We start from the raw sequence: 54613 nt of genomic DNA on the forward strand, positions 1-54613 counted from the left end.
GGCGGCTGCGCGAACGAATGGCTGTTGCATCATATCCCGACGCAGCACGAGTCTTACCATAGGCGTAGGCGCCGCCGTAGATCGGGTTCTCGATCATTCGGTGGATGGTCGCATAGCTTGGCCTGCGCCAGACCACATCGCCATTGTTGCGGTTGGCAGGCAAATCCAGCCCATGTTCGAGGAACCAGAGCAGGGCCTGGCGGGCACTGCCGAGTTCCGCCACCTTGTCAAACACAAGGGTGATGGCCTCCTGCATGCGACGGTCGGGATCCTTCTCCAGCCGGTCGCCGACCTTCACGAAGCCGACCGGGGAAGCGACGACGAGTTCACCGCGCCGGGCCTTCTCATAGCGGGCCGACAAGGAGCGCTGACGCAGAAGATCGAGCTCATACTCGTTGAGACTGCCCTTCAATCCCAGCAGCAGCCGGTCATTGCCCTGGCGCGGTGCGTAGACCGTCTCCTGGTCGATCAGCACGGTATCGACGACGCGGCACATCTCGATGAGCTGCTGCCAGTCGCGGCTGTTGCGGGCGAAGCGCGATACCTCCCGCGCCGCAACCGCCCCAACCTTGCCGAGACAGACTGCGGCGACCATCCGATCGAAGCCCGCTCGCGCGACACCGCCAGCAGCAGAGCGGCCGAGATCGTCATCGACCGTCTCGATGCAAGACCAGCCGAGCGCGACCAGGCGATCGCGCATCGCGTACTGCAGGGCGCTGCTCTCACGATTGTGCAGAACCTGATGGGCCGAGGACTGCCGCACATAAAGGATCGCCTTTCGCTCCAGATGGTGGGGCCGGATCTTCTCATGCATCATGGCCTGCCTCCTGCCGCGGAACGGCGCGCTCGCCGTCGACGTGGTCGAGGATCAGGCGCACCATCAGCTTTGTCAGCGTCAGGCGCGTCTGTTCCGGCAGCACCTGCCATGGTGGCATCTGCGCGGTCTCCGCATCGTGCGGGTTGGAGAACAGATCGAACTGATATGTCGTGGGCTGGCGCGGCATGGACCTCTCCCCGATTCGCGTCGTGAGGATCCGATGCTGCGCCCGAATCCTCCAATTGCGATGGGGTGTGGGAATTGGCCGTCGCGTCCTGCAGCAGTGTCACCAAGACGCCAAGCGTTCTGGGATCGACATGTGGGGCAGCGGCAATGCGCCACGCGGTGCAGACCCCGCGATCAAACATCCAGGCCGGAACCTCCAGCCACCGATCGGAGGCGTGGCCAGAGAGACTGCAGCGGAAAACCTCCCGGTCAGCCTTCTCGATCACCTCATGAACGTGAACACAACGCCCGGCCCAGGGATGCCATGGATAAAGAAACTTGCGTTCCTCGGTCCCGTGGGCGTTCTCTCGTCGTGTTGTTCAACACCGCCAGGCCTCATTCCTCGCTCGGCTACCAGACCCCGGCGGCATACGCCGAGGACATCACCGCAACCGGCTCCGACGCTGTGCTGATCGAAGGCTCCGCGCCTCCGCCGGTTGCTCAACCCGCGCCAAGAGGCGTAACAGAAACGGCCAAGGCTCTAATCGCCGCTGGATGAATGTTCAGTGGCAGGTCAAGATTGCCGAATTCGGCATAGCGGCGGCGGTTTGTGCCGACTTCGCCGTCATGCGTGCGCAGTTCGCCCCCTCGTGCCATACGCAGCGGGTGAGATTGGAGGCGAGGTGTACGCATACGACGAAGGCCGTATGATTGTTGCGCGCCTGAGGGCGCGGCGGGCTCTACGAGGGCGTTGCGTGAGGCGCCTTCTCGTCCGTGAAGCTGAAGCCGAGGAACTTGCGCCGGTGCGGCACTCTTTCGGCGGCGTTGTTGCTGAGGCAAATCCTACCGTCGTCGACGAAGCGGGCGAAGTCGGCCCAGCGCCTGAGCTGTAGTTGATCGGCTTCAGGACCTCGGAAGAGCGCGAGGGGGTTTCGCGCTCACCGAGCAACCACGCGTGCATCTCCTCGGGAAGTGGTTTGCTCTTCTCCTGGCGCACGGCCCGCCGCTCGTCAGCGTTCCGGCCATTGATCGCGCTCGATCTCGAACAACACATCCAGGCGCCTGACCGCCTCCAGCGCGATCGGAGAGACCGGTTTGCCCCTCTTGCCGTCCCGGGCATTTTTCGCGATGTCGGCCGACTCGAAGAAGCCTCGTCGCGCATGCACATGTCGATTGCTTCCCCGTTCACGCGGCCTTCCCCGAAATTCAGGCGGGTCGGCATCCGCGTCATCACTTTCGAGGCCTGCTCAGGCTTCACTCGCATCACGGCCCACCGGATTGCTCAACCGCCCAAGGCGGCCTCTGTCACGAGGCTTCGACCCGGCCAGTTACCCGACCGAACCGCTCGTCAGCTACCAGACCAATCGACTTCTATCTGGGTGGAATCTTCCTTCACTGGTGATACGCGCCATCGGGGCGCACTGAATTTGCCGGGCGGCGCTGACCTATACGCTCAGGACGTGCGACGCCGGGACAAGGAGCGAGGAGCTATATTCCACGGAAAGCCTGCCGATGGCCTCGCCGCTCTGCCATGCTGGAGCCGCCGCTACAGGCGCCGGCGCGTGCCGCCTCGCCTGCGCACCTTTCGATCTATGCTTCGGGTAAATCGTCCAACCAGCAGGCGCCCTCGACGTGCGGCCGCCAAAAGACCTTGCCGATCTTTTCGGGAATCTTGTTTTGATGATATCGCATATAAACATGGCCATCGGCTCCAAGGTCGAGGATCTCGATCTTTCCTGTGTGATGGGACATGATGTATTTGAATGTTTTTTGGATGCCGCTAAGGCGTTGGTTGATGCCGCGAGCAATATCTATTCCGCGACGCAGTGAAACCTGGAAATGGGATGCGCCTTTTACCGGTCTGGCTTGAAAGAGATAATAAGGGCGGATACCGATTTGGTGACATCTGGCGAAGGTGGCAGCCAAGATCTCCGGATCATCGTTGACTTTCGCGAGAAGCACGGTTTGGTTCAGGAACTGCAAGCCCTGTGCGCGTAAGGAGCGAATGTTGCGCTCCGCATTGACTGAGATTTCACCGATGTGGTCGAAGTGTGTGACGATCACTGCGGCCTTAGCCGCTTCATGGATCCGTTGGAACAGCTCCGGCAAAGCGGGATCCTCGAACCGCTTGGGATTATAGGCTAGTGTTTTTGTGCCGAATCGGATTGTTTCCAGATGCGGGATAGGCAGCAGATGATCAAGAATTTTATCGAGCTTGGCCGTGCTGAGCACGAATGGGTCGCCCCCAGTTAGCAGCACGTTCGTGATCTCGGGATGGCCGCGAATATATTCCGCAATTTTGGCGAAATCAGCTGCTATTTCATCAGAGTCCTTTCCGACAAGGCGTTTGCGAAGGCAATAGCGACAATATGAGGCGCAACGGTCCGTTACCAGCAACAAACCGGTTTGGGCGTACTTGTGCTGAAATCCGGGCACGACCGTATTGTCTTGTTCGCCGCTCGTATCCAGGTTTCCGGGACTCTTGAACTCCTCGAATGAGGGCTGCACAATATACTTGAGCTGTTCGTAGTAACCACTGTTGATGATCTGCTCACGATAAAATTTTGTGACATGATAACGCATGATGCTGTTGGCTTGCAGTTGACCCTCGGTAACGACGCGCGTCCCCTCGATGAAGTTTATGACCTCAGTGTCGGGCCGCGGGTCCGAGTTGGTGGGTGATGCTTGAGGACGGCAGATTTGAGGCGCCGCGGAGGTCGCCCGCGCGTTCAGCTTACGATCACTAAGGCTCTGGTCTTCGTAGACGACCGCGATCGCTTCGGGATCCCGCTCCGTCTGCGCCTGAAGCAGTTCGTGAACCCAGCGGTCCTGGGGAGAGGCGGCTTCCGTCGGGTTCGACTCAACCAGAAATCGACCTTCCTCCGCGAATAGAAGCGGTACCGACCAGACTCCCTGCCCGGGGTCGGCCGCCATCTGGCTCAACGCCTGCTGCAAATAGCTCACAAACCGCTCCACCGTGCTCCGCTCAAACAGCGACGTCGGGTAGATCAGCCTCCCACAGATCGCCTCGCCGACCTCAGAAAGGTTAAGAGCAAGATCATGTTGGACAACACGATCGCCAACGTCAACACAATCAAGTTCGAGCCCTAACAGTTCCGCCGCCTCCCCAGTATTGTTTTGCCATGTAATCATAACCTGAAATCTCGGGCTTTGGGGCGCATCGAGGAGTTCCGCCGCCTGCTCAAAGGGCAGGTCCTGATGATCTTGCGTCCCAGGCGCGGCGGCATTCACCCGTTCTAGCAATGTCTCCAGTGTCGGATCGCCCGACAGATCGATCCGCAGCGCCAAAGTCTTGACGAAGAAGCCGATCAGCCCTTCGATCTCGGAGCGGGTGCGGTTGGCGCACGGTGTGCCGATCACCAGCTTGTTCTGACCCGACAGCCGCGCCAGCACCAGCGCCCAGCCTGCCAGCAGGGTCACGAACAGCGTCGTCGCATGACGCTGGCTCAACGCCTTGAGCTGTGCACTCAGCGGCTCGTGCAACACGAAATCGACGTAACTGCCGCTGGAGTCCTGCTGCGCCAGACGCGGCCGGTCTGTCGGCAGCTCCAGCACCGCTGGGGCGCCATCCAGCATTGCGAGCCGGTATTCCGACTGCCACTTCAGGACTTCACTTGCCAACCAACGTCGCTGCCAAATCGCGTAGTCCGCGTACTGCACCGGCAGTGGCGTCAGCCGATCCGCGCGGCCTTCCCGGGCCGCGGCGTAGAGCTCGCTAAGCTCGCGTATCAGAATCTCCCGCGACCGGCCGTCCGAGACCATGTGGTGCATGGTGATCAGCAGCATATGATCGTCCTCCGCCAAGCGCGCCAGTCGTGTGCAGATCAGCGGCCCGGCTTCCAGGTCGAACGCCGCCTGCCCTTCCCGGAGCATGAGTTCTGCGAGGGTCGCCTCCACATCCGCTGCCGCCGTCAGATCGTCTCGGTTCAGCGGCAGGCCGATGTCCGCCGGCCCAATCCGTTGGAACGGCTCGCCGTCCTCCACCTCGAAGGTGGTGCGCAGCACCTCATGACGCGCCACCAACCCGTCCAAGGCCGACTGCATGGCCGCCTCGTCCAACTCGCCGCGAAGCCGAAGCCCGACCTGGATGTGACGGGCCTCGCTGCCACGCGCCAGACGGGAAAGGAACCAAAGCTGCTGCTGGGGGAGCGACAGCGGCACCCGAGACGGACGCGGCAAAGCCTCAATTGGAGGGACCGGACCCAACAGTGCAGCGTCTATCGTATTGATTTGGACTGTTCCAGCAAGTTTCATGTAGACCTCCTCGGCTGGAAATTGCGAGACCGCTATTGTCGTAACGGGTCCTTCGTCGTGTCCCCAGCAATCGGCGTGCCATCGAAGATGGTTGTGCGAGAAGAGGGGCAAAGCCAAATGTTTCGCGCCCCGACGGCGGAATACTTGCGCCTCATGTGTCGCGTCCCGAACAAGGAGGTCTTCAATCGGATACGGCTGGCACAGAAGGCAATGTCCCCGGACATAGGGTAGCTCGACAGCACGGTGGTCATCGGCTCGTTGCAGTAGGGTCTGGTCGTCGGAGGCAACCGAATCCGGAGAGACTACCGATGACCGTCGACATGATGAACCTGGTCGCCCTCTTGGAAAGGAGCGCGGATGCCGTGCTCGTGACTCAACGCGGTCGAGGGCTTCCTTCGCAAAGCTATCGAAGCCTCAATTGTTCTCCGGGGATCAGGCCGAAATAGGCCATGAGCTGGCGGGGGGTTGAGAAGCGTGTGAAGTCACTGACCTCTGCGACCAGCACCACGGCATTGATCAGCGCGATGCCGCGCATCGCCTGCAAGGCGTCAACGACCGGGCGCTGGTTCCATTCCGGGAGCAGGCGGGGTATCTGTTCCTCGACCTGCTGCAGGCGCCGTTCCGCATCCATGACGGCATCGACGTAATCCTGAAATGCGATCTGCTGGGCGGGATGGTCGAAGGCCAATGTCGAAAGCCATCGCCGGTAAGCCTTTCGCCAGGCCGTCCCACGCTCATGCTTGCGCCCGTGACGCAGCAGAAATCCTTGAAGATGTTGGTGCGCTCGCGTCACCATCTGTCGCACGACGCTGCGCAGCCGGATCAGGTCGCGCATGGCTTCATGATCGGCGTCGGGCACCCAGACGGGGGTCAACTCTCCGGCCCGATAAAGGCGGGCGAGCATGGTGGCGTCGCGACGGTTCGTCTTCACCCGATCGCCAGGCTGCCGCGGCATCAGCGGCGGCGCCACCACGTCGCACCGATGCCCGAGGCGTGTGAGTTGGCGATGAACGCTATAGCCGCACGGGCCGGCCTCATAGCAAAACGCCAGCCGCTTGCCGGAACGCCCGAGACGGTCGCACAGCTTGCTCATTAGCATCATTGGCAATCTCGTCGAGATAGTCCACCGAGCCGCAGCGTCCGCTCTCCGCCACCGAGATCCGTTCCTTGTGAATATCCAAACGGACAAATCTGATATGGTCCATATGGCCCGTCTCCTATGCATGAGGCTCTGCGCCGGCCAGTCGGCTTAACCCTCGTACCATTGCATATCGGATGACGGGCCGCCCTCAGGCCCAGCAATCATAGGGACTAGGCGCATTACACAGGGCCAGGGACCAGCCTATACACTGACTAAACCGACCTCCCTTGAACATTGCAACGCTCCGAAATTGGTCGAGACGCTCCGTACCACACCGTCGGCATCGAAGACGTTGCAACAATACCTTCAAGTAAAATTTACAGACTCTTTGCGAGCAAAGATCCCTGACAATGGTACCTTCACCGCAAAGCCTGACGCCAGGCACGGCTAAGAAAAGGTGATGCCGATTCACGCTCGGACCGCGGCACAGTACGCAACGAAAGGTCAATAGCATGGCAAGAAGAGCACTGATTTTGCTTGAAGGGCACAGGGATATCGGTCTGCTATACATCCAGGCGGCTCAGCGTCTTGGTCTTCATCCAATCACTCTGTCGGCCGATCCAGCTCGGTACGACTATCTTGCAACAGAAGGAATTGAGGCAATCCGGGGCGATACAGACAATCTCGATGCGCTGATCCGCGAATGTTCCCGGCTACGTGCGACCTACGACATTGCTGGCATTACTGGCTTTGCGGGCGACGACGAGTCGGTCTATGCGACAGTTGGCAAGCTCTGCCTGCATTTCGATCTCCCGGGAGCAAACCCCGCATCGATTGAACAATGCTGCGACAAGTTCACTCAACGTCAGTTCCTTGCGGAGGGCGGCGTTCCAATACCTGCTTATCGCTTGGCAGCGAATGCGTGGGAGGTAGAAAGCTCCGCCGCGGAAATCGGCCTTCCGGTGATTGTTAAGCCGGCCATAGGCAGCGGCAGCATCGGTGTCCGATTGTGCCGCAACGTCGAAGAGGTAGCCGAACATACGACCTATTTGTTGGGCGGGAAGCACGTATGGCGGTCCTCGCCGAGGATACTGGTCGAAGAATTCGCAGAGGGCGCCCAGTATAGCGCTTACACAATGGGAAATGAGGTCATTGGGATTTGTGCCGCTGACTTCGGCCCCCTACCGCATTTCGTCTATCGTCATTTCACCTTTCCGGCCCTGCTGACTGATGACCAGCATAAACGAATCGCCGATGTTTCGCTGAGCTGCTTGCGAGCTCTCGGCCTTGGCTGGGGGCCAGCGCACATTGAATTCCGGTGGACGAAGCGGGGTCCAGTGGTCATTGAAGTCAATCCGCGTATTCCAGGTGGGACCACTCCTCGGCTGGTCCAGTTGGGTTACGGTGTCGATCTCGTCACCGAGCATATCAAGCTTGTCATTGGCGAGGAATGGGATTTGCGCAAAAGGCACTCGCACATTGCGTCTGCGCGATTCCTCGTTCCTGATTGCGATGGCATCCTCGACTGGATCGATGGCCATAGGCAGGCGGCTGCTGTATCAGGAGTCGCCGAGGTCAAATTGTATGTTGAACCCAAGACGCCGATCGTAAGGAAACGCGATTACCGAGACTGCATCGGACATGTCATCGCAGCTTCCGCCAGCCCAGCTCAGACCGAGGCGATACTTAAGCGTGCCGTCGACCTAATCGGTTGGTCGATTACACCATTTCCGACCGTTGGCGAACAGGAACAATCAGCGCCCCCTCATGTTCGTGCACCCAGCGCAGGTCGCGCCCAGTAAGAGGTGATCGTTGCCGAAGACTGATACAATCGAGAGCAGGAGAGGGACGCAGGTCGATGAGGATGCTTTGGCCGTCGTCCAGCCGACAGCGTTACGCATCCGTGTGCCAGTGACAACATCAAACGCAAATGGCTGCGGAGGAGAGGCTATGGAACGCCCGCCGATGACTGCGGTCTCTCAACTTCGAGAGCTGGCAACCAGAGCGTCCGGCCAGTTTTCTTTGGTCCCATCGATGCATTTCCCCACAGCAGCCGGGGAGGCGTTTGCGGTCGAATTCGGCCGATTTCTCGCCAAGACTGATGGCGTTGCTCAATCTGAGCAGTTGTTCGACCTGCTATCTGCTTTTGCCCTGAATTTCGATTGCCCATGGATCGCCTATGGTTCTCTGACACCCGACCAAAAATTCTTGAAGCCGGACCGACGCGATCCGGCACTCATGCTGAGTTATCCTGATGAGTGGCAGGAGCGCTATTTCGAAAGGGGTTATGACCGGATAGATCCCCTCATCAAGAAGAGTCGAAAGTGCGCAGGCGCCTTTCGATGGAGCGAGGTGTACAACGATGCAAGCACGACTGAAGATGAACGGCGCGTTTTCGACGAGGCTGCGGCGTTCGGCTTAAGGTCAGGCATTAGCGTTCCATTGCACGGCCCCGGTGGCAGGTTTGCGATCATGAGCTTTGCTCAAGCCTCGGACCGCGAGTTCCAAAATAGAACAATCACCTACTTGCAATTTGCCGCGCTTCATTTCCATCTGAGAGTTGCGAAGTTCGCGAACTTGAGTGATATCGAGGAAGCCCCTGATCTATCTCTAAGAGAAAAAGAGTGTATACTGTGGACGGCGAGAGGAAAATCGTCGTGGGAAATAGGACAAATTCTAGGGATATCACTAAACACTGTCAATTTCCATATACAAAACCTAATGCGGAAATTGGATACTACTACCAGAACGGTCGCTGCTATAAAAGCCATAAACTTCGGAATTATCGAATTGTAAGAAGCGGCTGAGATGCCACTGAACTTTCATCCGGCGGCGATTAGAGTCTCGACCCGCCGGAGGCGCGGTTGAGCAACCGGCGAAGGCGCGGAGCCTTCAATCAGCGTAGCGTCGAAGCCGGTTGCGATGATGATCCCGGCATAGGCTGCCGGGTCTGATAGCCCAGGGGCGGTGTGGCCTCGCGGTATTGTTCTCGTCCTCCCATTCGGGGCTGGCGCTTTCCAGGCCAGATCGTCGGCGCATAGCAGAAGGCGAGCGCGTCCTTGTCCTTCATTCCTGCGGGCGCGGCTGCGGGTCCGCCATTGATGGGGGAGACGGCCCCGCTTCTGAACGACCGTATGATGGTCCCGCACTCGCCGAACAGGGAGCCCAAGAATATCAAACCAGCAGCCATTGGCCTTGATCACCGGTGGGGGTTGCGCACGAACAGATCCAATCGGCGGTGACAGGATTGACGTGCTTCATGCTTGTCTCCTCCTTTGCAAGGGGCATCAATTAGCCCTGGCAGCTCACCCGTTGCGAGGATGTCGAGGCCTTAACTGCCGGCGGAAGTCGGTCAATCGCTACGACGTCGAACTTCAGGTCCACCAGAGAACAAGATCCGGCCGCGCAAACCCGAAAAAGCTGTTCAGCAGCACGCGACGCTTTCCGTTACCTGATTGACCGGTGACCCCGTGAACGAAACCGCCATCAATGAGGGCAATATCCCCGGCCTTGAGCTGGAAGTCGTGAGAAGGCACGGCCTCGAGATAAGCTGCCGAATAGGGATATCCCGTGGTCTCCACACCCTGCGACTTTCGGTCGATGACTGTCGGCTTATGGCTCCAGAGCCGCAGATTGCCACCTTCCTCGGGCATGCTGGGATAGAAGTTGAGTGCTGCGACGGTGTTGTGCGCCACCGCAGAAAGCTCGTAATCGTTCCCAGCACATAGGACTTGAGCGACATCGTCGTGGGGCTCCAACGAAAATGTGCCACTGCCAGACCAACTGAGAGCGCGACAAATATTAGCCTGACCGTGTTCCGAACGGGCCGGCCGCAATTCAATACCCTGGTCGTGCAGCTCGCGCTTCAACGCGTTGAACAATCCGCGGACTGGATCAACTAAATTGCCAAAGAGCGCGTCGACGTACGGCCTCGCAGTTTCCGCCTCCGCGAAATAGGTGGCTGCATGCTTCTTGTAGTGAGATGCGCCGACATATTGTCCGGGGACGCCATCTTTACGCTCCTTGAGACCGGGACTGCCAACAAAGTTCGCGGTGATCTCCTCTGCTATTTCGGTGCTGAAAGCTTGCTTGATGTGCAGAGCGGTGATCTCACCTTTCAGGACTGAGATGATCTCCGCAGTGCTGATCGAGCCGGTTCGCTCTCTGATCGCAACAGGCGAGATGGCTGGCGCTTGAAATACCGGGTTAGGCATTGGCTTGCTCCTGTAGTGCGTGATCGAGGATGGCGATGCCATGATCAAGTTCGACATCGGTGATGGTTAGCGGCGGCAGGACTTTGATAACGTCGCGATTTGGCCCTGAGGATTCGATCAGCAGGCCATTTTCGAACGCAACATCGTGCACACGGCCGACAGCGGCCTGTGAACGGCATTTGAGGCCGGCCATCAGACCGCGGCCGCGCTTTTGTTCAATGCACTTGGGAAATTTCGCAACGAGGCGGTCAAGGTGTCCTTGCAGCTTGACGGCTGTCCGCTCGACGCCTGCAGTAAACTGCGTGTCGGACCACAGTTTGCACATCGCCCCTGCAGTCACGAAGGCGAGATTGTTGCCTCTGAAGGTCCCGCTATGTTCTCCGGGATTCCAAATGTCCAGGTCGGGCCGAATCAGAACGATGGAGAACGGACTACCTGATCCGCTTAGGGACTTTGAAAGGCATACGATGTCGGGATCAATACCCGCGAACTCGAATGAGAAGAACTCGCCCGTTCGTCCCGCACCGGCCTGAATGTCGTCGACGATCAAAACAACACCGTGCTTGCGGCAAATGCGCTGAATTTCCGTGAGCCAAGCAGCAGATGCAGTGTTCATGCCGCCTTCTGCCTGAATGGTCTCCAGAATGATTGCGGCTGGCTTTTCTATGCCGCTCCCTGGGTCGCCCAATACGGAGTCGATGTAATTCGCGGAATCGAAAGCTTGGGTAGGGTAGCCGTCATAGGGGACACGGATCACATCGTGGCGGGCGACGCCGCCCAGTTCCCTGGTTGACGCCGAACCCGACACTGCCAGAGCGCCGAGCGACATCCCATGGAAGGCGTTTGTGAAGGCCATTACGCTCGAGCGGCCGGTATATTTTCGCGCGAGGGCCAACGCCGCTTCGTTTGCGTTTGTGCCGGTCGGCCCAGGAAATTGTATTTTGTAAGAAAGGTCCCTGGGCTTCAGGATCGAACCCACAAACACCTCAATAAAGTCCCGCTTCGCCGCCGTATACATATCAAGCGACAGGAGAATGTTCTCGCCAACGAGATATTCGATTGCCGGTGCAATAATATTCGGGTTGTTGTGTCCGTAGTTGAGTGCGCCGGACCCCACAAGGAAATCGATATATGGCTTACCGGCCTCGTCCCAGATTGTCGCTCCAAGGGCCTTCGTAAAGACTGCGGGAAACGACCGCCCATAGCGACGAACGTTGGACTCATGAGCCGTGAAAATTTCAGTGTTCATTTCAGGGTCCCTCTGCATGTCGCGTCGCGTTCAACGAGCAAGTGATTAAATGCGTTTGGTCGGTCACGGTGTTTCAGTTTCACTTGAAGATCGGAACGGTCTAGGCGGAACTTTGGACGGTCGTGACCTCCCAGGAATGTGTTCGTAATGCCGACACGCTCCTCAAAAAGGTCCGCGACAAAAGGGAGACCGGGACTCGCGCGGCAGCTCAACTGCTGCACTGACGCACTTCGGAACCTCTACCGTAGTCACGTTGCTCTGCACGGCGATACCTCTCGTCTATGCGTCGGAACGAACTCAGTTCTAGAGTTAGTCACGTTGCTCTGCACGGCGATACCTCTCGTCTATGCGTCGGAACGAACTCAGTTCTAGAGTTTTCGGGGAGGCGTCGATACTACAGGATTTGGTAGTTGACGCACCTGCTTGTACCCGGCGAAACGCCCTGCCAATCCTACCAAGCTCAGCGCTAGTCTAGCACCCGCTCATGTGTGACAGGCGCTTCTGCCATGCAGCAGCATGCTAAGGTGTTGCACGCCGCTTCGGCAGCAACACGAACCATCGCCCCGGCTCGTGGTGTAGCTCGGCGGTAGCGAAGCCGCTCGCGAGCGCGCCCTCAACAGCGCTGTAGAGAGCGAGCGGCGTAGCCGCGATGTTCGGCGTTCTTCGATGTCGGGGCCGCTTTCGGACCGCTTCTGAAGCGTCTCGACCAACTCTGCCTGAATGAGGATCAGGGTCTCGAAAGGCCGACTGCGGAGGATATTACAATCTGTATGTGGGACCAGACTTAAGCCGGTTCTATCCGTTTTAGGCCAATAAAAGTTTACCAGACAGCTTTGTGCTGGGAGAGGCCACCACAGGATCTGTCGAAGCCGCGTAAAAATAGGCGACTAGACTCCATCGACGGGGTCCACGCGAGGCAGATGGGGGCGGCCCGCCTATGTAGTCTCCAGGATCGACATTCGCTCCGGCCGCGCTTTCAGGCGATTCGCCGACCTCCAATCAGCATACGGACGCCTTTAGATGGGCATATTCGCACATCCTACAAAGCAGAAAGCCATCCGTCCCATTCATGCGATCGACGATTTGGCTAAAAATTGGCCCTTCGAAAAGATCTTCGTCGCGCAGAAGATTGCCCAATACGTGGCGCCGTTCAAAATCCATGCAGCAGAGCGTAACGTCACCGTTTGGGAGAAGAACATTCCGATACTGCCGTCCGTCAACGCATGTCAGCGCTCCGACGACCGGCTGCCTTGGTTCGACGATCTTCGGATCGACGCTTCCACCCCTGCTGCTCAGAGGCCGCGCGCGAACTAGCGCTTCGGCGGGGATTATCTCGACGATATCCGGATGGACCTCGCCCAAGACTATAAACCGAATCGAGGCAATGTCTGTGTCGACCACTTAACGAATCAAAGCGAGATACTTGTCTCCAACGAGACGGCTATTCATGTATGCGCCATCATCGAGAACATGGACCACGAATACCCTTGAGCGCAGCGCTTGCAAGCGGTGTAGATCCCGCCCCTTCATTCCTACAAGCGTCGTGAAAATCCGGATGCCATGGCCTCTGGCGTAAGCGTGCTCGACCATTTCGGTGCAATCCGGATTGAGCCAAGGCTCGGAGTACCCGGCGAAACTAACGTCGACGGAAGTTGGTGCGCGCGCCAGACATCGCTTGAAATCTTCAAGACGAAGATGCTTCACATCAGAGACCGCTCTTTGCCGATGGGCGAACTTGTCCTGCGGACAATAAGAACATCCGACGATGCAGCCGGTGGTTGTCGTTATTTCCAAAACCCTGCCGCCCGGGATGGCAGAGCCCAGCCATTGAGAGTTGCAACCGCACGCCGGCGTACTGCGAGAGGCTGCCAATGCGTATGGGATTCAAGAACTGCATCTCCTGGATTAACTAGAACGACCGCATTGCGGTCAGCATCGACTTCTCAAGCACAGTATTCCTTCCAATCTCTGCTCAATGTTTATGGTTGGTCCAAAGTGGCACTAACCTAAGCACTGACCTTATCATGGCGTCTCAAGGCAGCAGCAGCGATATGGCCAGCATTTGATCGCGCTGGAGCAAATCTGCGGATTCATTCGTTACCTCATCATGGTCTGGCGGCTCGGATTCAACTTCCTTGCAACTGTCGAAATGCTCAGGCCTTTGGCCAGCTCGGCTAACGCAGCCAGACTGCCAGATCAGAAAGAGCACGCTTGCGAAATACGCCAGCTGAAGGAGCAGCCAACAAGCCAGCGTCGTGACGACTACTGTGCCGATGGAATGAAAAACGAAGTAGACGGTCAGAGCGGTGCTGCACAGGACCATTCCCAGGAGGCGACAAAAGAATCTAAAGGGCAACGCCGTTCTCCTGGTTTTGTCTCCTCAGATCATGCTGCGACCTGGTCGGCCGCAACATGGGTCTGGCAGTTCTTCGGGCAGACGCGGCCGCAGGCTCCGCAGCCAATGCAGCGGCCGGCACGGTCGACGACCATAATCATGCGATTGAGCTCGCCATCGAAATCGTCATCCTCGTCGTCGCAGGCGCCGAGGATTTCACCCGCGTCATCGACGCCGTAAAGATGCATGACCTCGCGAGAGCAGACTTTGAAACAGCGGCCGCAGCCGATGCAGGTCGTGCCGTCTATAGCGGTGAGAAATTCCGGCATCCATCCGGAGCCGTCGCGGGTGGTGAATGTGCTCGTCATCGTAACTTCTTCATTGCAGCGAGCTCTCTCTTGGCATCATCCAACTCGGCAAAAACGGCGGACGTTTCCTTGGCAACGTCCTCTATCTCCGCCCACTTTCCCGGGAGATCCTCTGCAAGGTCGCGCAATTTCATCTTGGCGACTGCTGCGCGCAGCTGAAGCTTTCGGACTTTCTTCCCCATTTCATCTAGCTTTGACATAAACCCTCCCTCGAAATCGGTTTCATCACGCCGGCGCCACACCGTGACGCTTCAGTGGCTGCGGTCGCATCGTCGATCAGTTTCGCACCGGCCTCAGGCAGTTTCCGGAGCATCTCGAAGCGGAACCGATGAACGTCTTGCCAGAACGACCAACTGCCCGGCCGTGGAAAGCATGCGGCCCCAAGTCCTCGGGAATTTCATCTCCATCATTGCCGATGTCATCAGGCCGGAGCGCTCCTCGATCGCGAGCCCGACGGCGGTTTAGAACATGTCGAGCCTCCACAGCACGTCAGGATCGGGATCATCGATGACAGGCATCCCAGGGCGCTGTTTTCTGGTGACGATGAAGTCGGCCAGCAGCGTGGCGTCCGATTTGCCTTCCCACGAGCCGTAGGAGTCTTGAGCACGGATCAGCCGCACGAGGCATCTGACAAAAGGCGTGGCAAGCGCCGCCTCGTCCTCGGCAGGACTGATCGCGGTATCAGACATTTCGCCTTCTCCTCAATTTCAGTCCTCTTCCTCGAAGCACGCTGCCTGTTTTCGGGGACGCCTACTTCGGGCACCCTTGCGCAGCCGACGCCCGGCTAGGGGCGGCCCATTCCACGCAATTGATGTCCCCGTGGCCGACCTTGAACACCTCCTCGACTGCGAGGTCTTCCACGCGAACTCGCGTCGAACATTATTTCCGCCGCAATGCGGCCACAGGTCATGAAGATTCGAGCCTCGATCCTGCTGCAAACAATCGACCAAGTGCTGCATGGACCCTCCTTGCTGCGGCCACACCAGGGAAATGGACGAATTGGCCAGCAATCCATTTCGACCAATCAACCCTTTTTATTTTTTCTCCTCGGCCGACCGCGCTTTGGCACCTTCGGGAAATTGTTTTGCGGAGCCGCACAGAGAGCGCCGTAACAAACCTTCACACCCCTGTAGGTGGCGAGGGCCTGCAGCAAATCCGGTAGAAGGTGCTCTTTCAATTCGTCCGGGACAGGCTCCGGACCGTCCAGCGACTGCAGTGCCAGTTCGACCAACTCGACCGCGCGATCGTTGTTGCCGTTCTCGTAATAGTACCGGGCGACCGCGGGATAGGACCGGAACTTAGGGCTGTCGCCTTGCGGGGGATTCAGTGCCAGAATGTGTTCGGACAGCTCCTTGCCCATCGCGAAGCGCTCAGCGGGGGGAAGGCGCGAATGGTCATTGGCCGGATGGAAAAGCTGGTCTAGCGCCGAAACCATCCAATCCTGGGAGTTCTTGTCGATCGCGTCGCGCACGAATTCGCGCATCACGGGCAAGCCGGTCCACATGTCTTGTATTTTGTGAAGCAACAGGTGCGCATGAGCCAGGCGGAAATTGATGTCGTCCGGCATCAAGGCAATGCCTTCTTCGATCGCCCAGAGCGCCGTCTTCCAATCTTCTAGCTTCACCGCCGCCCAGAATCTGTCATCGATCGGCTTCTTCAACGCTTGTTGGCGCGCCATGGGTTCGCTTGTGGCGATCCGCTCCGTATCGGCGGCTTTCGCTTTGTCGCTGGTGCGCCAGCTGCCGTTGAGCACTTCCGGCAAAACCTCATCGAGTTGGCTTGGATGACCGATAAAGGCGATCTGGCCGTCTCGGTCGACCACGTACGAAGTCGGAATCCCGGCGGAAAAGCTGGGTTTCATCCAAAGCTTGTTCATTTCACCTGTGTGGTCGAACGCGATCCGATAGCTCAGATGCGAGCACTTTTCGGTCAACCACGCGTCCAACTTGGTGCGGGCCTCAACGGCCGTTGGAGCGTCTTCATTAGCCGCGACGCCGACGACCTCAAGTCCGCTGTCCCTGTATTTTTCCTGGAGCCGCATCAGATCGAGCATCTCCGCCACGCATAGTTCGCACCAAGTTGCCCAAAATTCGACGATATAGACTTTGCCGGGCTGGAAGTTCGCAAGGGGCTCGCCACGCAGCCAGTCCTCCATTTTGATCGAAGGAGCCGGCGACCCCATCTGCAGTACCATGTTGTCTCCAAAGCTGTTGCCAAAAGTTGCGTGACCTTATGCGCAAGCTTGTTCCCCCTTTGAGACGGGGCACGAGGGTTCAAGGAATGGAGAGCATCGCTCGTCTTGCGCATCTGCGTGCAGTCAGCCTTCACTCAGTGTTGCTGAATCTCAATTCGCAAAGGCCGTGCCAACGCGCTCAGCGCGCACTAAACGCTTGATTATACCTTAAAAAACTTTCGGGGTGCCCAAGATAGCCGGTTGTATTGGACGCGACATGTTTTCTGCCGCTGTCAGGTTTTGGACAAGCATCACGCGCTTCGCGTCGGCAGAAAAGCGTGGCGCGGACGACTCAATATGCATTCGGGCCGAGGGACGAGGCCGATGGACGTCGTCAGGCTCGTCATGATCGTCCGCTTCACGCCACCGGCTTGAGCGTCTTGCCGTTCCGGTCCGGAGGCGGTAGCGATCTCGCCATTTGCGATTGCAAGGGGCCGCTCCATCCGAGCGCGGCCTGTGCCCCCTCGCCCGCCTTGGATTGAATTCCTGGGCTGGCGTCATGGGAGTTCTTCGCGACCGAAGCAGGTCCAGCTGTAGCTCGCCAATACCGCCATCCTCAGATCGATGATGATGTCGCGGCGAAAAAGGCCGGATGAGTGCCGGCCTGTGCCGGCCGGTGAACTCTCCGGGGTTCCTGCTTTTTGCCGATATTTTCTGTATTCCCTGTGCTCAGGCGCTGCAGGGACCGCTTCGTGCGGATGTGAGCGTTGGCGGAATTGCAAACCCAAAGACCGCTCGGTCGCCACGCAGGTTGGGCCGGACCAACGGGAAACGCTGGAGATGCGGCTGTTCGCCACTAACCCGGGCTACCATCCCAGAGATGACAAGGCGATTGATGCCATCGTTCGCGCCGACGCCGGCAAGAGCCCGGCCGTCCCGACTCGAAGGTCGGTGCCTTGGCCACTCGTTGCGGTGGTCAGCTCCCGGCCAGTGTGAGGGAAATCGTGATAACGCCAATACGATGCGGCTACGGTCCGAACGCGGCCTGCCGCGCTGAAGCGACTCTCTTTCTCGACCTGACGCCGACCTGAAGCGGTGGTTTTGAGTGCATTGAGGAGCGCCTGTACCTCTGCGCGGCCTTTGGGCTCCGCGTTACGGATCATCTCGGGCGAGGAGAACCCCCGAGCGCGCGTTAGAGAGGTCCGGGATGTCTCGGCGACGGCGCTTGCAGATTCGAGCTTCGCGAAAGTTGCGCTTTGCGCGATCTTCCTCCGACTTGGCATCAGGATAGGTGACCAGGGGGTAGAGCTTCGAACAGCGTCGGTGCTTGCTTGGAACCCGTCATCGAGCCAAAAACAACGGCAATGACGGCTTCCCAACTATCCATCTCGTCACGCCGCCGAAGAGTCGCTCACGTAGCCTGCGGTTGCCATAAGCGCCCATGACTATCATGTCGGCAGACGTGTCGATTGCATGCTGCGCGAGCACCGTGGCTGCCGATTTTCCGGCGCTCGCCAGCAGGTCAACCGAGACCCGAGCACCGTGCCGAGTGAGATAGGCAGCGATATCGGCTCCTGGCTCGGTACCGTTTCCGGTGCAGGTCGCCTCCGGATCGACGAGGGCGACACGAACTTCCTCAGCACCGGCTAGCAGATCCAGCGCTTCCCGAACCGCACGGGACGCCTCGACTCGCGAATCCCAGCCGACCAGCACGCGCCGTGGAGACAGAGTCGCCTCAGCGCCCTCCGGCACGACAAGCACCGGCTTTCCGGTGTCGAATAGGCTGCCGTTGATAACAAGGGGACCGACGCTAATGTCGTTGAGAAGTGCGGGGCCGACGATTGTCAGATCGTTGCAGAGCGCCCGCTGTCGCACCGCGTCACCGATGCTGGCCTGATCGCAGTTGGCAATATCGACATCATAGCACCGCCACGTGGCTCTCAGCAGTTTGTGAATTTCCCTGGATGTTTTTTCCAGACTGGCCGTGTCCTGTGAAAATCTTTCGATCTGCCTAAACCGTTTGTCCAGTCTGGCGATTGCCTGTGCGCGTTGTCCTGGCCACTCGGGGATGCCATCGCCGAGCAGCGGAGAAGGCATAATGAGCGGCGGAGGCGACATCACCAGTACGGAAAGATTCGCGCCGACTTCGGCACACAAGCTGGCAGCTGTCCTGACATCCTGATCGGAGTGGTCAGCTCCCGTCACAGTGAGTACGCTTCTGAAAGCCATTTGACTGCTTCTTTCTGAATATGTCCTACCTGCCGGCGCGTTTCGAAGCCGCAAGACTTGCCCTCAGCACGGCGGAAATGCGGAGTGGCACCACATCGGTTATCTATTCAGCCGTCCGGCCACTCGAGCGAGTAGCCGGCCGACCTGACGGTACGAATGACGCTGGAGGGGGAGGCCGCCTTCAGAGCCCTTCTGAGCCGGCTGATATGGACATCCACCGTGCGTATACCGACATGGATATTGGCCGGCCAGGCCGCGCTGATCAGCTCGTCTCTAGTGAAGACCTTGCCGGGAGTCTCAAGCAAAAGCCGCAGCAGGTTGAACTCGATCGGCCCAAGGTGGACTTCGTGGCCATTACCCCGAACGCGGTGCGCATCGAGCCTTATCTCAAGGTCGCCACAGGAGATCCAGCCGCCGTTTTCAACCCCGTTCGAACCCGGCTTTGGCAGCGCCAGCTTCATCCGTAGACAGTCAAGCAGCTTGGCCGGCGCGAAGGGCCGCACAAAGCTCTCGTCAATACCAGCCTTCAAGAGATCGAGGTGCTGGTTCTCGGCGCCGGGCGCGATCAGCGCAATTACGGGCAGGCCGCCGGTCCGGGGCTCCCCCTTGAACCGGGCGCAGATTGTGGAGCCTGTCGCGCTTGTTGGCTGGCAGTCCAGCACCACGGCCTTCGGCTCCCGTTCACTGGCCAATGCAAGCGCCTCCTCCACGCCGCCGGCCAGTTGAATCGTGAAGCCATCCACCTCCAGAATGTGGCTGTGGACCAGATAGAACTCGGGATCCTGCGAACAGATCAGGACCAGTGGCTTCATCAGCGCTACCCCAAGAACCACATCGGCCTCGACCGCCTCGATTGAGAGGGCTGGCCATCGCATGTCCTCAAGGCCTGACATGATCCCCTTGCTCGAAAATCCGTTTCATCACGCCCGCGCCACGTCGGGATAGGTTTCGATGGCTGCGATGCCATCGCCGACCAGTTTCGTGCCGGCCGCGGCTAGTTTCCAGAACGTCTCGAAGCCGAACCGGTGGACGTTGCGCAGGGTCTTGGACAGAACGACCAGTCGCCCGGCCGTGAAGAGCACGCGCCCGAAGCCCTCGTGGCTCATCTCCATCATCGGCGATGCCATCAGGCCGGAGCGTTCTTCAATCGCAAGCCCGACGGCGGTGTAGAACTTATCGAGCCTCCACAGCACGTCCGGATCGGGATCGCCGATGATCGGAATTGCACGGCGCTGTTCCCTGGTGATGATGAAGTCTCCCAGTAGCTCGGCAACCGGTTTGCCTTCCCATGACCCGTGGGAATCATTAGCACGGATCAGCCGCACGAGGCATTTGACGAACGGGGTGGCAAGGGCCGCCTCGTCCTCGGTGACGGCAGGGCTAACAGCGGCTTCAAACATTTCGCCTTCTCCTCATTTCAGTCCTCGTCCTCGAAGGACGGTTTCTGTTCGGCGACACCTGCGTGCGCCAGCACCTTGCGCAGCCAAGGGGGAGGACACGTCCTGAGCATCATCTGCGTGCGCAACAGCACCTCTTGGATGGTTTGGGGGTGCGGCACTTTGATCGGATGAATTTTTGCCGAAACAACCTTGGCTGCCGAAGGTCCGCCGATAGCCAGACAAAACAGGAGATGACAGCCCTTCAGCGCCTCGACTTTCGGGGTGATGCGATCATCGCCCTCAGTCCTATGCTTCCCGCTCTCGTCGGAAACGTCATCGAAGGCCACGGCTTCGACGAGATTCCATTCCTCGCGCATCACATCGTAGACAGCAAAACGCCTGGCCGATCCGAAATGGGCATTGAGGTTCTTCATGTCCTGCGTGGCGATCGCCACCCGCAATGCGCCAGCTTGGCGTTCCGGCGTCGGTGCGTGAACCTCGTCAGTGACGAGCGAGAGGCGACGAACGGAGCTCATCTGGGATTTCTCGCTTACGGAGTGGATCAAGCGCCTCAGGCGTCGGCGCGTGCCGGTTGGCTTCAAAAATGTTGGCAACCTCGAAGATCATGTCGCGGGTCCCCTGGTAGAGGATTGTGAGCTTGTGCTGGATGCCGAGGCGGTCGAAGATCGGGAAGCCAACCCGCATGAGCGGAATGCCGAGGCGCTGCGCCGCCTGGCGGCCGTGGGAATGGGTGACGAGAAGATCAGCGCTGGCGCCAAGAGCTTCCAAATCGCCGAGATCGCCGATTTGAACCGACTGCGCCGGTACTTCCTCCAAAATTTTCGACATGTCGGTCGTGGTGACCGCCGCCGCGATTTCGGAGCCCATGCCGATGAAGAAGCTCGCGAGTTGGTAGAGTTGGTCTGGTTCAGCAGCGATCGCAATTTTCTTGCCTCCAAAGTGGAAATGTCCGTCGAGCAACGCGTCCTGCAACTGCGCCCGGCGACGGCGCACCCCAGCCGGCGCCGCCGCGCCCGAAACCGCGGACAGCAGCGAGACGAACCGGTCTGCGTCCTTCAATCCAGTCAGCGACCGGAACAGCACGTAAGGCACGCCGGTCAACCTCTGCAGCAACTCGGCCGGGCGGCGCATATGCTCACCGATGACGACGCATTGCTCGGCCGTGCCAAGCTTGCGGATATCCTCGACGCTGGTGCCGCCATAGGTGGTCGTTACCCAGCGGTCGGGCACCGTACCGTCGAGCGAGCCGGAGACGTCCGGCAGAATCACCGGCTTCAGTCCAAAGCTTTCAACCATCTCACGCAAATGCTCGATATCAGCCACAGTGAGGTTCCAGCCAGGCAGGATCACGATCTTCTTCGACTGCCGCGCCTGCTCGCCGGGCCGCGTAATCCTTTCGATCATCGCGGTGACAGCCTTGGCCCAGCCCTCTTCGATCGCGCCGTCGAAATCCGGTGTGTTGGCTAGCACCACCTCCGTACCCGCGAGTTCTTCCGTGCGCTTCAGCCTGATATCGGCGATATCTCCTGCGCAGTCTTCGCCCCGGGTTTCCACCAGCGCCGTCGTGCAGACCCCGATCAGCGTTGGCTTTGTGCGGGCCTTGAGGTTGAGGATCGCCTCTTCCAGATGGTCTGCCCCGCCGAGGATCGTCGCCACCTCGTCCATCGCCGTTGTCTGCAAGGGAATGGCTTCCTTGAAATGCCGCACGAAGAGCACGAGCGCGAAGCTGGTGCACCCCTGGCTGCCGTGGAACAACGGCATCGCGCCGTCGACGCCAAGAAAGGCCAAGGCGGCACCCAACGGCTGCGATGACTTCAGCGGATTGACCGCCGCCGCTTTGGTCTGGGGAAGGATGCGGACCATCGCTTCCTCAACACTCGCCGAAATCGCCGGCGGTCGTGCCGGCGAATTTCTTGAAAGCCTGGACGGTCGCGATCTCGCTTTTCGTGCTCGGCAGGTCCTCCCTCACCGCAGGCTGGCAATCCCATGGTGCCGGCTCCAGCACCTGGCACCAGATCGGGTTATGAATGGCGAGGTCGATCTGGCGTACGAGTTCCACCATGCCGTCATAGCCGGCGTAAGGGTGTTGGCGCTCCTGGTTGATATCGAGCCAGGGTGTCTTGGCCTTCAGCGCGATGAATTGCGTGCGCCCGCCCGACAGCATGATATCGGCCTTTCGTTCTGAGAGCATGGCGTAAAGCTCGCGCGCTGCCATCTGCTCGAACATGTGGTTGTCGTCCTTGAGGATCTGCTTGATGCGCTCCTTGTCTTCGACGGTCGACTTCTTGACAGAGGTGCCGACGATCTCGATGCCGATCTCCATCAGCGCATGGACGACCGACCAGGACTTCACACCGCCGGTGTTGAGCAGCACGCGCTTGCCTTCGAGCCTCGGCCGGTAGGCCGCGAGCTTCTTCCAAGCGATCGCCTCCTCCTCTGCAATCAATGCCTCGGTGCGGCCGAGGATCTCCGGATCGGCACCCTTGTTCACGAGCAGCTGAGAGATTTGTCGGAGCGCTTCCGAGGTGTCGGTGATGCCGTAGAAGGAGCCCTCGAAAAACGGGATGTCCCAGCGCTGCTCCATCTTGCGGGCGAGATTGATGAGCGCAGTCGAGCACACCATTATAGCCGCCCGGGCGCGGTGCGCGCAGGCAATGTCGAAGTAACGCGCGTCACCCGGAATGCAGGCGCGCACCCGGATCCCGAGCCGATCAAGGAGCGGTTTCACCAGCCAGAATTCGCCCGAGAGGTTGAATTCGCCAAGGATATTGATGTCGTAAGGGCCGGCATCGTCGGGCTCCACCGTGCCGATGACATGATCGAGCAACGCCTCGCCGGCAAGCTTGTTGCCAAGATTCTTGGAACCGAAGAACCCTGGCGCATTGACCGGCACCACCGGCAGGCCAAACTTTTCCGCCGCGCGCTTGCAGACGGCCTCGATATCGTCGCCGATCAGCGCCGTCACGCAGGTCGGATAGACGAAAATAGCCGGCGGCCCATACGCTTCCTTGATCTCGCGGATCGCTTTGAAAAGCTTCCGCTCGCCCTGCCCCATCACCACGTCGAGTTCGGTGAGGTCGGTCGTGAAGCTCGTGCGCCACAGCGTTGGCCCGGACGAAGCCGCACCGCGGTTGTCCCAGGAATTACCCTCGCAGGCGAGCGGCGCATGGACCAGGTGCGCGACGTCGGTGATCGGCTGCAGCACGATCTTGGCGCCGTCGAAGGCGCAACCGCCGGCAGCCGCCCCTGGTGTCAGCGGCTTCGAACAGCCCTTTGTGCGCGCCTTGGCATCCTTGCCGCGGTTCGTCTCGCAGGCAGGCTCGTTGAAGACATCCTGGATCTTGGCACTGAGCGAGGACATTGCGTCGATCTCCAAAGTCCATGGGGAAGACGACCGGCCAAAGCCGACCGTCACGCTTAGCGGGTGAGGTCATACGAATAGTCCGTCACGCCCGTCTCGCTTGTCTCGCGATCGAGCTTGTCGAAGATCTTGTCGAGGATCGATGTCAGGACGCGCAATCCGCCTTGGTAACCCATGAGCGCAAACCGATGGTGATGGTGGCGGTCGAAGATCGGAAACGTCAGCCGGATCAGCGGCGTGCCGGTGTCGCGCTCCAGATACTTGCCATAGGAGTTGCCGATCAGCAGGTCCACCGGCTCGGTGAAGAGCAGCGAGCGCATCGCCCAGAGGTCCTTGCCCGCCCAGACTTGAGCATCCTTGCCGAAGGGCGATGATGCAAGCAGTTCCTTCAACTCTGCTTCCCATGCCGAGGTTCCGTTAGTGGCGAGGCAATGGGTCGGCTCGCCGCCCGTCTCCATGATGAAGCGGGCCATGGCGTAGACAAAGTCCGGATCACCGTAGATGGCGTATTTCTTACCGTGCAGCCAGGATTGGCTGTCCGCCATGGCGTCAACAAGTCGGCCGCGCTCCAGGCGGATTGCCTCGGGGATTTGCTTGCCGGAAACTGCGGAGACCTTCATCAGGAAGTCGTCGGTCGCCTGGACGCCGAGCGGGTAATGGAACGAGGCAGTCGCCTGCCCGACCTCCTCGCAATACTCCAGTGTTTTTCGGGTGTTGTAATGCTGTAGCGAAAGTGTCGCCTCGGCGTTGAGTGCCTTCCTCACGTCTTCGATCTTCGTGCCGCCGTCGTACATGCGGTATTCGCCGTCCGACGGCGTGTCGAACTGGTCAGAGGCGTCTTGGATTAAGGTATAGGACACGCCTATCAAATCGAGCAGGCGCTTGAGTTCCCGGTTGTTGCCCACGCAAAAGCCGTCGAAACCCGGAATGATGTTGATGGTTCCCTCGGCTTCCGTTCGCTCCTCGCCTTTCCAGAAGTGCTCCAAAATGCCCTTGACCGTAACGTCGTAGCCGTCGACATGGCTGCCGACGAAGGCTGGCGTGTGGGCGAAGGGCACGTCAAAGTCGCGCGGGACCGAGCCTTCGTCCTTGGCGTTCTCGATGAAGCTGTGCAGGTCGTCGCCAATGACCTCCGCCATACAAGTGGTCGAGACGGCGATCATCTTCGGGTCGTAGAGTTGGTACGTGTTGGCGAGCCCGTCGACCATGTTCTTCAGGCCGCCGAACACTGCCGCGTCCTCGGTCATCGAGGAGGAAACTGCCGAAGCAGGCTCCTTGAAATGGCGGGACAGGTGCGAGCGGTAATAGGCCACGCAGCCCTGGCTGCCGTGGACGAAGGACATGGTGCGCTCGAAGCCCGCGGCCGCGAACACAGCGCCGAGCGGCTGGCAGGCCTTGGCGGGGTTCACGACAAGCGCTTCGCGAGCGAGGTTCTTTTCGCGGTATTCCCACGTCTTGGTGAATTCGCGTTGGTCGGTAACGACCTGGTCCGAGTGCGGACATTCGAAATTCAGCCTCTTCTCGGCGAGCATCTGCCTGTATTCCGGCTCGCGGAACAGGGGAGCGTGGTCGAGAACTTTTTCAGCCGACTGCGGCATGGGTGGTTACCTCTTTCCATCTGGCCCGCCATACGGCGGCACAGGGACGTCGAAACGTTTCAGGTCTCCCGCGGACAAAGGGCCGCAGGCGTTCATCGGCCTTCCCGGCTTCCGGGAAACCAGGTTTCATTCCGCAGCGATCGCCGCCGACGGCTCGGCTTTTTTCTTCCAGGGGGCGTCGTAGAGGTTCCAGACCGGGTTGTTGATGGCCAGATCCATGTCGCGGGCGAAGATGGCGAAGCCATCGTAGCCGTGATACGGGCCGGAATAATCCCAGGAATGCATTTGACGGAACGGTATGCCCATCTTCTGGACCGGGTACTTTTCTTTGATGCCGGAGCCAACGAGATCAGGACGGATCCCCTCGATGAACTTCTCCAGCTCGTAACCAGTCACGTCGTCATAGATCAGCGTGCCCTTCTTCACGTAATGGCCGGTACGCTGATAGTCGTCGTTATGGCCAAATTCATAGCCAGTGCCGACGATCACCATGCCTAGATCCTCATAGGCGGTGACGACGTGACGGGGGCGCAGCCCGCCGACATAGAGCATCACCGTCCTGCCTTCGAGGCGCGGCCGGTACTTGGCGATGAGGGCATCGACCAGGGGCCGGTATTTGGCGATGACCGCCTCGGCCTTGGCCTCGATTTCCGGCCCGAAATGCTTGGCTATCTTGCGCAGAGAGGCTTCAGTCTGGGAGGGGCCGAAGAAATTATACTCCATCCAGTCGATGCCATACTTTTCCTCCATGTGCCGGCAGATGTAGTTCATCGACCTGTAGCAATGGATGAGATTGAGCTTGGCCCTCGGCGCGCGCTCTATTTCGGCCAGCGTAGCGTCGCCCGACCAGTTGCCGACCACGCGCAGGCCCATCTCCTCGAGCAGGATGCGCGAAGCCCAGGCGTCGCCGCCGATATTATAGTCGCCGATCACATTGACATCGTAAGGGCCGGCCTCGAACTCGATGTCCTTCTTTTCGAAGACCCAGTCGCGGATCGCATCGTTGGCGATGTGGTGGCCGAGGGATTGCGAGACGCCGCGGAAGCCCTCGCAGCGCACCGGCACGATCGTTTTTTCGTGCTCCTTGGCCTTGTTGCGGGACACAGCTTCGGTGTCGTCGCCAATCAGGCCGATCGGGCATTCGGATTGCACAGTCATGCCCTTGTTCAGCGGAAACATTTCCTCGATCTCGTCGATGATCCGTTCCAGCTTCTTGTCGCCACCAAAAACAATGTCCTTCTCCTGGAAATCGGAGGTGAACTGCATCGTCACGAACGTGTCGATGCCGGTCGTGCCGACGTAGTAGTTGCGGCGTTGCGACCAGGAATATTGCCCGCAGCCGACCGGGCCGTGCGAGATATGGACCATATCCTTGACTGGCCCCCACACCACGCCTTTCGAGCCGGCATAGGCGCAGCCGCGAATCGTCATCACGCCGGGGATGGACTTGATGTTCGATTTTACCTCGCATTCGGAAAGGACCTCGTTTTCCTCGCCAGCCTCGTCGCCGCTCTTTGCGACGCTGAGGTGCTTCTTGCGGCGCTTCGCCGACTTGTCAGGATATTGCGACAGCACCTCCTCGATAAGCTTCGCATGGAGGGCGCCGTCATTCTCGTATTCCAGGCTCATGGGACCCCTTTCAAGGTTCAGGGTGACGCCTCACCAACGAGGCGCCGTTTTTTGAAAGGCGCGCCGGGTCAGGCCGCGCCCCTAGTCAGTAGCGGTCGTTACTGTGCGGCCGCCTTCGCCGCTTCCTTGACCTGAAGCTCGGCAAGCATCTGCTCGTCGGTCTTCATGATGCCGAAGTCGAGCAGCATGTCCTCGAGCTCCTCCATGGTGATCGGGGTGGGGATGGTGCCCTGGCCCGAATTGGCATGGATCTTCTCGGCCAGCGCCCGGTATTCCCCGGCCTGCTTGGAGTCCGGCGCATACTGGATCACAGACATCTTCCTGAGCTCGGCGTGCTGGACGATATTGTCGCGCGGCACGAAGTGGATGAGCTTGGAATTGAGCCTGGAAGCCAGCGCTTCGGCGAGGTCGAGCTCGCGGTCGGTTTGGCGCTCGTTGCAGATCAGGCCGCCGAGCCGCACGCCACCCGAATGGGCGTATTTCAGGATGCCCTTGGCGATGTTGTTGGCGGCATAGAGCGCCATCATCTCGCCGGACATGACGATATAGATTTCCTGGGCCTTGTTCTCGCGGATCGGCATCGCGAAACCGCCGCACACCACATCCCCGAGCACGTCGTAGGAGACATAGTCGACATCGTCGTAGGCACCGTTCTCCTCGAGGAAGTTGATCGAGGTGATCACGCCGCGGCCGGCGCAGCCGACACCCGGCTCAGGGCCGCCCGACTCCACGCATTTGATCCCTTTGTAGCCGACCTTGAGCACGTCCGCGAGTTCCAGGTCTTCCACCGAACCTTCCTCTGCCGCGAGGTGCAGGACCGTATCTTGCGCCTTCGCGTTCAGGATCAGGCGGGTAGAGTCGGCTTTGGGGTCGCAGCCGACGATGAGGATTCTCTGCCCGAGGTCGACAAGGGCGGCGAGCGTATTTTGGGAGGTGGTGGACTTGCCGATGCCGCCCTTGCCGTAAAAGGCGATCTGACGCAAACCTGACATGTAGCTTTCCTTCCTTCGTTCCATTCATCGCGGCTGCCGCGACATGAATGCCGGTCGGGCAGCTGTCGCCGCCTCGCACCCAAGGTTCTCAAGACTCGTGCCAATTTGGCTGATCGAACCGAAGAATAATTTCATGGTTGCTTTTCAGGGATTTAGCTAAAGGCCAAGGAAAGGATGGTAGGAACAAACCGTGTAGCGGACCCGACAATGGCGACACAAAAGCGTCGGATAGCGATCCTCAGTCACCGCATTCGTTCAACCGCATTGTTGTGTTGAGCTGGGCGACCAGCATCTCGACCCTCTACCGTTAATTGCGGGATGCTGCGAACTCTTCTGTTCCGGGCGAGCTGACGTGCTTGGTCTCGCGTGTCCTCGTGGACACTGCGCGGAATCTTGCGCGCCACGCTGGCATACGATCGATCCACGGCCATCCATACGGGGCCGCGGACGATAATTCCGCCATATACCAACTCAAGGGCGCTCGGCTCACTTATCGGCGCAGGAGTTCAGTATCGGCGTCATCGCCTTCACATGTTCGTCGATCGGCTCGAGCACTTTCGCCGCGACAACGTCGCGCTCAGGCAGATGCCACCAGTGCTCGTTGACGAGTTCGACGGTCTCGACCACTGCCTTCAGGACTGCCGGCTCCGGAAGCCTTGCACGGTTCGCAAATGCTTTCCATCGCGGTGCTGCTAGCGACTTGAACGAGCGCTCCCCTCCAAGCGAAAGCGCCATGGCGTCGGCGGGAATATATGGCACAGTCGACAGGACGTCGTAGATTGGTGCAAGCACCGGCTTGTCGCCGTTGCCGGGATAAATCAAAGACCAGTTCTTCAGGTGCATGTCGCCATTGCCGGTGATGACCGTCAGCACCAGGCGGAGGACGAATTGGAGAGCCGCCGTAGGCGAGGCGGCCATGCCAAGGGCCAAGGCTATGTCGTGATAAGCGGCCCCCTCATATGTGCGCGAGGGATAGACACCGAAGACCTGAGCGAAATCCTCGATGTGTATCCTCTCGCCATCGGCGCCGCGATCGAAGCGTTTGACGAGAAGGACCTTGCCCTCCGACAGCGTGTTGAATTCTTCGGGAATATCCTCGAAATCGGACTTCTCGACAAGTTCGCGTTCAGGCACCTCCATGCCGATCGCTGCGGCCAGCGCGAGGTTGGCGAATTCATTCTCGGAAACGCCTGGAAAGGCCTTCGAAGGGAACTTGGCGACGTATCGGCCTTGCTCGTCGTCCATCGGCAAGGTCAGGCCGCCGCCTTTTCCAGTGTTCTTCATGACCGAGAGCTTCATCTGCACGCCGGCAAGTGAGAACCGTGCCTTGGGCTTATCCTTTGAAGCATCCTGCGATACCGCTATCGCGCCGTCACTGGGCAACGCGCGTACGGCTCCCGGCAGATCGGCGCCCAGCGCCGCTAAAAGATCGAAATCATTGCCTGGCCGCACATTGCCTTCGTGGTGCTTTTCCATCGCCTCGCGCAATTTCTCCTCCGGTAGGAGGTTCGCGAAAAAAGTGGGCAAGGCGCCCGCTAGAGGCTTCCGGATCTTTCCGCAATCCTCCCGTCGCTGCCCGGAACGACAGGCTGAAAACTGGAAAGCCGCCCGTCGCGCGGTAGGCCTCATCGAAGTTGAAGGCATTGAAATCGCCCGGCGTCCTAACGATTGTGCCGATCTTCAGTGCGTTCAAGAGCACGTCCAGCGACGGGATCGTCTTAGGTGCGCGAAAGACTGGAGCCATAATCGTCATCGTCAGGTTGAGAAACAAAGGCGGGTCGATCGTCATCATCATGCGGACGCAATAGAGCCTGGACAGCCGGCACCATGACTTGCGGAACCAGCATCATTTCCAGACCGAGCGCGCGAGCGATATTCATGAGCGTCGTCGCACGCGCCGCTGCGGCTCCCTTTTCGATATCGCGATAGCGGGGACGGGATATACCCGCCAAGTCAGCGACCTGCTCCTGCGTCAAGGCAGCGGCCAGCCTCACCTGCCTGAAAAGCCCACCGATTTCGCGCAGAATCTCCGATTCAGAGTCCGTCATGATACGTCTACGATTCATTCCAATGCGCAATGAGACGCCAAGGTATCTCGTCCAGAGAGCGAGTTAAAACTCTGAATCTTTTCGCGTGTCATATATTAGGATAATGATATGCAAAGAGATCAATCCTTCATTCGAGATTTCCCTGCTCTTTACCGCCGCGCCGAACGGCGTTCCTCAGAGAACAGCTGCTATGGACACCGCCCACCGGCGTTTCTAGCGAATGGGCCCGGTGCGTACATCGCTGCGAAAACGGCCAACTGAAAGAACATTCAGCGAACGGCTATTTAGACCTCGGCGCCGATGCGCCCGACGGTAGCCCTATGAACGCGAAAGAGACGAGCGATTTCAGCTGAAGCCTTTGAAAAGGTGGTGGCGTCCGGACAGGGACTAAAAGTTTGCCCCTAATGCCAGCACGTCTTTCAGGCAATGGATGGGCGGCATCGACGCGCATTGGAAGTCGAAGCACGAAAGCGTTATGCCGTATGCTGAATCATGGCCGCTGATCAAGGCTGGCAAATACGCCAGGTAGTCATCCCTCCCAGTCGTGCGGGAGAGACGACCACCCATGGCCTGGTCTAAGCGGCAGCTAGAAGCTGGTATCCGTCATCATTGCTGTGCTGAATTTGGATCGGTTGCGGCTTCAGTGTGTGCACACTCCGACGCGACAGCTCATCCATCCCAGCTCCGGAGGCTAGATCGAGTTTTTCAATCGCCAAACGCCGGATGATTGTCTCCGCCGACCCATCGATCACAAACTCGCCCCGCTCCCATCGTCCCACTGACTGCTTGTCGTGGTGAACCAGCACAGCAAGCTCAGCTTGAGTATACCCCATTTCTGTTCTCAGAAAACGGAGCTCGTCAGGGCTAATCCCATGCTCGTGTGAGACTATGCCAAGAGCGATTACACGATGAAGTTCATTGACAGCCGGGATGGTGATGATTTCGTCACCTTCATCGTCGTTTACGAAATCAAGACCGCTAATGAAAACGTTCTTCAGTCCGCATTCGGTGTAGTGGTGGCTATTCATCGCGTTCTCCATTCAACGTACCTGCGCGGGTAGACGGCTCGTCAACCCACATAACACTAACAATTTTTAGGAAGGTGCCGGTCTTCTCGGGAACGACTATCACTCTCAGAGTTCGGCTATTGCCGTTGGGACAGAGACCTTCTATCGCATATTTTTTGTACGCCGGTCGCGTACTCTCCATGGGCTCCATATGCACAAAGCCATGTTTGAGGACGTACAAAACGTCACCCATGATGATGTTTCGTTCGGCCATACGCTCGATCGCGTGGCGCTTATAGGAAATCGTAAGCGCTTTCGAACGCGCAATCACGCGTATTTCGTCCGTTGCCTGCCCTTTTGGCCAATCACAACCACGAACTACAACGCCCCCATGCCCGCTTGGTTTCACGTTATATCACCATGATACATTTTAAAAGCGTTCCTTTCCCTTAAAATTTGTAATTTGGTAAAAAATCTCTCCACGATAAAAAAGGGCGCCCTGGGAGGTAAGGGCGCCCTATTTATCACTTCTTGATGTGCGTCACGATATGCGTGTTCGGCTTGCGAACCGCAGTCGTAACAGTCGTGAACCGACCCGAGACCGCACTGCGGCCAATCGTAATCGTCTTCCTGCTCATGCTCATCACCTCCTTTCCGGAGCACGGCGCTCCTAGGGAGACGGGGTGAATCACATGCACTTATGTATCACTATGATACTTTATCTGTCAACGACAGTGGGCAGGAAATCGGCCAGCACCTTCGCCGCCTGCCGGTAGGGCAGCATGCTTCCTAGCCGCGCAGTTCCATCAGCTCCGGTGTCGCTCGATCGGGGCAAATTTCCTTCAGCGGCGCGAAGGCACCGACCATTCCTGGATGGCATTCCCGGCACGGCATCCATCGGGGATTGCGAACCTCAACGGTGCCGAAGACGGTTCGGATCCGGCGTGTCGTGTAGCCCTTGACCGGTCGGAACGTATGGCAATCCCGGCAAACCCGGCGAAGAAGGGCATACGTCTCCGCCTCATGATTCACGACCGCGTTCTGCCGCGCTGCCATGATCTTCTTGCTATCGCCGATCGACAGGCCGATGTCGCCGTGGAACAGGCTCTCCCAGCTCTTGTCTATGCGAACCTCCTTCCGGCATACGTCGCCAAATTCGTTCCGGCCCTCGATCGCAACCGTCCATTCCACCGCCATCGCTTTGTCTCAAAACGATGCTGATGGACTGCTCGAGCCTAACAACCCGTGTTTGACCCAGAGAAGTTACCATCTCCTCACGACTGACCGCGCATGACTCGGGGTCAATGTGGATCGCTACTCCTTTATTGCAATGGATTTGCACCATCTTCTCCTTGCCGGTCTCCCGGCGCACCTTGTTCCGACCCCTTCAGGGGCTCAGCTCGGTCGGCGTGACCGATCACCCCGATCAAAGCATCGACATAGGCGTCGAATGCGGCTTCATTCTCGGCTGTCCAGTCGGGCATGGCGGGGCGCTTCCCTGATCACGAAGCAGCACCCTAACAAATCCGCGACCAGCGCGAATCCCCCGCATCCGCGACTCTCTAACTAAGTAAGACTAGGCACCCGCCGCCACGTGCGGGCGATGCCGGCATCAACCGGCGGGCAGATGTGCCGAGGGCAACAAGCGCGCCTGACGCAACGCCGCCAGATCAGCCGAGCCGGTGCAGAAGCAGGCGACGGCCAACTGGCGGATGACGATTTCGAAATGCGCGACAACCGCCTCGGTGGATACCGTAGCCGCGCGCAGCACGCCGGCCGCCTGCCCGGCGATGTCCGCGCCCAGGCGGATGGCCTTGGCCACGTCGACGCCGTCGCGGATCCCGCCCGACGCGATCAGCTTCACCGTTGGCAGCGCCCGACGTACCGCCTGCACGCTGGCCGGGGTCGGAATCCCCCAATCGGCGAACGCCATCGCCACTGCACGGTCGGCGGCATCGCGGGCGCGCTCGCCCTCCACCGCGGCCCAACTGGTGCCGCCGGCGCCGGCGACATCGATCACCGCCACGCCCGCGTCGACGAGCGCACAGGCCACCGAAGCGGACAGGCCCGACCCCACTTCCTTGGCCACGATCGGCACGCCCACGCTGCGCGCGGCGCGAGCGATCTGCGCCAGGACGCCGCGCCAGTCGCGGTCGCCCTCCGGCTGTACCGCTTCCTGCAGCGGATTGAGATGAACGATGAGTCCATCGGCCTCCAGCGCATCCACCGCCCGACGCGCCAGGTCCAGGCCGTCGGCCTCGCGCAGTTGCGCGGCGCCGATATTGGCCAGCAAGGAAATGTCTGGGGCCAGGCGGCGCAGCGCGCGCGTCAGCCCCTGGGAGTTGCGGGATTGCAGGCTCACGCGCTGCGAACCGACGCACATCGCGATCCCCAAGGCTTGCGCTGCTTCGCTCAGATGCCGGTTGATGGCCTCGGCGCGTGGCATGCCGCCGGTCATTGAGCTGATCAGCAGCGGCGCGCGCATGGTCTTGCCCAGCAGCGAGGCGCGCAGGTCGATCTGCGTCAGGTCCAACTCGGGCAATGCGCAGTGTTCGAAACGGATGTACTCCCAGCCGGCGGCGACCGTGGCCGACGCCGTTCGCCGATCCAGCACGATGTCCAGATGGTCGTCCTTGCGCCGGCTCAGGGCGGTGTCGCTCACGCTCACTCCGTCCGTCGCATCGGGCGGCGGCGTTGCGTCGGATCGGACCGACGGCAGCGCGCGCACGCCCCCGCCTCCCGCGCGTTCAGGCCGGCGCACGCTGGCCTCCCCCCGCAGCGTCGCTGCGGTAGCGGCTGGTCGAGGTCTGGTAGTACTGCGCGCGGATGGCCGCCATGGCCTCGATCAACGGTCCCCACGGCGCGGGAAAGCGTTCTTCCGCCATCACCCGGTGCAGCATGCGCGTATGGCCGGCCAGTTCGTCGTTGAGGAACTCCACCACAGGCATAGCCGGATAGCGCTGCAGCAGCAGGATCGCCGCGTTGTCGGCCTCGCCGGCCGACCTGTCCTTTTCGCGTCCATGCAGATCGTTCTGCAAGCGCCCTATCGCGGAGATGAGCCGCAGGACCTGGCGAAACGCCGGACGCGCGCGCAGGGTCGCCATGTCCAGCCCCCACAGCAAGGACAGGCAACAGAACACGTTCGTGTAGGCGATCGAATCGATGCCGTTGTGCAGGTACTCGGCGTAGGACCAGCGTTCCGCCCGCGCCTGCGCGTGTCCGGCGCGCAGCGCCGCGCAGTAGCACCGGGTATCGTCGAGAAGCTGAGCATAGTCGCGACGATCGTAGGCGAGCTTGGCCAGCGAAGCGCGCAGCACCGCGCAGCCCTCGAATCCGGGGAGCGCGCACGGCCCGCCCTGCCCCAGCGCCTGCTCCACCGCGGCGAGCTGCTCCGGCGCGATCAGGCCAAGGTCGTTGCAATCGTCGAGCCAGAACAGCAGCGACAGTTCGCGATAGAACGCCACGATCAGCGTTTCGTCCTGCGGATCGCGGCCGGTGCGGGCGCTGGTGTTGCGCAGGCTCGGGTGGATGCGCTGCAGGATGTACTGGCCGCCCCTGACCGCTTCCACGGCATGCTCGTGGGCGAACCCGGTCAGGGAACGCCCCCACTCCAGCACCTGCTGCAGCGCGCGTTCGGTCTGGATCATGGCGCCGCTCCTGCTCCCTCGGCCAGGACGCGCCGCCCCCAACGAAGCGCCAGCCACAACCCGGCGAGTTCGGCAACGCGCACCACTCGGGTGGGGCAATACAGTTCCTTGCCGATCCACAGCGGCGTTTGCGGCAATGCATGCGCCGCATGGCGGGCGAGCATCCACTCCAGCGCACGCGCCACCGCCTGCGCGATGCGCCGGCGCCCTGTCGGCTCTTCGCTCCCGTCCATCACGTGCAACGCGAACAGCGCATAGGCGGTTTCCTCGAATGTGGACGCGCGACCGGCGCCCCAGCCGCCGTCGTCGCGCTGCGCCTGCATGAGCGCCGCCAGCGCGCGCTCGTCGCGCCACTGGGGCTTGCCTTGCGCCAGCGCAGCGACCGCATGCGCGGTGGGATACAGCCACGAAACGTGCCATTTTTCGTTGTCCCATAGACCATGCGGGTTGCGATTGGCCTCGACGTAGGCGCTGGTGCCGGCGGCCGGCTTTCCCAACATTCGCAACGCATGCAGGGCATGGATATTGGTCGAGACCGAGGCATTGCGCTCGCCGGGGAAGGTGACGAACAGCTCGCCGATTTCGAAATGGCGCAACGCATCGACCGCCGGGTCGCGGCCTGCAAGGCGCAGGACGCACATCGCAACGGCGGTGTCGTCCGCATCGGCCGCGAAGTGCAAGGCCGGGCCTAGTCCGCGCACGCCCAGGCGGGCGTCGAGCTGCGCGACGATCACTTGCACCGCCTCGGCGAGCGCGGGATGCGCGAACAGCCCGGCCAGATGCAGGGTGTACAGCGACCAGCATGGCTCGAACACATTGATCGGCCAGACGTTGGGAACGACACCTTCGATGCCGCTGCGCGTCGCCCGCGATGCCGCCTGCAGATACGCGTCGGCGCGCTCGACCTGCGGCGTGCTCCCCTGTGTCACGGCGTGCGCACGCCACGCGGCGGTGGCCGCCGGACTGATGCCGATGCTGCCGTCGTCATCCGGGCATGCGGTGGTCGGCGACGTCCCCCAGGCTTCCCAGGAGTGCAGCAACGGATGGCCGCTCGGCAACGTCGCCACCGCCCCCAGCTTGACCAAGCACGCTTGCCGCAACGGCAACAGCGCCGGGTGAAGCGGAAACGCCACGCCGCCCAGCAAGGATGCGGCCTCGCCGCACAACTGCGGCAGGATCAGCTCCGCGCCGATCGGCGCATCTTCCGGCACCGCATGCGCGTAGGGATCGGGCTGGCGTTCGAGGAACCGGGTTGCAGCCTGGACTGCGTCGGCAGCGCCGGGAAGAGGATCGGTACGCTGCAATGCCAGCAACGCCGCCCACGTGGGCGCATGGCGGAACAGCGGGAAATCCGCGCTTCCCCATCCGCCATCGGCCTGTTGCTGCGCGATGAGCCACGCGTATGCGTCCTGCCGACCGGTGACCTTGCCGTGGAACTGCAGAGCTCGCGCCGTGTCGTAGACGGAAGGACCGACGCTGCCGCCGTCGCTCATCTCGCTCAGCAGGTGGCGCAATTCGGAAAGGATCTGTTCGGACAGCGCTTTCACGCGGGATGTTCCTTCTGCAGACGGTTGACGAGAACCAGGATCGGCAGACGCCGCGCACATCGCCGCGGACTTGGGCACAGTGCAGCATGCACCGCTGCCGCCGGCCGATCGCACCGGCACAGGGGCGACTCCATGTGGACGGGCGTGCTCATGCGCATGGCGCGTGCTTGAACAGATACCCGTTGGCCCGCTGCAGTATCTGCGCCAACCGTTCCGCACGCGGCCCCAGCGGGGCGATGGCTTCCCCGGCGTCGCGCAACAAATCCAGCGCGAACTGGCGCGCTGCCTGCAGCCCCATGATCGAGGCGCAGGTCGGCTTCTGCGCCGCCGCGTCCTTGCCGGGGGTCTTGCCCAGCGTCGCGGTATCCGCTGTCGCGTCGAGAATGTCGTCGATCACCTGCAACGCCAGCCCGAAACAGGCGGTGTACCGATCGAGCGCACAGTACAGCGCAGCGTGCGCGGCATCCTCCGCGATGGAGCATAGCGCGCCCATGCGAACGGACGCGCGCACTAGCGCTCCGCTCTTCATCCGGTGCATCGCCACGATCCTGTCCAGCTCGGCGTGCTTTCCGACCAGCGACAGATCCATGGCCTGCCCGCCTGCGGCACCCTCGGCGGACACGGCCTGCGCCAGTTCGCGCACGAGCGCGATACGGTTGTCGCCCGGCGCATCCAGGCTCGCCAGGGTCAGGAAGGCGTGCGCCTGCAGCGCATCGCCGACCAGGATCGCAGTGGCTTCGCCGAACTTGACGTGCACGGTCGGAAGGCCGCGGCGAAGCACGTCGTCGTCCATCGCGGGCAGGTCGTCGTGGACCAGGGTACAGGCGTGCATCATCTCGATGGCGGCGCCGACGTCGTCGAGCATGTGCGCCGGCGTGTCGGCCAGTGCGCCGGCAGCCAGACAGAGCAAGGCGCGGGTGCGCTTCCCGCCATGCAAGGTGGCGTAGCGCATCGCCGCCATCAGCTCGGTTTCACCGTCGTCTTCGGCGCAGAGAAGACGCGCCAGCGCCTGTTCGACCCGCTTTGCGCCGTCCTGCATCCAGATCTCCGGCAGCAGCCTGCCGGATGCGCCGCGCGCCTGCGCGCCCAATCCGCCGAGCGCGGAAACGCCAGTTCGGTCGTCGTGTAGCGTGGAACCGGTCTGCATGTTTTTCATGTCCTTGTACCTGACACGAGATGACCACAGCGAGCGCCAAGCCGCAGCGGTGTTGCCGGCGTCGCACCGAGCGCGTGCGCTGAGTGCAGCAATGCCGCGCCTCGCCGGCGCCGCTGCCTCGCCACACGGGGCATGCGATGCCAGCTCATGAGAAGCCTATGCGGATTGCCATGGACGGATGTGCGGTCGGGTAATACCGCCGGCCTTTTTCGACGCCGCTCAGCAACCGCGGCCGCACCCCGGCCTTGTGCATGATCAGCGCCAAGGCGATGCAGAACTGCACCATTTCCAGCCATACCAGGTGGTAGCCGATGCAGACGTGTGGGCCGGTACCGAACTGCAGCATGTCCACCGGCCGGATCGGCTCCGTGCGTTGCAGCCACCGCGCCAGGCGGAACTGATCAGGCGCCTCGTGCAGCAGCGCCGAGGTCGAGAAATGCAGCAGCGGTATGCACAGATGGGTGCCCGCGGTAATGCGCCGTTGGCCGAGTTGCAATTCCTGCAGCGCGCGACGAGGCAGGAGCGTGGTCGCCGGATGCAGGCGCAGCGTCTCGCGGAACAGCGCCTCGGCGACCGGACACTGCGCCAGGTCCGCGTGCCGGGTCGGCACCGCGCCCACGCGTTGCGCCTCCTCGACCAGGGCGTCCCACAGCACAGGCTGCCGCGCCAGCTCGATCACCATCCAGGCCATCGTCGAGGCAGTGGTGTCGTGACCGGCAAGCAGCAGCAAGCGGATATTGGCGACCAGGACGTCATCGGAGAGCCTATCGTCGCTGCGGTCGAAGACGCTCACCATGTCGTTGATCAACCCGGTGCGCGCAGCATGCGCGCGCGCGTCGCGAACGAACTGGCGCAACTGCGCGTCGATCCAGTCGCGGGCGGCGCGGCCGCGCCGCAAGGGCAGTCCGGGCAGGTCGACCGGGGGCGCGACGATCAACTGCAGCAGTTGCCGGTACTTGCGATGCCATCCCGGCAGGTCCTGCGCGGGGATGCCCATGAGGCTGAAGATGAGCTTGAGCATCAGGTCGCCGGTTTCGCGCAGGATGGTTGCCTCGCCGCGGTCGCGCCACGCCTGCACCCGCGCCCGGATGACGGGCGCGAACAGGTCGCCGATGCCGGCCTGGGTCAGCCCCTTGGGCAGGAACGCCGCCTTGATCGCATCGCGCGCCTGCCGGTGCGCGCCGCCGTCCTGGGCAACCAACGTTCCGCCAAGCAATTCGGGCGCGATCTCTTCGATCAGCGCCGAGGACACGTCCTTGTGCCGGAGCAGTGCGAACGCTTCCGGATCCACGCAGGTCATCAGGTGTCCGGCAGGGCCGAAATCCAGCCAGAAGTGGCTGCCCAGCGTCCGTTCTGCGCGCTGCAGCAGGCGCGGCAGGTCGCAAACAATGGCGGGAAGATGCCCGACCAGGGGGAAAGCGCCAGGCATGACCGGGATGTCGCATCGCAGCCGGTGCCGACGGTTGAGTGGGTTGAGCAGCATGTCCATCAGCAGCGCGCCGCCGCCGCCGATTCGGTGTCGTCGGCAGGGCGCGCGGCGCAGCTGTTGCCACCGTCGGCGTATGTCGGCACATGCGCCAGCATGCCGCCATCGATGCACACGACCTGGCCTGTGATAAACGCAGCATCGTCGGAGAGCAGGAACGCCACGAGCGCGGCCACGTCCTCGGGGCGGCCGACGCGCTGCAGGAGCTGGTGCCGGCGCAGATGCCGTTGCATGCACTCGTCCAGCTTGGCGAGGAGACGCTCGGTCATGACGAGACCCGGCGCAACGGCGTTGCAGCGGATCTGCGCATGACCGTACTGGGTGGCGAGCGAAGCCGAGAGCATGTTCATCGCCGCCTTCGACGCGGCGTAGGACGTCTGCGCCGTGTCACCGCTGAGCCCCTGGCACGACGACATGTTGACGATCGCGCCACCGCCGCGGGCGATCATCCGTGGGATGGCCTGCCGGCAGCAGAGCAGCGTGCCGCGCAGATTGGTCGCCATGGTCTGGTCCCAGACTGCCAGGTCCAGGTCGAGGATCGCGCGGTCGCGCTGGGTCAGATGCATGGCGCTCGCATTGTTCACCAGCAGGTCGACCCCCCCGAAGTGCCGCTCCGCCGTCTCGAACAGCCCTGCCACCGCCTGCTCATCGGCGATATCCATGGCTATGGGCAGCGCGTGGCCTGCTTCGGCCGCGATCTGCGCGGTGCAGGCGATGGCCGCCGAGCCATCAATGTCGGCCACCACCACTCTGCCGCCCCCGCGCGCGATGGCGAGAGCGCATGCCTGGCCGATGCCGGCGCCGGCGCCGGTCACCACGGCCACCTTGCCTTCAAACCGTCCCATCGTGTCTCCTGAATTGCATTGGTCTTTCGCAGCATGCCGCTCGGCCTCCGCCGGAGAAGGCGCAGGGTCGGCGCTGGCGCGCTCGTCATGGCCAGCGTCGCTTTCGATGACCCGAATGGCGGCGACCGGGCACTGGTTGGCCGCAAGCCGCACGGCGGCGTGCAGCGCCTGCGGGACCGTCGCCACGCACACTTCGGCCACGCCGTCCGGTTCGCGCTGGCGAAAGGTGCCCGGCAGCGTCAGCACGCACTGCCCGGTAGTTCCGCACAGATCCTGATCGACCAGGACGCGCATCTCAGCCCTCCTGCCCATGCAGCCGCACCGGCAGCGCGCGGAACGTCCTAAGGAACGCGGAGGGCTCCCGGGTCGGCTGCTCGGCCAATGCCAGCGTGGGGAAGCGCGCCTGGATCCGCGGCAGGCTCTCGGCCAACTGCACTCGGGCCAGTTGCGCACCCAGGCAGAAGTGGATGCCGTGGCCGAAGGTCAGCATGATCTTCCCGTCGATCGACATGCCAGGACTGGTGCCGTAGAACCGCACGGGATCGAAGCGGTCGGGATCGGCGAAGGCGTCCGGGTCGCGATTGCCGGCCGCGATCAGCACGCGCACGTCCGCGTTCTTCGGGATCACCACGCCGCCCAGTTCGATGTCGCGCTGGGCGATACGCGGAATGGAGCTGAACATGGCGGGCGCGTCGTAGCGCAGGGCTTCTTCGACGAATGCCTTCACCCCCACGGCGTCTCCCTTCAGCCAGTGCCGCTGTTCGGGATACGCCAGCATCGCCAGGACCGCATGGCCGATGGCCGCGGCAGTGGTGGCGAAGCCGCCCAGCAGCATGCCCCAGAGCATGCTGATCAATTCCGCATCCGACAGCATCTCGGCATCGTCGTCGTGTGCGCCGACCAGCATTGACACGATGTCGTGGCAGGAATCGGTGCGCTTGCGCTGTATGAGGTCGCCGAAGTAGGCCTGCACTCTGGCGCTGGCCGCGTCCCCCGCAGCGAGCTGGGGATCGCTGGCGTGCGGGCTCAGGCCTTCCAGAATGGCGCTGATGCCGGTGACGAGCCCGAGAATGTCGTCCGGGGGCATGCCGAACAGTTCGCCGAAAACCAGCATGGGCAAGGCCAGCGCGAATTCCTGATGCAGGTCCACTGCCTCCCCGCGCTCCAGTGCGGGCGCCATGCCGTCCAGGCGCGCTGCGACAATGCGAGCGATGGTCGGCCTCAGGTTGTCGATCTGGCCGATGGTGAAATCGCGCGAGATCAGCCGGCGCAGACGCGTATGCGTTGGAGGTTCCTTCATCGCTAAAGTGGACGCCAGCAAACTTAGCGACAGGCTGGTCGCCGCACGCGGGAAATAGCGCGCCAGTTCGCCTGGTGCCGGCCCCCGAAACGCATCGCCCGTGGCCTTGAGCGCCCAGTAGATGTCGGCGTGGCGGCTCAACAGAAAGAGGCCCGACGCCGCGCGATGCACCGGATCGTGCTCGCGCAACCACCGCATGAACGGATACGGGTCGTGGATGCACCCTGGCGACGCCAGTTCGGCGAAGGCGTCCCGGCATGCTGCCGTGGTTTCTTGCACGTTCATGTTGGTTACCTGTTGGCTGGCTGATCTGACCGGCGCGCGCCAGGCGCGCCGGCAAATTGCGGAGAAGATCGCGATTCCCGGCGGCGTCCGCGCATCACCAGAGCACCGGGAGCTCCTCGAACCCGCCAGTGATGATCTCCTTGCGCAACTTCAGTTCTTCGGGCGCCACGGCCAGGCGCAGCGCGGGAAAGCGCTGGAAGATCGAACCGAACACCACCTTGAGTTCCAGCCTGGCCAGCGCCGCGCCGATGCAGTAGTGCGGCCCATGGGAGAACGCCAGGTGCGGGTTTTCGTCGCGTCCGATGTCGAAGATTTCCGGGTCGTCGAAATGGCGCGCATCGAACGACGTCGCCGGCAGGCCGACCAGCACCTTGCTCTCCGCAGGAATATCCACGCCCGCGATGGTCACGTCGGTCCTCGGATAGCGCATGATGCCGTCCCAGCCCGCGCCCGGCGGGTACATGCGCAGGATTTCCTCCACCGCCTTGTCCACCAGGGATGGATCGCCGACCAGGCGTTCGCGCTGTTGCGGATGGCGGAACATGGCCAGCAGGCCGAATTCGATCTGCGCGACGGTGCTCTCGTGCCCCGCCACCAGCATGCCCGTCGCCAGGCCGATCGCCTCTTCCTCGGTCGCCTTGCCCTGGTCGACCGCCGCGAGCAGATCCGTCAGCAGGTTGTCGCCAGGATCCTGGCGCTTGTCCCGCATCTTGCCGCGAATGTAGGCGCGCAGTTCTTCCCAGGCCAAGCGCGACGCGCTGCGCGGGCCGCTTTCATGCTGGTGCGTCATCACCTCGTCGGACACCCCGGCGAAAAAGGCGTGATCCTCGTAGAGCACGCCCATCAGCGCGCTGATGACCATGGCCGGAAGTGGAAAGGAGAGGTGGCGCCGCAGGTCGGCGGGCTGGGGCTGGGCCGCCAGTGTCTCGAACAACTGCGCGGCGATCACCTCGACCTGCTGCGCGAGCAGCTTCACCCTGCGGTTGCTGAAGGCTGGCGCCACGATCGTGCGTAACCGGGCATGCTCGCCCCCCTCGTGCGAGACCAACCACCCCGGCGATCCGAGAATCACCGAATCCGGGGTGAATGTCGCCGGCGGCATTCCCGAGGGCCGGAACGCCGCGTCGGACAGCACCGCCTTGGCTTCATCATAGCCTGTCACCCACCAGCCTTCGTGCCCGGACGGGAAGCGCACGCGGTGGATCGGACCGTTGGCGCGTTGCGCCAACATCTCGGGCGAGGGCTCGATGTGATCGACGCGCCACATCGGCAGCGTCGGCAAGGGCTGTTCGGACATGGTGGCACTTGATCTCTAAGCGATGGAAGGGCGGAAGGTGACCGGCAGGCGCTGCGGGCAGCGAATGGCTTAGGAAGGCATGTAGACGACGTGCTCCGCAGCGTAGCCCGATTCGATTATCAAGGTCGGCCAACGTGTAACTGCCTAGGCATACCGCGCGGCGAGATGCAGAACGTTATCCTGCGCCTTCGAGTTCGGGATTAGGCGAGTGTGGCGGGCCTTTGAGTCGCAGCCGGCCATCAAGATTTCCTGCTCAAGGGTCGACAAGGGCGGCGAGCCTGTTTGGTAGGGGGCGGTTTCGCCGAGGCCCCCTTCCCATAGAATGCTATCTGATGCGGATTTGACATTTTGCTTTTCTTTCTTCGTTCCATCGATCGCGGTGCCATCCACGAAATGAAGGTCGGTCGGCGGCTCCCGGCCCAACGAAGGAGCTTCAAAACTCGTGCCAATTTGGCCGACCCAGCAGAAGAAAAAAATTGTGATTGCTTTTCATCGGGTTAGCCTGAGGCCAGACAAGAGCTCGGCGAAATGGCCGGTGTCGCGGACCAACAAAGGCGACAGAACAGTGTCGGATAGTACGCGCCTGGGCGACCTTTCGGTCGGGCTTGCGACATTCTGGTCCAGTTTCGAACATAAGAGGGTGGCAAATAGACACGATTGCGGAATTCGATCCTCACGGAGTCAGGCGCTTGCCGAAGCGCGCGCTCATGGTTGCTGCGACAGGCGCATGTTCGCGAAAGCCGAGCCTGCGCACGCAAGAACACGTTTGCGGCAGACGCTACGAAATCGCTGCAGTGCCCGCCGGTGTGAGGTAGGGCATCGGCTCGGCTTTCGGTTCGTCTTTGTCCAGCCGGTGCGGAAGCGCCGCATATCCGCACCATACAGCACCCTTGTCGAGCGTGCTGACGAGGCGGTTATAGGGCGCGCCCGGTCTTGAAGACACGGTCCTCCAAGAAAAAGGATCGCTCCAAAAGCATCTCTATTTGAAATGGCACGCCGCTTGCTGCTCCTGGTCAGAGCCCATCAAAACACGATGAAAGCGACTTGCGCCATGCCCGACACGCGAAGCTCTAGACCGTGGCCTGAGGAGACGGTGCCTGTTCCCGCTGAACATCGGTACATCATCTCCTCCGGAGGTCCCTCCTCGGCAGCCGCTTTGTGCACGGCTGGTCCGATGCCGGCACGCCAACACATGGCGCTCGCGCAATTGCCGTTTACCGGTTCTGATCAGCATGTGAGTGCCCAAGAGCCCCATCAAAGAGCCACCGAAGCCAAGGTCGGCGGGTCACTGGCAAACTTCGACAATACGCCGAACCAGCTCAGTAACGCGGGTCTCTTGCGTGAAGTCACATTTGAGGCCTCCACACGCGTTCGATATTGGCTACTTCGGGCCCGCTATCACTTTGTCCCGGGCACGAGCGCGAGCGATGGATGCCGCTTCCGGCGCCATAGCCGTGGGAACCAAGCGGCTCGACGGTGTCCAGCTCGCTCAGATCGATCGCATTCGGGTGGCCAAGACCAGCCGCCAAGACGTTCCCATACGTCGGGAGGGAAAAAGGAGGTTGCGAGCCGCGAGGTCCTCATTCCGTGCCGGGCATACGAGCCTTTGCTCGGTATTGCGCCAGCCTCTGCCAGAATTCAGCGCCAGTTTTCTTCTTTAGGAGCAACTTGATGACAGTTCAAAAGAAAGTTCCCTTCGTCACCTTTCTCACGCGTGTTCACGATAAGTCAGTCCAGGGCCTAAATCCATATCGCTGGCAAGAAAAGACATCTGACGACTACTTTGCCGGCAAGCGGGTCATCCTGTTCTCGCTGCCTGGCGCCTTCACGCCGACCTGCTCGACCTACCAATTGCCCCAGTTCGAAGAGCTCTATGATGAGTTTGAGAAGGAGGGAATTGACGCGATTTACTGCCTCTCAGTCAACGACGCCTTCGTCATGAATGCGTGGGGGAAGTCCTTGGGTCTGAAGCAGGTCGAGCTCATCCCCGATGGCTCAGGCGAGTTCACACGCAAAATGGGCATGCTGGTCGCCAAGGACAATCTCGGCTTCGGGATGCGCTCCTGGCGCTACGCCGCCCTGATCAACAATGGCGTGGTGGAGCATTGGTTCGAGGAGGAAGGTTTCTCCGACAACTGCGAGGCCGACCCCTATGGCGTCTCGTCCCCGCAAAACGTTCTCGAAACGCTGAAAGCCGCCGCATGACCTAGAATACGTCTCAGTGGTGCCATTGCCGGCCCCAAGAGGCTCCTCGACAGGATTTTCGCGCTCACCATGCAATCCTCAGCAAGCCTGCTTCAGCGCCAGAAGCAATCCATGGTCGCATCGCCTCAACTCATTGAGTCGATTCGCCTGCTGCAACTGGCGCATACTGAACTGCATCAGTTCGTGGAGCGGGAAATCGAGAAGAACCCGCTTTTGGAATCTGCATCAAGCGATGGCGGGCCTTTTGACGACGTCTCGATTTCGGGAGCGGATCAGCCTGTCGGCCCTGGCGCAAACGCCGTTGAAGGACCGCCCGGGGCAGGGTCGCCTGAACGGCTCGGGCAATGGAAATCACTCGGCAACACGACCAACAACCCGCCGGGCAATGGCCCTTCCCTCGACGAGTTTGCCACCCTCGCCGAAACATTGCACGACCATGTCGCTCGTCAGATCGCCCTCACTGCGTTCACACCACAGGAGCGGCTGATCGCTGGCCAGCTTGCCGCCGATCTGGAAGATACTGGCTATCTTCGGGCAAACCTTTTGGAGCTGGCCGAGAGCCTGAATGTCCATGAGGCTGTTGTGGAACGGGTTCTCGGAACCTTGCAGCAATTTGATCCACCGGGAGTTTTTGCGCGAAGTCTCAGAGAATGCCTCGAGATTCAGTTGCGCCAGCGAAATCGGCTCGACCCGGCAATGGCATCCTTGGTTGCCAATCTTGAAATGCTTGCGCGACGCGATTTTGAGGCACTGAAGCAGCATTGCGGCGTCGATGAAGAAGACCTTCTCGACATGATGCATGAGATTCGGGCGCTCGATCCCAAGCCTGGGAACCGATTCCAATCCGGTGCGTCTGAATCAATCATACCCGACGTCTGGGTCACGCCCTCGCCGCAAGGCGGGTGGCAGATCGAACTTGATCCTGCCACGCTGCCAAAGCTGCTGATCAACCAAAGCTACTATGCCGAAGTCTCGCGTCAAACTCCCCAAAATTCGAAAGATAAAGCATTTCTCGACGAATGCTTGCAAAACGCGACCTGGCTAATCCGCAGCCTCGATCAGCGCGCCAAGACCATTGTTAAGGTTGCGGCTGAAATCGTGCGTCAGCAGGATGCCTTTTTGGAACATGGCGTCGCCCACCTGCGGCCTCTCAATCTCAGAACCGTCGCTGACGCGATCGGCGTGCACGAGTCGACGGTAAGCCGGGTGACCTCGAACAAGTACATGCTTACCCCGCGCGGAGTCTTTGAACTGAAGTATTTTTTCACCGTCGCGATCGCGTCCTGCCAAGGCGGCGATGCGCACTCCGCCGAAGCTGTCCGGCATCGGATCAAAGCGATCATTGCCGCAGAATCTCCCCGCGACGTGCTTTCCGATGAGGACATCGCTGTCCGGCTGAAGGAAACCGGCATCGATGTGGCGCGCCGCACCGTCACAAAATATCGCGAAGCAATGAACATCCCCTCCTCCGTGCAACGCCGCCGGGAAATGCGCTTGTGTTTTTAGATTTGGGTCAAGGCAGCCAACATCACGTTGCATTGCATCACAGTGGAGACTTCGTTCATGACCCAATCCGCAGCAGGCGTCATGGACGCTGTTCTGCACGACGCAGAAAAGCCCGTCCCACCGTCTGGTCCCGCATGGGGTGCGGTCATTTCGCTTTCCTTGGGCACCTTCGGGCTGGTCACGGCAGAGTTTCTGCCTGTCAGCCTGCTCACGCCCCTCGCGCATGATCTCGGTATCAGCGAGGGAGCGGCTGGACAGGCGATGACGGCGACAGCTATCGTCGGGGCGATCTCGGCGCCGACGGTGGCCATCATCACAAAGCGCCTGGACCGCAGGACCGTCATGTGGACCATGACGCTGCTGCTGATCCTGTCGGACGTTCTGGCGGCCGGCGCGTGGTCGCTGGCGGTTCTCCTGACTGCACGCGTTGTGCTCGGCATAGCGCTCGGCGGCTTCTGGTCGATGTCGGCAGCACTGGCGATGCGGCTCGTTCCAAGCCACCTCCTGCCGCGCGCCATGTCGGTCATCCTCACCGGCGTTTCCGTGGCTACCGTTTGCGCAGCTCCAATTGGCGCTTATGTGGGCGATATCTGGGGATGGCGAAGCGCGTTCATGCTCGCCGCAGCCGGCGGCGCCGCTACACTGCTGGTGCAACTCATAACCATTCCGAGGCTGCCTCCGATTGGAGTGGCTAGCGTCCGCAGCCTGCTGGATGTGGCTAAGATTCCGATGGTCAAAGTTGCGCTTTTGGTCATCCTGTTGGTCACTTCCGGCCACTTCGCCGGAATCACCTATATTCGCGCCTTCCTCGAGAAGATTCCCGCGCTGGATGTCGAAACGATCTCGCTTGTGTTGCTTGCTTTCGGCATCGGCGGATTCTTCGGCAATTTGGCCGGCGGGCTTCTGGCCGAGTACAGTCTCAAGGCAGTCGCGGCCCTTGCACCGCTGCTCATAGCGATAGCCGCTGTTTCGCTGCTGACGGCGGGAGCATCGGCCTTGGCCTCGGCGATTGCGGTTGCCGCGTGGGGCTTTGCCTTCGGCGCGGTGCCGGTAGGATTGCAGACGTGGATGGTGCGGCGGGCCGTCCCCGAGCACGCCGAAAGCGCCGGTGTGCTGATGGTCGTAGCGTTCCAAGTGGCAATCGCAGCGGGCGCGATTTTCGGCGGACTATTGGTGGACAATGCCGGGATTACCAGTGCCATTGCCTACAGTGCTGTTGCCACGTTCCTCGCTGCCCTCATAGTGTTCCTGCTCGGCCCGAAGCGCGAAACCTAGACCGCCTGACAGAAGAGGCCTCAGCAGCGCAGCGGGACGAGAGATGCGATGCACAGCGCGGCGCCGCGCGGTCCTCCGCACGATTACGCATGGACCAGCGCAAGCGCCTCGCCGGCTTCACCTCCGGGCAGGGACCTTCCCCGCCAGACACGCGAACCTCGCCGGCACCGGTTTCCATATTTGGCGACGGTGAGCGCTGCCGGCGCGATGGAACCCTTGCTGGCGGTCATATCCTTCACGACAAGCCGGGATTCTAGGCAAGCGACAGCTACGCGCCGGCCATGCCCGTCAGAACGCCGGTGACGATGCCGCTCGATAGCGCAGACAGGTCGCGAATTGCCAGTCGTGTCAACGGCGGCCGGATTATCGTCGACCGCGCGTACCTTGTTTCGGCCGCAGACTATCGTTCGGCAGCTTGATCATGTTGACTACATAGCCTAGGAGCTATATATGACTTGGGAAGTCGTTTTTGGCGATGAGTTCGATGGGGAGTTCGAGGCGTTGCCCCAGACAGTCCAAGATGAGCTATTGGCTTCGGCTAAGCTGCTCGGTGTGTTCGGGCCCCAGCTGGGGCGACCGCATGCGGATACCTTGAATGACTCGTCGTTCGCGAACATGAAAGAACTTCGCTTCGACGCTGATGATGGTGTCTGGCGGGTTGCGTTCGCATTCGATCGGAAGCGGAAGGCGATCCTGCTCGTCGCCGGCGATAAGTCGGGCGTGAGTGAGAAGCGCTTCTATAAAAGTCTGATCGCCAAGGCGGACAAGCGCTATCAAGGGCATCTCGACCGTTTGGCGGCGGCGAAGAAGGAGAAGAAGTGATGGGACGCAAGCTTGATGACCTAATCGCTGCGCTCCCCGAGGATCGTCGGGAGCGGGTCGACGCGCGTTTCGAAGAGTTAAGGGGAGAAGTCGAGAGTCTCGGCGATTTGCGGCGTGCCGCTGGAAAGGCCCAGGCCGAAATCGCTTCGGTCCTCAAGATAAAGCAGCCTTCGGTCTCGAAGATCGAGAAACAAGCCGACATGTACTTGTCTACTCTTAAGAGCTACGTCGAGGCGATCGGGGGGCAACTCGAACTCGTCGTTCGCCTTCCCTCGCGCGCGCCCCTCCGTATAGAGCGGCTCGGCGACGTCGTGGCTCCCAAAGCCGTCTCCGTGCGTAGCGTTAAAAGAGGGGCAGGTGGGCGTAATCGCACAAAGGCCGCACGCGCCGGCTGACCTCACTCTGTTTCGGCTAAAGACTACCGATGGTGCGAGATGGTCTCGTCGATGCAAGGGGCGGCAGCTCATCGCTCAATCAGCTTCGCGCCATCACATGGCACGGCTTACTTGGGCAATGCGGCGGGTTCCTGACGCCAGTCAAGTGCTGATTCTGGACGATATGCTCGGAGCCGATCTGGCAGGCGTTCATGCTGCCAAGGTTGCGTTTGCGGCCAACAAGTCCAACCGACGCCCTGGACGAAATGCGGATCTCGCATGTCCACGAGTACCGCGTCGTACTTACGACCATTGGCACCAAAGACGCCGAGGCCGTTTTAAAACGTTGCCTCCTTGACCGGGAGTTTGGTGCCGAAGCTGCCGTCGGGCTGCAAGTGATCTGGCAGCAGCGGCACGAGCCGATTCCGGAGGGCAAGTTCGGCAATTGGCCCGACTTTGCGCGCGCTGCTGCAAACCGCTCCAGAGACCGAGCCCAGACGTGCGATATTGCCGAAGTTCTCATAGCGGCTGCCCACACAGTCAAGGAGGAAGGTTCCCCTAATGACCTGGTACGCGTCGCGCGGTTTGTTGGATGTGCCGTCCTCATGCCTCATGGCGATCGAGCCGCAGAGTTCGATGAAATTCTGATTGGAAACATTACCGATGGTGTAAGGCGCGAGCTAGCGCAACGCATGGTCGTTGGTGGCCTCGTTGTTCCTGCCGACACAATCTTGAGTGGGCTTGAAGCGGTGATGGCCGAATATGGCGATCGTAAATGGATACGAGACCACGAGCTGCCCGCACTTTTCGCTTGGGTCGAGTTGCTGCCGATGTCGGACCGACCAACGGCCTTCTTCGTGGGGCTGGATATGCTCGGGACAAAATTCGATTTCAACAAATGGAATGTACGCAATTTGTTGGGCAGCGCGCGCTATCTCGAGGAGGCCCAGCGGATCGAGTTGCTGCGAGGTCTCGTGACGCGCTATCCTTCTCTGACTACCTTGAGGCGAATTGACGCCGAGGGGGACGCGGAAGGCGGTTTTGATGCCGGGCCCCGTCACCCGGACATCTCGTCTGGTTTGCCGTGGCCTGTCGTCGCCAGTTCAAGTCTCAGTATTGTGAACGGCCTTTCGCCGCTCACCGCTAACCGACCACAACGGCAGCGATGCGGCGCGTTCCTGACATTCGGCCTAGGGCCGGACGGTGACCGCAGCTTTCAGCAGCAACCGTGAGGGTAGCCGCCGTTCGCTGGAGGCTCCTTCGGCAGCGATCGTCTTGGAAGAACTGCCTCGTCTCGGACTCTGCCGTATATTCGGCCACGAATCTGCAATTATTGATGTTGAAACCGATTCAAGCTCCCTAGCCGATGGCGCGGCCTATCTTGTGCGCTTGGTTCAGGCATGCAAAGTACTCCATTCGTTCGCGCTTCCGGCGTTCGCAGATTACTGCGGCTGACACCATCTTTACATGGATTGACCATGAGACTTTCAACCGTCTATGCGCGCTTCTACAAGTCGTTTAACTTCGACCATATCCGCAAGGCGACGCCCCATGCCCAGCCCAAGGGCGATTGGGAAATGTTTCGTGACGCCTGGTATCCCTACGTTGAGGTCGAGTTCGACAGTCGGATTACGACCATCGTCGGCGCGAACGAATCTGGGAAGAGTCACCTTCTGAGTGCGGTCGAGAAGGCCGTGTCAGGGATTGGCTTCGAGCAGCGCGATCTCTGCCGCTACTCGCCTTTCTTCAGCGTGGAGCGGGAGGCGACCTGCTGGCCGCACCTTGGCCTCGGTTGGAGTATGGTCGAGTCGGATGAGGCGGAAGCGATCGCCAACGTCGCCGGCGCAAAAGATGTAAAGTTCGACCGCTTCATGATGTTCAGGGAGACGCCCGAGGCGCTCGACATTTGGATCCCAGACCCCGATGAAGGGTGGAAGAAGCACGTGGTCGAGGCGTCCTCAGTGGCACAACCGCTCGCCGACATCCTGCCGAAGCCCTTCCGTCTCATGCCGGACGTCGCCTTAAACGCAGCGGTCCCCCTGCACTGGCTGGCGAATGGGGACGCCCAGCCCAGCAGCATCTCCGACCGCAGACAGCGCACAACGCTGCTCGAAGTCGCCGGCAGCTTCGCGGAGATGCTGGGAGATGATAAGATATTCGCCGCCAACGCTCCCAATATACGGCTGGCGCTGTCACCAATCGCGAACGCCCTCCGCGAGGCTCGCCGCGTAGATGGCGCGGAGAAGTCGCTCGCTCTCGCGCGCGATTTGCTCTTGAAGCTCGGCAACGTCGAGCCGGCCAGGCTGAAGGATCTGCGGGAGGCGATCGCGGACGGCAAGGAGGGCTACGCCAACGCGCTAGTGGAAGCCATTAACGAACAACTGGAGCGCTACCTCAACTTCAAAAAGTGGTGGGTCCAGGACCGTGACTTCTCGCTGAAGGTCACACCGCGCGAACACGAGTTGGTATTCACGATCAGGGACCGTACGGGGACCGAGTATACCTTTGACGAGCGCAGCAGCGGCCTCAAATACTTCCTCTCATATCTCATCCAAGCCCAGTCGCACCGTCCACAGACTGAGCGCGAAAGCCTCTTACTAATGGACGAACCAGATACCTACCTCTCCGCCGAGGCTCAGCAGGACCTCATGAAAGTCCTCCAGGATCTTGCCGACCCTCAGGACGGCCGCCCACCGGTGCAGGTGATCTACGTCACGCACTCGCCGTTCCTGCTGGACAAAAACTACGCCGAGCGTATCCGAGTGCTCGAGAAGGGGCGCGGCTATGATGGGACCCGGGTTGTTCGAAACGTTTCGCGAAACCACTATGAGCCCCTTCGCTCTGCCTTCGGTGCGTTCGTCGGCGAGACGGCCTTCGTGGGGTCAGTCAACTTGCTCGTCGAGGGGATCACGGAGCAGGTGCTTCTCGCCGGAGCCGCCCGAATCATGCGGCAGAGGCGGCCTGGCGTAACGGCCGAGACCCTCGACCTCAACAATCTAGTAATTGTGCCCTGCGGATCGGCGAGCGAGATCCCTTACATGCTCTACCTGATCAGAGGTCGGGATACCGACAAGCCGCCTGTTGTCGCCCTCCTCGACTCTGACCCCGCAGGCAACGATGCGGCCAACCATATGCGGACGGACAAGAAGGCGAAGCGCCTGATCGACAGCCAACATCTCTTGCAGCTGGGAGCACTTGAACTCGCAGACGGCGTCGAGGTGAAGGAGATTGAGGACCTGATCCCCGTTGAACTCGCCACCGCCGCGATGAACGCGTGCATCGGCGAGATCACGCGGTTTCGCGATACGGAAGCTCCTACCATCTCCCTGCAAAGCATTCAGGCCCAGATTGAAACCGGCAAGTCGATGTTCGTCGCCATTCAGGCGGTCGCCAAGGCAGAGAGCGGACATATCGAGAAGCTCGGCTTCGCACGCGCCGTCGTTGAGACAATCGAGCGAGATAAGGGTGAGCTCCGGGGGCCTATCGACATCTTTCTCGAGCGCATGTCCAGCCTCTTCAAGGCTGTAAACAAGGCGAGGCGGCAGGCACAGCGGGAAGCGAACCGCGAACGCCTCGGGGCAATGATCATGCGCTATCACAGGATCTTCATCCGCGATCACAAGAGCAGCGGGACTGCGAGCAGGGTGCCGAGATCCTCGAGGAGATCCAGAGCCAGCTCGACGACACGCCGCAGTCCGACGACGTCCGCATCCGCATCCAGGTCATCCGCCGCGAGTTCGCCCTGGACGAGGATCCTTCAGCGGCGATACCTCACTTCGAGGTGTTTGTGGAGAGGCTAGCGAATCTCAGATTGCCCATGCAGGAGGTTGTCGAGCCTGACACGACGAGCAAGACCAAAGTGGCCGCATCCATATCGAGCCTGTTCAAGGGCGAGGCCGCCTCAACTGAGGCAGTTGAACTCTTAGCCGAAACTAGCCCTTCTGAATTGGTCCAGCCGCCGGCGACTGCTACAACAAAGGCTGCTGCCGGGCAGGCTCCGCCCGCTTCGACGGCTGCCTGACTCGCCCGTCAGATCGAGAGGCGCTGCTGTTCAGCATGGCTCAGTCGGACTGAACTGAAAAAACGTCAGGTTTCCGGATCCGGGGTTGGCGAGTCCAGCGTCCGAGATTGTGATGGGTTATTGTGATGGGTTTCGGATGCCGGCCGTCTACTGAGATGGCGTGGCTCGAGGCCGGCGTCCGGAAGCCTCGAGGGAAGGAACCCGCGGGGTGGAGATTTCGGTTTTGCGGCTATGGGGATTTGACGGTTCGGCTTGGTCCGTTGTGACCGCACCGATGGGCTTGGTGGGTGGGCAGGCGTAGCTCGATGGGCTGGCGATGGCTGTGCGCATTGCGATGCGGCCCTTGAAGAGCGGGCGGTTTCGGCGCTGCAGATGGTGCGGGACATGCGATCGGCCGGAGACGCACGATCGCCTCGGGCCGCCGACGACCAAAGTCCTCGGCGGGTATGCAGAGCGATGAAGAGCGGTTTGTGGTCATGGCGCCCTCGTCCAAGGCGGCGCGCGGGCGCGGTCGCCGCCGCGTTCGAAGGTCTCGATGACGATCATCCTGCCGCCGCAGCATGGACATGGCGGCCGCCAGTCCGATGGCGTGGCGGCATCGGCGCCCGTTCCGTTGCATTCGGCCTTGGGCTGCGGCGCGGCGAGAAGTTCGCGAGCGCGCGCGATGTTGGCCTTGGCGTGCGCACTGGCGAGCAGCCCATAGTGGCGGATGCGATGGAAGCCTTTGGGTAGCACGTGGAGCAGGAATCGGCGGATGAACTCGCCCGCTTCCAGCGTCATGGTCCGGTAGCGCTCGCTGCCATTGCGGCGGTAGTCCTTGACGCGGAATGTGACGCCCGCCTCGTCGAGCGCGATCAACCGGCTGTTGGAGATGGCGACGCGGTGGGTATAGCGCGACAGGTAGGCCAGCACGGCCTCGGGTCCGGCGAAGGGCGGCTTGGCGTAGACGAACCAGTTCTTCTTCTTGAGCGGTGCCAGGAATTTAGCAAAGGCGCGCGTCGCCGAGGCCAGCATTGTCGCCGAAGAACCTCAGCCGGCCGGCGGCATGGGCATCAGTAAGCTTGGCCAGCAAGAGCCGCCGGAACAGTCTTGAGAGCACGCGCACGGGCAGGAGGAAGCCGGGCCGGCAGGACACCCACCGCTCACCATCGAGCGCGATGCCGCCGCCGGGCACGATCATGTGGACATGCGGATGATGGGTCATCGCCGAGCCCCAGCTATGCAGCACGGCGGTGATGCCGATGCGGGCGCCGAGATGTTTTGGATCGGCGGCGATGGTGAGCATCGCTTCCGAGGCGGCGCGGAACAACAGGTCGTAGATCACCGCCTTGTTGGGATAGGCGATGTCGGCGATCTCGGCCGGCAGCGTGAAGACGACGTGGAAGTAGCCGACCGGCAAGAGATCGGCCTCGCGTGCGGCGAGCCATTCCCTTGCCGCCGCGCCTTGGCACCTTGGACAGTGTCTATTCCTGCAGCTGTTATACGCAATGCGACTGTGGCCGCAGTCCTCGAACGCCTTGACGTGACCGCCAAGCGCCGCGGTGCGGCAGGTCTCGATCGCCGACATCACCTTCAGCTGGCCGAGGCTCAAGTGGCCGGCCTGGGCCGCGCGCCAGGCGGCACCATGGCGATGGAAGATGTCGGCGACCTCCAGGGACGGGCGGCGCACCGCCGCCGCGTTATCTGTCCGGTCGTATCTCGCCCTCTGTGAGCAGGCTGATCCGGTCGAGCGGACTCATCACGGTGTGGATCGTCTTGGTGGCGACATGGGCATAGAGCGCGGTCGTATCAATTTTGGCATGGCCGAGCAGCCACGCGTCATAATGCTCACTTTCTATGTCATTGAAAATCAAAGCGCTGTTGAGCGGGATCGGCTGTTAGCGGGCGCTGCGGCGCATTCTGCATG

46 protein-coding genes and 6 pseudogenes are annotated in these 54613 nt (G+C 61.0%); 10 read left to right on the top strand and 42 right to left on the bottom strand.

The annotated features are described in order from the left end of the window. From NKI85_RS27160 to NKI85_RS27195, 6 genes and pseudogenes are all read right to left on the bottom strand, one after another. On the bottom strand, nucleotides 1-817 hold an 817-nt coding region (locus tag NKI85_RS27160), incomplete at its 3' end, for a recombinase family protein (protein ID WP_352778983.1). Next, nucleotides 807-1004 (bottom strand): hypothetical protein, encoded by a 198-nt coding sequence (locus tag NKI85_RS27165; protein WP_352778985.1) that lies wholly within the window; start codon nucleotides 1002-1004, stop codon nucleotides 807-809. The genes NKI85_RS27160 and NKI85_RS27165, both read right to left, overlap by 11 nt. A 730-nt stretch (nucleotides 1005-1734) precedes the next feature. Further along, a pseudogene (locus NKI85_RS27175) lies at nucleotides 1735-2151 on the bottom strand (IS66 family transposase); the annotation flags it as partial. A gap of 421 nt (nucleotides 2152-2572) precedes the next feature. Next, the gene (locus tag NKI85_RS37975; RefSeq protein ID WP_502900732.1) at nucleotides 2573-5257 is read right to left on the bottom strand and encodes a condensation domain-containing protein; all 2685 of its coding nucleotides are present in this window, start codon (nucleotides 5255-5257) and stop codon (nucleotides 2573-2575) included. 403 nt (nucleotides 5258-5660) lie between these two features. Next, nucleotides 5661-6359 (bottom strand): IS110 family RNA-guided transposase, encoded by a 699-nt coding sequence (locus tag NKI85_RS27190; protein WP_352778987.1) that lies wholly within the window; start codon nucleotides 6357-6359, stop codon nucleotides 5661-5663. Continuing rightward, nucleotides 6292-6462 (bottom strand): hypothetical protein, encoded by a 171-nt coding sequence (locus tag NKI85_RS27195; protein ID WP_352779077.1) that lies wholly within the window; start codon nucleotides 6460-6462, stop codon nucleotides 6292-6294. The genes NKI85_RS27190 and NKI85_RS27195 overlap by 68 nt, the downstream gene beginning before the upstream one ends. A 388-nt stretch (nucleotides 6463-6850) precedes the next feature. Between NKI85_RS27195 and NKI85_RS27200 the strand changes: the two genes are divergently transcribed. Together NKI85_RS27200 and NKI85_RS27205 are read left to right on the top strand one after the other, a co-directional pair. Continuing rightward, complete coding sequence (locus NKI85_RS27200; protein WP_352778989.1) at nucleotides 6851-8140, top strand: ATP-grasp domain-containing protein; 1290 nt, start codon at nucleotides 6851-6853, stop codon at nucleotides 8138-8140. A gap of 10 nt (nucleotides 8141-8150) precedes the next feature. After that, a complete protein-coding gene (locus NKI85_RS27205; protein WP_352778991.1) occupies nucleotides 8151-9134 on the top strand; it encodes a LuxR family transcriptional regulator in 984 nt (327 codons plus the stop codon). 578 nt (nucleotides 9135-9712) lie between these two features. Here the strand turns inward: NKI85_RS27205 and NKI85_RS27210 are convergent. The 35 genes and pseudogenes from NKI85_RS27210 to NKI85_RS27380 form a co-directional block, all read right to left on the bottom strand. Continuing rightward, on the bottom strand, nucleotides 9713-10552 hold the full coding sequence (locus tag NKI85_RS27210) for a 2OG-Fe(II)-dependent halogenase WelO5 family protein (protein WP_352778993.1): 840 nt from the start codon (nucleotides 10550-10552) through the stop codon (nucleotides 9713-9715). Further along, entirely contained in the window at nucleotides 10545-11801 is a 1257-nt protein-coding gene (gene ectB, locus NKI85_RS27215; RefSeq protein WP_352778995.1) for a diaminobutyrate--2-oxoglutarate transaminase, read from the bottom strand. Before ectB ends, NKI85_RS27210 begins: the two co-directional genes overlap by 8 nt. A gap of 999 nt (nucleotides 11802-12800) precedes the next feature. Next, the gene (locus tag NKI85_RS27220) at nucleotides 12801-12962 is read right to left on the bottom strand and encodes a hypothetical protein (protein ID WP_352779062.1); all 162 of its coding nucleotides are present in this window, start codon (nucleotides 12960-12962) and stop codon (nucleotides 12801-12803) included. 240 nt (nucleotides 12963-13202) lie between these two features. After that, on the bottom strand, nucleotides 13203-13595 hold the full coding sequence (locus tag NKI85_RS27225) for a hypothetical protein (RefSeq protein ID WP_352778997.1): 393 nt from the start codon (nucleotides 13593-13595) through the stop codon (nucleotides 13203-13205). A gap of 238 nt (nucleotides 13596-13833) precedes the next feature. Next, nucleotides 13834-14157 carry an exopolysaccharide production repressor protein gene (locus NKI85_RS27230; RefSeq protein ID WP_352778999.1) on the bottom strand — a complete coding sequence of 108 codons (324 nt, stop codon included), beginning with the start codon at nucleotides 14155-14157 and terminating at the stop codon, nucleotides 13834-13836. A gap of 29 nt (nucleotides 14158-14186) precedes the next feature. Then, a complete protein-coding gene (gene fdxB, locus NKI85_RS27235) occupies nucleotides 14187-14504 on the bottom strand; it encodes a ferredoxin III, nif-specific (protein ID WP_352779001.1) in 318 nt (105 codons plus the stop codon). Next, nucleotides 14501-14704: a CCE_0567 family metalloprotein gene (locus tag NKI85_RS27240; RefSeq protein WP_352779003.1), complete on the bottom strand. Its 204-nt coding sequence runs from the start codon at nucleotides 14702-14704 to the stop codon at nucleotides 14501-14503. Before NKI85_RS27240 ends, fdxB begins: the two co-directional genes overlap by 4 nt. Continuing rightward, a pseudogene (locus NKI85_RS27245) lies at nucleotides 14692-15193 on the bottom strand (NifX-associated nitrogen fixation protein). Before NKI85_RS27245 ends, NKI85_RS27240 begins: the two are co-directional and overlap by 13 nt. A 335-nt stretch (nucleotides 15194-15528) precedes the next feature. Then, the gene (locus tag NKI85_RS27250; RefSeq protein WP_352779005.1) at nucleotides 15529-16698 is read right to left on the bottom strand and encodes a TlpA disulfide reductase family protein; all 1170 of its coding nucleotides are present in this window, start codon (nucleotides 16696-16698) and stop codon (nucleotides 15529-15531) included. A 1320-nt stretch (nucleotides 16699-18018) separates the two neighbouring features. After that, nucleotides 18019-18906: a universal stress protein gene (locus NKI85_RS27255; protein ID WP_352779007.1), complete on the bottom strand. Its 888-nt coding sequence runs from the start codon at nucleotides 18904-18906 to the stop codon at nucleotides 18019-18021. A 107-nt stretch (nucleotides 18907-19013) separates the two neighbouring features. Further along, on the bottom strand, nucleotides 19014-19799 hold the full coding sequence (locus NKI85_RS27260; protein ID WP_352779009.1) for a response regulator transcription factor: 786 nt from the start codon (nucleotides 19797-19799) through the stop codon (nucleotides 19014-19016). Between the two features lie 27 nt (nucleotides 19800-19826). Further along, complete coding sequence (locus NKI85_RS27265; RefSeq protein WP_352779011.1) at nucleotides 19827-20306, bottom strand: NifX-associated nitrogen fixation protein; 480 nt, start codon at nucleotides 20304-20306, stop codon at nucleotides 19827-19829. A gap of 17 nt (nucleotides 20307-20323) precedes the next feature. Continuing rightward, complete coding sequence (gene nifX / locus NKI85_RS27270) at nucleotides 20324-20821, bottom strand: nitrogen fixation protein NifX (RefSeq protein WP_352779013.1); 498 nt, start codon at nucleotides 20819-20821, stop codon at nucleotides 20324-20326. Beyond that, nucleotides 20787-22169 (bottom strand): nitrogenase iron-molybdenum cofactor biosynthesis protein NifN, encoded by a 1383-nt coding sequence (nifN, locus tag NKI85_RS27275; RefSeq protein ID WP_352779015.1) that lies wholly within the window; start codon nucleotides 22167-22169, stop codon nucleotides 20787-20789. Before nifN ends, nifX begins: the two co-directional genes overlap by 35 nt. Nucleotides 22170-22176: 7 nt before the next feature. Further along, nucleotides 22177-23667, bottom strand: coding sequence for a nitrogenase iron-molybdenum cofactor biosynthesis protein NifE (gene nifE, locus NKI85_RS27280; protein WP_352779017.1), 1491 nt, complete (start codon nucleotides 23665-23667; stop codon nucleotides 22177-22179). Nucleotides 23668-23723: 56 nt separating this feature from the next. Continuing rightward, nucleotides 23724-25265, bottom strand: coding sequence for a nitrogenase molybdenum-iron protein subunit beta (gene nifK / locus NKI85_RS27285; protein ID WP_352779019.1), 1542 nt, complete (start codon nucleotides 25263-25265; stop codon nucleotides 23724-23726). A gap of 126 nt (nucleotides 25266-25391) precedes the next feature. Further along, nucleotides 25392-26894, bottom strand: coding sequence for a nitrogenase molybdenum-iron protein alpha chain (nifD, locus tag NKI85_RS27290; protein ID WP_352779022.1), 1503 nt, complete (start codon nucleotides 26892-26894; stop codon nucleotides 25392-25394). A gap of 98 nt (nucleotides 26895-26992) precedes the next feature. Next, nucleotides 26993-27886, bottom strand: coding sequence for a nitrogenase iron protein (nifH, locus tag NKI85_RS27295; protein WP_023801970.1), 894 nt, complete (start codon nucleotides 27884-27886; stop codon nucleotides 26993-26995). A 486-nt stretch (nucleotides 27887-28372) separates the two neighbouring features. Then, nucleotides 28373-29630 (bottom strand): annotated as a pseudogene (locus tag NKI85_RS27300) (type II toxin-antitoxin system HipA family toxin). Continuing rightward, on the bottom strand, nucleotides 29605-29934 hold the full coding sequence (locus NKI85_RS27305; RefSeq protein ID WP_352779065.1) for a helix-turn-helix domain-containing protein: 330 nt from the start codon (nucleotides 29932-29934) through the stop codon (nucleotides 29605-29607). The pseudogene NKI85_RS27300 and the gene NKI85_RS27305 overlap by 26 nt, the downstream one beginning before the upstream one ends. Nucleotides 29935-30509: 575 nt before the next feature. Continuing rightward, complete coding sequence (locus NKI85_RS27310; protein ID WP_023706400.1) at nucleotides 30510-30962, bottom strand: helix-turn-helix domain-containing protein; 453 nt, start codon at nucleotides 30960-30962, stop codon at nucleotides 30510-30512. After that, a complete protein-coding gene (locus tag NKI85_RS27315; RefSeq protein WP_352779024.1) occupies nucleotides 30955-31350 on the bottom strand; it encodes a DUF4258 domain-containing protein in 396 nt (131 codons plus the stop codon). The genes NKI85_RS27310 and NKI85_RS27315 overlap by 8 nt, the downstream gene beginning before the upstream one ends. A gap of 380 nt (nucleotides 31351-31730) precedes the next feature. Next, nucleotides 31731-32138 carry a hypothetical protein gene (locus NKI85_RS27320; protein WP_352779026.1) on the bottom strand — a complete coding sequence of 136 codons (408 nt, stop codon included), beginning with the start codon at nucleotides 32136-32138 and terminating at the stop codon, nucleotides 31731-31733. Between the two features lie 125 nt (nucleotides 32139-32263). Then, on the bottom strand, nucleotides 32264-32425 hold the full coding sequence (locus tag NKI85_RS27325) for a hypothetical protein (RefSeq protein WP_352779028.1): 162 nt from the start codon (nucleotides 32423-32425) through the stop codon (nucleotides 32264-32266). A 128-nt stretch (nucleotides 32426-32553) separates the two neighbouring features. Then, on the bottom strand, nucleotides 32554-33609 hold the full coding sequence (gene fni / locus NKI85_RS27330) for a type 2 isopentenyl-diphosphate Delta-isomerase (RefSeq protein ID WP_352779068.1): 1056 nt from the start codon (nucleotides 33607-33609) through the stop codon (nucleotides 32554-32556). A 79-nt stretch (nucleotides 33610-33688) separates the two neighbouring features. Beyond that, nucleotides 33689-34588 (bottom strand): terpene synthase family protein, encoded by a 900-nt coding sequence (locus NKI85_RS27335; RefSeq protein WP_352779031.1) that lies wholly within the window; start codon nucleotides 34586-34588, stop codon nucleotides 33689-33691. After that, nucleotides 34585-36135, bottom strand: coding sequence for a hypothetical protein (locus NKI85_RS27340; RefSeq protein ID WP_352779033.1), 1551 nt, complete (start codon nucleotides 36133-36135; stop codon nucleotides 34585-34587). The genes NKI85_RS27335 and NKI85_RS27340 overlap by 4 nt, the downstream gene beginning before the upstream one ends. Nucleotides 36136-36283: 148 nt before the next feature. After that, nucleotides 36284-37282: a polyprenyl synthetase family protein gene (locus NKI85_RS27345; RefSeq protein WP_352779071.1), complete on the bottom strand. Its 999-nt coding sequence runs from the start codon at nucleotides 37280-37282 to the stop codon at nucleotides 36284-36286. A 154-nt stretch (nucleotides 37283-37436) separates the two neighbouring features. Beyond that, nucleotides 37437-38780: a cytochrome P450 gene (locus NKI85_RS27350; protein WP_352779035.1), complete on the bottom strand. Its 1344-nt coding sequence runs from the start codon at nucleotides 38778-38780 to the stop codon at nucleotides 37437-37439. Then, nucleotides 38780-39622, bottom strand: a complete 843-nt coding sequence (locus NKI85_RS27355) for an SDR family oxidoreductase (protein ID WP_352779074.1) — start codon at nucleotides 39620-39622, stop codon at nucleotides 38780-38782. Before NKI85_RS27355 ends, NKI85_RS27350 begins: the two co-directional genes overlap by 1 nt. A 168-nt stretch (nucleotides 39623-39790) precedes the next feature. After that, nucleotides 39791-39934, bottom strand: a pseudogene (locus tag NKI85_RS27360) (ferredoxin); the annotation flags it as partial. Further along, nucleotides 39918-41207, bottom strand: a complete 1290-nt coding sequence (locus tag NKI85_RS27365; RefSeq protein WP_352779037.1) for a cytochrome P450 — start codon at nucleotides 41205-41207, stop codon at nucleotides 39918-39920. The gene NKI85_RS27365 and the pseudogene NKI85_RS27360, both read right to left, overlap by 17 nt. Before the next feature lie 94 nt (nucleotides 41208-41301). After that, the gene (locus tag NKI85_RS27370; RefSeq protein ID WP_352779039.1) at nucleotides 41302-42504 is read right to left on the bottom strand and encodes a cytochrome P450; all 1203 of its coding nucleotides are present in this window, start codon (nucleotides 42502-42504) and stop codon (nucleotides 41302-41304) included. A gap of 153 nt (nucleotides 42505-42657) precedes the next feature. After that, nucleotides 42658-42851, bottom strand: a pseudogene (gene nifH / locus NKI85_RS27375) (nitrogenase reductase); the annotation flags it as partial. A 431-nt stretch (nucleotides 42852-43282) separates the two neighbouring features. Beyond that, nucleotides 43283-43447: a hypothetical protein gene (locus NKI85_RS27380; protein ID WP_156937376.1), complete on the bottom strand. Its 165-nt coding sequence runs from the start codon at nucleotides 43445-43447 to the stop codon at nucleotides 43283-43285. Between the two features lie 728 nt (nucleotides 43448-44175). On the opposite strand from NKI85_RS27380, the gene NKI85_RS27385 reads away from it, so the two are divergent. From NKI85_RS27385 to NKI85_RS27415, 7 genes are all read left to right on the top strand, one after another. Next, nucleotides 44176-44709: a peroxiredoxin gene (locus NKI85_RS27385; protein ID WP_352779045.1), complete on the top strand. Its 534-nt coding sequence runs from the start codon at nucleotides 44176-44178 to the stop codon at nucleotides 44707-44709. 69 nt (nucleotides 44710-44778) lie between these two features. Continuing rightward, nucleotides 44779-46215, top strand: coding sequence for an RNA polymerase factor sigma-54 (gene rpoN, locus NKI85_RS27390; RefSeq protein WP_352779047.1), 1437 nt, complete (start codon nucleotides 44779-44781; stop codon nucleotides 46213-46215). Between the two features lie 57 nt (nucleotides 46216-46272). After that, nucleotides 46273-47490: an MFS transporter gene (locus NKI85_RS27395; protein ID WP_352779049.1), complete on the top strand. Its 1218-nt coding sequence runs from the start codon at nucleotides 46273-46275 to the stop codon at nucleotides 47488-47490. A gap of 450 nt (nucleotides 47491-47940) precedes the next feature. Beyond that, nucleotides 47941-48312, top strand: a complete 372-nt coding sequence (locus NKI85_RS27400; protein ID WP_352554126.1) for a type II toxin-antitoxin system RelE/ParE family toxin — start codon at nucleotides 47941-47943, stop codon at nucleotides 48310-48312. Then, on the top strand, nucleotides 48312-48707 hold the full coding sequence (locus NKI85_RS27405; protein ID WP_352779051.1) for an XRE family transcriptional regulator: 396 nt from the start codon (nucleotides 48312-48314) through the stop codon (nucleotides 48705-48707). Before NKI85_RS27400 ends, NKI85_RS27405 begins: the two co-directional genes overlap by 1 nt. 191 nt (nucleotides 48708-48898) lie before the next feature. Continuing rightward, nucleotides 48899-49918, top strand: a complete 1020-nt coding sequence (locus NKI85_RS27410; RefSeq protein ID WP_352779053.1) for a hypothetical protein — start codon at nucleotides 48899-48901, stop codon at nucleotides 49916-49918. Nucleotides 49919-50164: 246 nt separating this feature from the next. Continuing rightward, a complete protein-coding gene (locus NKI85_RS27415) occupies nucleotides 50165-52486 on the top strand; it encodes an AAA family ATPase (protein ID WP_352779055.1) in 2322 nt (773 codons plus the stop codon). 695 nt (nucleotides 52487-53181) lie between these two features. On the opposite strand, the pseudogene NKI85_RS27420 reads toward NKI85_RS27415, so the two are convergent. Continuing rightward, nucleotides 53182-54376 (bottom strand): annotated as a pseudogene (locus NKI85_RS27420) (IS91 family transposase). Here NKI85_RS27420 and NKI85_RS27425 point away from each other — a divergent pair. Further along, a partial coding sequence (locus NKI85_RS27425) for a hypothetical protein (RefSeq protein WP_352779058.1) occupies nucleotides 54345-54613 on the top strand: 269 nt, incomplete at its 3' end. The pseudogene NKI85_RS27420 and the gene NKI85_RS27425 sit on opposite strands and share 32 nt — an antisense overlap.

The organism is Mesorhizobium sp. M0571 (assembly GCF_040320985.1).
In the GTDB taxonomy this organism is placed as follows: domain Bacteria; phylum Pseudomonadota; class Alphaproteobacteria; order Rhizobiales; family Rhizobiaceae; genus Mesorhizobium.

Excerpts from the sequence above, each read along its gene's own strand:
- NKI85_RS27415 (WP_352779055.1), top strand. The coding sequence starts at position 50,165 with ATGAGACTTTCAACCGTCTATGCGCGCTTCTACAAGTCGTTTAACTTC.
- NKI85_RS27370 (WP_352779039.1), bottom strand. The coding sequence starts at position 42,504 with ATGTCCGAACAGCCCTTGCCGACGCTGCCGATGTGGCGCGTCGATCAC.
- nifN (WP_352779015.1), bottom strand. The coding sequence starts at position 22,169 with ATGGTCCGCATCCTTCCCCAGACCAAAGCGGCGGCGGTCAATCCGCTG.
- NKI85_RS27400 (WP_352554126.1), top strand. The coding sequence starts at position 47,941 with ATGACTTGGGAAGTCGTTTTTGGCGATGAGTTCGATGGGGAGTTCGAG.
- NKI85_RS27260 (WP_352779009.1), bottom strand. The coding sequence starts at position 19,799 with ATGTCAGGCCTTGAGGACATGCGATGGCCAGCCCTCTCAATCGAGGCG.
- NKI85_RS27210 (WP_352778993.1), bottom strand. The coding sequence starts at position 10,552 with ATGCCTAACCCGGTATTTCAAGCGCCAGCCATCTCGCCTGTTGCGATC.
- rpoN (WP_352779047.1), top strand. The coding sequence starts at position 44,779 with ATGCAATCCTCAGCAAGCCTGCTTCAGCGCCAGAAGCAATCCATGGTC.
- NKI85_RS27195 (WP_352779077.1), bottom strand. The coding sequence starts at position 6,462 with ATGGACCATATCAGATTTGTCCGTTTGGATATTCACAAGGAACGGATC.
- NKI85_RS27320 (WP_352779026.1), bottom strand. The coding sequence starts at position 32,138 with ATGGCGGTGGAATGGACGGTTGCGATCGAGGGCCGGAACGAATTTGGC.
- NKI85_RS27190 (WP_352778987.1), bottom strand. The coding sequence starts at position 6,359 with ATGATGCTAATGAGCAAGCTGTGCGACCGTCTCGGGCGTTCCGGCAAG.
- NKI85_RS27250 (WP_352779005.1), bottom strand. The coding sequence starts at position 16,698 with ATGGTACTGCAGATGGGGTCGCCGGCTCCTTCGATCAAAATGGAGGAC.
- NKI85_RS27310 (WP_023706400.1), bottom strand. The coding sequence starts at position 30,962 with ATGAATAGCCACCACTACACCGAATGCGGACTGAAGAACGTTTTCATT.
- NKI85_RS27350 (WP_352779035.1), bottom strand. The coding sequence starts at position 38,780 with ATGGACATGCTGCTCAACCCACTCAACCGTCGGCACCGGCTGCGATGC.
- ectB (WP_352778995.1), bottom strand. The coding sequence starts at position 11,801 with ATGAACACTGAAATTTTCACGGCTCATGAGTCCAACGTTCGTCGCTAT.
- fdxB (WP_352779001.1), bottom strand. The coding sequence starts at position 14,504 with ATGACGAGCACATTCACCACCCGCGACGGCTCCGGATGGATGCCGGAA.
- NKI85_RS27325 (WP_352779028.1), bottom strand. The coding sequence starts at position 32,425 with ATGCCCGACTGGACAGCCGAGAATGAAGCCGCATTCGACGCCTATGTC.
- nifH (WP_023801970.1), bottom strand. The coding sequence starts at position 27,886 with ATGTCAGGTTTGCGTCAGATCGCCTTTTACGGCAAGGGCGGCATCGGC.
- NKI85_RS27240 (WP_352779003.1), bottom strand. The coding sequence starts at position 14,704 with ATGTCAAAGCTAGATGAAATGGGGAAGAAAGTCCGAAAGCTTCAGCTG.
- nifK (WP_352779019.1), bottom strand. The coding sequence starts at position 25,265 with ATGCCGCAGTCGGCTGAAAAAGTTCTCGACCACGCTCCCCTGTTCCGC.
- NKI85_RS27355 (WP_352779074.1), bottom strand. The coding sequence starts at position 39,622 with ATGGGACGGTTTGAAGGCAAGGTGGCCGTGGTGACCGGCGCCGGCGCC.
- NKI85_RS27305 (WP_352779065.1), bottom strand. The coding sequence starts at position 29,934 with ATGACGGACTCTGAATCGGAGATTCTGCGCGAAATCGGTGGGCTTTTC.
- NKI85_RS27255 (WP_352779007.1), bottom strand. The coding sequence starts at position 18,906 with ATGGCTTTCAGAAGCGTACTCACTGTGACGGGAGCTGACCACTCCGAT.
- NKI85_RS27265 (WP_352779011.1), bottom strand. The coding sequence starts at position 20,306 with ATGTTTGAAGCCGCTGTTAGCCCTGCCGTCACCGAGGACGAGGCGGCC.
- NKI85_RS27165 (WP_352778985.1), bottom strand. The coding sequence starts at position 1,004 with ATGCCGCGCCAGCCCACGACATATCAGTTCGATCTGTTCTCCAACCCG.
- nifX (WP_352779013.1), bottom strand. The coding sequence starts at position 20,821 with ATGAGCTCCGTTCGTCGCCTCTCGCTCGTCACTGACGAGGTTCACGCA.
- NKI85_RS27200 (WP_352778989.1), top strand. The coding sequence starts at position 6,851 with ATGGCAAGAAGAGCACTGATTTTGCTTGAAGGGCACAGGGATATCGGT.
- NKI85_RS27385 (WP_352779045.1), top strand. The coding sequence starts at position 44,176 with ATGACAGTTCAAAAGAAAGTTCCCTTCGTCACCTTTCTCACGCGTGTT.
- NKI85_RS27335 (WP_352779031.1), bottom strand. The coding sequence starts at position 34,588 with ATGATCCAGACCGAACGCGCGCTGCAGCAGGTGCTGGAGTGGGGGCGT.
- NKI85_RS27410 (WP_352779053.1), top strand. The coding sequence starts at position 48,899 with ATGCTGCCAAGGTTGCGTTTGCGGCCAACAAGTCCAACCGACGCCCTG.
- NKI85_RS27345 (WP_352779071.1), bottom strand. The coding sequence starts at position 37,282 with ATGCAGACCGGTTCCACGCTACACGACGACCGAACTGGCGTTTCCGCG.
- NKI85_RS27220 (WP_352779062.1), bottom strand. The coding sequence starts at position 12,962 with ATGGATTTTGAACGGCGCCACGTATTGGGCAATCTTCTGCGCGACGAA.
- NKI85_RS27365 (WP_352779037.1), bottom strand. The coding sequence starts at position 41,207 with ATGAACGTGCAAGAAACCACGGCAGCATGCCGGGACGCCTTCGCCGAA.
- NKI85_RS27395 (WP_352779049.1), top strand. The coding sequence starts at position 46,273 with ATGACCCAATCCGCAGCAGGCGTCATGGACGCTGTTCTGCACGACGCA.
- nifE (WP_352779017.1), bottom strand. The coding sequence starts at position 23,667 with ATGTCCTCGCTCAGTGCCAAGATCCAGGATGTCTTCAACGAGCCTGCC.
- NKI85_RS37975 (WP_502900732.1), bottom strand. The coding sequence starts at position 5,257 with ATGAAACTTGCTGGAACAGTCCAAATCAATACGATAGACGCTGCACTG.
- nifD (WP_352779022.1), bottom strand. The coding sequence starts at position 26,894 with ATGAGCCTGGAATACGAGAATGACGGCGCCCTCCATGCGAAGCTTATC.
- NKI85_RS27405 (WP_352779051.1), top strand. The coding sequence starts at position 48,312 with ATGGGACGCAAGCTTGATGACCTAATCGCTGCGCTCCCCGAGGATCGT.